This is a genomic window from Caballeronia sp. INML3B, assembly GCF_023631305.1.
Lineage (GTDB): Bacteria > Pseudomonadota > Gammaproteobacteria > Burkholderiales > Burkholderiaceae > Caballeronia > Caballeronia turbans.
In genome coordinates this window covers 1-45,310 of sequence record NZ_JALQDI010000009.1, presented here as the reverse complement: position 1 = coordinate 45,310, position 45,310 = coordinate 1, and the positions used below count along the sequence as shown (strand labels likewise).

Genomic DNA, 45,310 nt, shown 5'->3' with positions numbered 1-45,310 from the left:
GTGCTCGAAGGCGAAGTGAAGATGGAAAAGAACTACACGCTCGAACAACATGAAATCGATGACGGCTTCGTGCTGACGTGCCAATGTCATCCGGTGAGCGAGCGGGTGGTCGTGAGTTTCGACGAGCGCTGAACGTCGTTCTTGCTGCAGCGAAAGACGCGCATCGCAACGATGCGTGTGAAGCCGAAGATTTCCAATCAATCAATTCAAGCGCGAAGTCGTTAGCAATGCAACCATTGCACGGCTTCGTTGTGATCGATCATCCTCCACATCGAGACTTGTCATGACTGAAGCCTTCATCTGCGATGCTATTCGTACGCCCATCGGCCGCTATGGTGGTGTTTTCAAGGACGTCCGCGCCGACGACCTCGGCGCCGTGCCCATCACCGCGCTCATGAAGCGCAATGCATCGGTGGACTGGACGCAGGTTGACGATGTGATCTACGGCTGCGCGAACCAGGCAGGCGAGGACAACCGCAACGTCGCGCGCATGTCGGGCCTGCTGGCGGGCTTGCCCATCGACGTACCCGGCTCGACAATCAACCGCTTGTGCGGTTCGGGCATGGATGCGGTCGGCAGCGCGGCGCGCGCCATTAAGGCGGGCGATGGCTCGCTCTATCTCGCGGGCGGCGTCGAGAGCATGACGCGTGCGCCTTTCGTGATGGGCAAGGCGTCGAGCGCGTTCTCGCGGTCGGCCGACATCTTCGATACCACCATAGGCTGGCGTTTCATCAATCGCGCAATGCGCGAGCGCTATGGCGTCGATTCGATGCCCGAGACCGCGGAAAACGTCGCCGTCGATTTCGGCATCACGCGCGATGCGCAGGACCGCTTCGCACTGCGCAGCCAGCAACGCGCCGCGCGCGCACAGGCCGATGGCACGCTCGCGCAGGAGATCGTTGCAGTGAACGTGCCGCAAAAGAAGGGCGAAACGATCGCGATCGATCGCGACGAGCATCCGCGCGAAACCACGCTCGAAACGCTCGCCAAACTGAAGGGCGTCGTGCGCCCTGACGGCAGCGTGACGGCGGGCAATGCATCGGGCGTAAATGATGGTGCGTGTGCGCTCATCATTGCGAACGAGGAGGCGGCCCGGCGCCACGGACTTACGCCGCGCGCACGCATCATCGGCATGGCGACGGCGGGCGTCGAGCCACGCATCATGGGCATCGGTCCCGCGCCCGCGACGAAGAAGCTCCTCGCGCGCACAGGGCTCGCGCTGGAACAGTTCGACGTCATCGAACTCAATGAAGCCTTCGCATCGCAAGGCATCGCGGTGCTGCGTCAACTGCGTCTCGCCGAAGACGATCCACGCGTGAATCCGAACGGCGGCGCCATTGCGCTCGGCCATCCGCTCGGTGCATCCGGCGCGCGTCTCGTCACGACCGCGCTGTACGAGCTGGAACGCCGCAACGGCCGCTATGCGCTGTGCACGATGTGCATCGGCGTGGGCCAGGGCATCGCCATCGCGATCGAGCGCGTCTGAGGGCTGCGAAACATGACACAGGCCATTCAGTCATCGGCGGTCGTCGGCGTGATCGGCGCGGGGGCGATGGGCGCGGGCATCGCACAAGTCGCGGCACTCGCGGGACACACCGTGCTGCTTTACGATCTCGACGGGAAAGCGCTCGACAAGGCGCGCTCGAGCATCGCGGCCAACGTGCAGCGCCTGATCGACAAGAAGAGGCTCGATCAGGCCACGGGACACAAGGCCATCGACCGCGCGCATAGCGTGACGAACCTCGCGGACATGCGCACGGCATCGCTCGTGATCGAAGCCGTCGCCGAGAGGCTCGATGTCAAGCGTGCATTGTTCAGCGAACTCGAAAGCATCGTCACGCCCGAGTGCATACTCGCGACCAACACGTCGTCGATTTCGATCACGGCGATCGCTGCGCCCCTGAAGCATCCGTCGCGTGTGGTCGGCATGCACTTCTTCAACCCCGCGCCGCTGATGGCGCTCGTCGAAGTCGTGCGTGGACTCGCAACATCGCATGACGTTGCGCAAACGGTCTACGCGACGTCGGCCGCATGGGGCAAGAGGCCGGTTCATGCAAGGTCGACGCCGGGTTTCATCGTCAATCGCGTGGCGCGGCCCTTCTATGCCGAAGCTCTGCGCGTGCTCAACGAGCAGGGCGCGGACGCAGCTTCCATCGATGCCGTCATGCGCGATTCGGGCGGCTTCAGAATGGGCCCGTTCGAACTGATGGACCTGATCGGTCACGATGTGAACTTCGCCGTGACGCTATCGGTGTTCAACGCGTACTTCAACGATCCGCGCTTCACGCCTTCGCTGATTCAGCAGGAACTGGTGAATGCGGGCTTTCTGGGTCGAAAGACGGAACGCGGCTTCTATGACTATGGCGCCAACGCCGCGAAGCCTGCTGCGCGCATCGAGACGCATACGCGCACGCCTTCGAAGATCGTGCCCGGTGAAAGCGCCCCGTTGTATGAGCGACTGCAAGCGCGCCTCGCCGAAGCGAGCGCGAGCCGTAACGATATGCCCGGCCTCGTCGCGCAAATCGACGATGCTTATCTCTTTCTGACCGATGGACGCACCGCCACCGAACGCGCGCACGCGCTCGGCATCGACAACATCGTGCTGATCGATCTCGCGCTCGATTATGCGACCGCGCAAAGCGTCGCGATCACGCGAGCGCGTCAATGCGCCGACGATGCCTACGCTGCCGCAGCCGGCGCACTGACGAAGGCTGGCTATGCCGTGGTGCCATTGAAAGATATCGCCGGCATGGCCGTGATGCGCACCGTTGCGATGCTCGTCAACGAAGCGGCGGAGGCGGTGAATCAGGGCGTCTGCACGAGCGCGGATCTCGATCTCGCGATGGAGAAGGGCGTGAACTATCCGCTCGGGCCGCTTGCGTGGGGCGAGCGCATCGGCATCGCGCGCATTCACGATGTGTTGCTCCATCTCACGGCGCATTACGGCGAAGACCGCTATCGCGCATCGCCACTCATCGCTGGCTTGCGCTATTCAGACCAACGCTTCCACTAAAGCGAATTCGCGTCATTCACTCATCGATCATTCATGCAGGAGACAACCATGGTCCAAACCATTGCACAGCAGAGCGAACTGGAACCGATCGAACGCGCGAGCCGTGACGAGCTTCAGGCGCTGCAACTCGAACGCCTGAAGTGGACGTTGCGACACGCCTATGAGAACGTGCCGCACTATCGTCGCGCATTCGACGCGGCAGGTGTGCATCCCGACGACTTGCGCGAGCTGTCCGATCTCGCACGGTTTCCGACCACGACGAAAACCGATTTACGTGACAACTATCCCTTCGGACTCTTTGCGGTGCCGCGGGATCAGGTCGTGCGTGTGCATGCATCGAGCGGCACGACAGGCAAGCCGACCGTGGTCGGCTACACGGCGAAGGATATCGACACATGGGCGAACGTCACCGCGCGTTCGATTCGCGCCGCGGGCGGGCGCAAGGGCGATACGCTGCATAACGCCTTCGGTTATGGCCTTTTCACAGGCGGCCTCGGGATTCACTACGGCGCGGAACGTCTGGGCTGCATGGTCGTGCCGATGTCGGGCGGCCAGACCGAGAAGCAGGTGCAACTGATCCGCGACTTCGAGCCGAAAATCATACTCGTCACGCCTTCGTACATGTTGAATCTGCTCGACGAGATGGCGCGACAGGGCATGGACCCGGCCAACACGTCGCTCAAGATCGGCATCTTCGGCGCGGAGCCGTGGAGCCAGGGCTTACGCAGCGAGATCGAAACGCGCGCGGGCATTCAGGCGCTCGATATCTACGGGCTTTCGGAAATCATGGGTCCGGGCGTCGCATGCGAATGCATCGAAACGAAGGACGGCCCGACCATCTGGGAAGATCATTTCTATCCCGAGATCATCGATCCGGTGACGGGAGAGGTGCTTCCCGAAGGCGCCACGGGCGAGCTCGTTTTCACGTCGCTCACGAAGGAAGCGATGCCGATGATCCGCTACCGCACGCGCGATCTCACGTCTTTGCTGCCGCCGAGCGCGCGTTCGATGCGCCGCCTCGCGAAGATCACGGGCCGCTCGGACGACATGCTCATCATTCGCGGCGTGAATGTGTTCCCGAGCCAGATTGAAGAATTGGTTCTCGCGATTCCGCGTTTGAGCGGTCAGTATCAATTGTGCGTATCGCGCGAGGGCCACATGGATTCGCTGTCGGTTTCGGTCGAAGCGCGCGCCGAAGTATGCGCGACGTTGAACGAGAGCGAACGTGCCGGTCTGTCGCGCGAGTTGCAAAGCCGCGTGAAGACGATGGTCGGCGTATCGACGCAAGTGCGCGTGCTCGATTCCGGCGCACTGCCGACGACTGCAACGGGCAAGGCGAAACGCGTGCTCGATCTACGTTCCGCAACCGTCTGAACCCTGTTTATTCAGCGCCTCGCGTTCCGCGAGGCGCCATTCGATTCCCACCAATTGGAAGCACTTGTTCCATTTCCGGTGCGGCTCCGCATTCTTCTGCAGAAATCTTTCCGCATAAACCCTCGCAACCGTTTGCGCGAATTGTTTTGTAAGCTTCTGTTGTGTCATCGTAGCGGGTGCATTCGCGCAGTCGTCGAACAGTATTCGAATAACGAACACCAAACGGGGCAGGCAGAATTTAGATGTGGATCGTCAGACTCGCGCTCAAGCGCCCGTACACGTTCATCGTCCTGTCGCTGCTCTTGCTGATCATCGGTCCGCTCGTCATCCTGCGCACACCGACCGATATCTTCCCCAACATCGATATTCCGGTAGTCAGCGTCATCTGGTCGTACACGGGCCTGCCGCCCGATCAGATGGAGCGCCGCATCACGCTGAATTACGAACGCGGCTTGTCGGTGGCGGTCAACGACATCGAGCACATCGAGTCGGAATCGCTGCCGGGCATCGCGGTCATTCGCATCTACTTTCAGCCGAACGCGAATGTCGATGAAGCGATCGCGGAAATCACCGCGCTTTCGCAGACGCAATTGCGCTCGCTGCCGCCCGGCATCACGCCGCCCAACATCTTGCGCTTCAATGCATCGACGGTGCCGATTCTGCGGCTCGCGTTGTCCTCGGCTGAACTCACCGAGCAGCAGCTCTACGACTTCGGCAACAGCTTCCTGAAGACGCAACTCGCGACCGTGCAGGGCGCGTCGGTGCCGCTGCCTTATGGCGGCAAGCAGCGGCAGATCATGGTCGATATCGACTCGCGCAAGCTGCAGGCGAAGAACCTCGCGCCCACCGATGTCGTCAATGCGATCAGCGCGCAAAACCTCATTCTTCCCACGGGCACGACGAAGATCGGTTCGACGGAGTACTCGGTCGGCCTGAACGCGAGCCCGGGCTCGATAGAAGGGCTCAACGACATCCCGATCCGCACGGGTCCGGGCGGCACGATCTATATCAAGGACGTCGCCCATGTGCGCGACGGTTTTCAGCCGCAGACCAATATCGTGCGCGTGAACGGCACGCGCGCGTCCTTACTCACGATCAACAAGAGCGGCAATGCATCGACGCTCGATATCGTCGCGCGCGTGAAGAACCTGTTGCCGACCTTGCGCGGCATGGTGCCCGACTCGCTCAAGATCGAGCCGGTCGCGGATCAATCGCTCTTCGTGCGCGCATCGGTGTCGGACGTGTTGCGCGAAGCGGTGATCGCGGCTGGCCTGACCGCGCTGATGGTCCTGCTCTTCCTGGGAAGCTGGCGCGCGACGCTCATCATCGCGATCTCCATACCGCTCTCGATGCTGACGTCCATCGTCGCGCTTTCCGCGATCGGGCAGACCATCAACATCATGACGCTGGGCGGCCTCGCGCTGGCGGTCGGCATTCTCGTCGACGATGCGACAGTTGCAATCGAAAATATCAGCCAGAACCTGGAGCAGGGCAAGGAACTGGAGCAGGCGATCCTCGACGGCGCTCAACAGATCGCAGTGCCGACGCTCGTATCCACGCTCTCGATCTGCATCGTGTTCATTCCGATCTTCCTGCTGACCGGCGTCGCGCATTACCTCTTCGTGCCGATGGCCGAGGCCGTCGTGTTCGCGATGCTCGCGTCGTACTTCTTCTCGCGCACGCTCGTTCCGACGCTCGCGAAATACCTGTTGCGTCATCACGAGCACATGGGCGGCGATGTCGAGTCGATGAAGGGATCGCGCAATCCGTTCGTGCGCATCCATCTCGCGTTCGAGCGTCACTTCGAATCCGTGCGCAATCGATATCGACGTTTTCTCGAAGCGCGGCTTTTGCATCCGGGACGCTTTGCATCGCTGTTCCTGCTGTGCTGCCTGCTTTCGCTCGGGCTTGCACCGTTCCTCGGACGCGACTTCTTTCCGTCGATCGATTCAGGCGTGATTGCGCTGCATTTGCGCGCGAAGACCGGCACGCGCATCGAGGAAACGGCGGCACTCACCGACCGCGTCGATGCGCGCATCAGGCAACTCATTCCACGCGGCGAGATTCGCTCGATCATCGACAACATGGGCTTGCCGGTGTCGGGCATCAATCTCTCGTACAGCAACACGGGTACGGTCAGTTCCGCCGATGCCGACGTGCTCATCAGCCTGAACGAAGATCACGCGCCGACCGAAGGCTATATCCATGAGTTGCGCAAGCGCCTGCCGCAGGAGTTTCCCGGCGTGACGTTCTCGTTTCTGCCCGCGGATATCGTGAGTCAGATTCTCAACTTCGGCGTGCCCGCGCCGATCGACATCGCCATTACCGGACGCGATGCGCAGGCCAATCGCGCACTCGCGAACCGCTTGCTGGAAAAGATCCGCCGCGTGCCGGGGCTCGTCGATGCGCGCATCCAGCAGCCGTCCGATCTGCCATCGATCAATGTCGAAGTGGATCGCACCAAAGCGCTGCAAGCGGGTTTCACGCAGCGCGACGTCGCGAACAACCTGCTCATCACGCTCTCCGGCAGCCAGCAGACGACGCCCACGTTCTGGCTCAATCCGGTGAACGGCGTGAGCTACAACGTCATCACGACGGCGCCGCAATACGACATGAACTCGCTGCAATCGGTGGCCAACATTCCGGTCACGTCCGCGAGCGGCAAGACCAATATTCTCGGCGCGCTCGCAACGCTATCGCGCGGCGCGCGCGATGCGGTCGTGTATCACTACAACGCGCAGACCACCATCAATCTCTATGCGACGACCGAGCGGCGCGATCTCGGCGCGGTATCCGACGACGTGCAACGCATCATCGACGAAGCGCGCGGCGAGTTGCCCAAAGGCTCGTCGATCGACATGCGCGGCCAGGTCGAGACGATGAACGGATCGTTCTCCGGGCTCGCGTTCGGCCTCATTCTCGCGGTCGTGCTCGTGTATCTCTTGATCGTCGTGAACTTCCAGTCGTGGCTCGATCCGTTCATCATCATCACCGCATTGCCGGGCGCGCTCGCGGGCATCGTGTGGATGCTGTTCCTCACGCATACGACGCTGTCGATTCCCGCGTTGACGGGCGCGATCATGTGTATCGGCATCGCGACGGCGAACAGCATTCTCGTGGTGAGCTTCGCGCGCGCGGCGCTCGCCGAGCACGGCGATGCGGTGCGCTGCGCGCTCGAAGCAGGCTACTCGCGCTTCAGGCCGGTGCTGATGACGGCACTCGCAATGATGATCGGCATGGTGCCGATGGCGATCGGTCTCGGCGAAGGCGGCGAGCAGAATGCGCCGCTCGGGCGCGCGGTGATCGGCGGGCTGATGGTCGGCACGGTCGCGACATTGTTCTTCGTGCCGGTCGTGTTCTCGATGATCTACCGGCGCATGGAAGCACGCGGCAAGGGACCAGGCGCCACGGCCAGAGAAGCGGCGCAATAAAACAATCGATCAGTGGGTGGAGCAAGAATGGAAGAGCAGGGGTCGCAACGATCGGGCATCACGCGGCGAGGGCGTTTATGGCTCGTGATCGCGCTCGTGGTGGTCGTCGGGCTCGTCGCGCAAGGCATACTCTCGCGGCGCGCGGCGCATGCGGAACTCGAGCGCGATGCGAACGAGCATGGCGTGCAGACGGTGGAAGTCATCAAGCCGACGCGCATGAAGGCGTCGCAGGATCTCGTGTTGGCCGGCGATATCCGCGCGTTCTCCGATGCGCCGATCTTCGCGCGCACGAATGGTTATCTGAAGCGCTGGACCGTCGATATCGGCACGAAGGTGAAGAAGGGGCAGTTGCTCGCGGAGATCGATGCGCCCGAGATCAACGATCAGCTTCGCCAGGCCCGCGCCGATGCGCAAACGGCGCGCGCGAACTATCTGCTTGCAAAGACGACCGCGCAACGCTGGGCGGAGATGCTGAAGAACAATTCGGTGTCGCGTCAGGAAACCGATGAAAAGAACGGCGACATGCTCGCGAAGGAAGCCGCGCTGAATGCGGCGCAGGCGAACGTGTCGCGGCTCGAACAGCTCGTGTCGTTCCAAAAGATCTATGCGCCGTTCGATGGCGTCGTCACGGCGCGCAATACGGATGTCGGGCAGTTGATCGATGCGGGCAGCGGCAGTGCGGGCCGCGAGCTCTTTCACATTCAGGATGCGTCGACGTTGCGCGTGTTCGTCGATGTGCCGCAGGCGTATGCGCGCATGATTTCGGTCGGTTTGCCCGCGGAGTTGCTGCTCAACGAGGAGCGCAACCGCAAGTTCGACGGCGTCACGGTGCGCACGGCGGGCGCGGTCGATCCCGTCGCGCGCACGATGCGTGTCGAAGTCGATGTAAAGAATCCGACGGGCGACTTGCTCGCAGGTGCATATGCGCAGGTGCGCTTTCGTCTGACGAGCGCGAATCCTTCCTTCACGCTGCCGGGCAATGCGCTGCTGTTTCGTCCCGATGGCGTGCATGCCGCGAGCGTCGATGCGAACAATCGCGTGAAGCTCCTGCCTATCATGCTCGGCACGGACTACGGCACGCGCGTGTCCATCGTTTCCGGGTTGAATGGCGACGAGCGTGTGATCGTGAATCCGCCCGATTCGATCATCGACGGCGCGGCGGTGCGTATCGGACGCGAGGGCGCGCGCGGCGGGGCGGCGAAGCAGGAAGGAAACGAATCGTGATGATGCGCGCATCGGTCCGAATCGTTGCAGGGCTAACTATCGCCGCATCGGCGGGCTGTGCGGTCGGCCCGGATTACGTTCGGCCCGACGTGCCGGTGCCCGCGGCCTATAAATCGCAGACGCCGTCCGATGTGCCGCCTGCTGCGTCCGCCGCGGCATCGCAAGACTGGAAGCCCGCGCATCCCGCCGATGCGAAGCCGCGCGCGCCCTGGTGGGAGGCGTATGGCGACCCGCAACTGAACGCGCTCGAAGAACGCGTCGCGACTGCGAACCAGACCGTTGCCGCTGCCGCTGCGCGTTATCGCGGGGCGCGTGCCGCGGCCGCGCAGGCGCGTTCGGCTTACTTCCCGACGATCACCGCGAATGCTGCATTCAATCAGTCGCGCGTGTCGTCGAACGTGCTGTACAAATCGAGCGCGGGCATCACCGTGCCCGACTATCTGGTCGATGCGCAAATCTCCTGGGAGCCGGATCTGTGGGGGCGCATCTCGCGTGCCGTCGAGGGGGGGCGCGCGGCAGCGCAGGCGAGCGCGGCCGACCTGCAAAGCGCGATTCTGTCGATGCAGGCCGAACTCGCGACCAACTACTTCGATCTGCGCGGCACCGTTGAGGAAGAGCGGCTGCTGGACGCCACGCTGCAAGCCTATGAGAAAGCGCTCGCACTCACGCGCGATCGCTTCGCGGGCGGCGTCGCGGCGGAATCGGACGTGGCCCAGGCGGAAGAGCAGTTGCGCGCGACGCAGGCGCAACGGATCGATCTCGAGACCACGCGCACGAGCCTCGTCAACGCGATCGCGATCCTTGTCGGCGAAAATCCGTCGAATTTCGCGCTCGATGTCGCGCCGCTCAACGAAGCGCATTCGCCGCATCCGTCCGCGGCGCTCGCCGTGTTGCCGCTCAGCGTGCCGTCCGCGCTGCTCGAGCGGCGTCCGGACATCGCAGCGGCGGAACGGCGCGTCGCCGAGGCGAATGCGCGCGTCGGCGTGGCGACGGCCGCGTTCTTCCCGAACCTGCTGCTCGCCGCGACGGGCGGTCTCGAAGCGACGCGTTTTACGTCGTGGCTCGAAGCGCCGAGCCGCTTCTGGTCGCTCGGGCCGCAACTCGCGTTCACGGTGCTCGATTTCGGCGGACGCGCGGCGGCTCAAGATGCGGCGCGCGCCGCCTACGACGAGAACGTCGCGGATTATCGCCAGACGGTGCTGACCGCGTTCGGACAAGTGGAAGACAACCTGAACGCGCTGGAAGTGCTGCGCCGCGAAAGCGAAGCGCAGCGCGATGCCGTCGATGCCGCCCAGCGCGCGCTCGGCAAGGTGAGCAACCGCTACGAGAACGGCGCGATCACGTATCTGAGCGTCGTGGTGACGCAGGCCATCGTGCTGTCGGATCAGCGCACGGCGGTGCGCATCGAACGGCGGCGCATGGCGGCGAGCGTTGCGCTCGTGAAGGCGCTGGGCGGTGGATGGACCACGGTCGAACTGCCTGGCGCCGAAGCAGTGTCGCAGCGGGATTGAATTCCGCACGATGCATGCAAAATGCCACCGTGCATCACGCATGCAAAGTGCGTTTTTTCCGGCGCGCCGGGAGACACGCCGGGAACGCGCATCGAGGCTAGACGAGCAGAAACACGCCGCATGCGATCAGCGCCGCGCTCCAGAGCCAATCGACGTTGATCCAGCCGCTGCGCAGAAAGCCTAGGCCGCCGCGTTCCTGAAGGGACATCGCGAACATGGAGATCGCGGCGATCACGGCGAGCATCGCAGCGGTGTGGACGGCGAGCGCCAGCGCGGTGGCTTCGAACGCGGTGTTCGCAAGCTGGCCGGTGCATAGCGGCAACAGCGCCGGCACGAGCATCAGCCCCGCGCCGTGCGCGCTCGACATCACGAAGGACCACAGCGCGAGGCCCGCCAGCCCGGTGCGCATGCCGACGGTCGGCCGTCCGCGGTGCCCGCGCCACGCACTCCACACGCCCCAGCCGATCAGAAGCGCCCCGGATGCGCGCGCGAGCACGTCATGGCCGATCACCATGCCGAGCGTGAGCGCGCCCGCGAGCACGAGCGCGACCGATGCCGCGTGACCCAGCGCGATCGGCACGAGCGATACCAGTGCGACACGGCGGCTCTGCGCATACAGGCCGAGCGCGACCGCGAAGAGCCATCCCATCGCCGGATTGAGGCCGTGAAACGCGCCGAGGCCCGCGGCTGTCAAGAGGAGCGCGGGCGACGCGGCGTCCATGCGAAGCGGCTCGCGGCGTCTCAGGGATAGCAGTACGAATCCGACGAACAATCGCCGCCCTGCAGCCGGATCTGATGCGGCCGATGCCCCTTTGGCCAGTCGATGAAGAACTTGTCGTCGACGGCGAGGCCGCCGTTCGGATCGGCGTCGAGCTTCACCATCCAGCCGTCTATGCCTTCTGGATAAAACTGCGCATCCACCGCGCCGTAGAGCGAGTTGGTGAAGTAGACGCGGCGGCCGTCGCGGCTCACCTCGACCATCTGCGGTCCGCCGTTCAACGCGCCATTCGCGGCGCCCGGATGCGTCGCGCGCGCGACCACGCCGCCGATGCGCACCTTGCCCGTCAGCTTCGGCGCGAACGGATCGGAGACGTCGTATTGCAGCATGTCGCCCGTGCCCCAGCAGGACACGTAGAGAAAGCGATCGTCCATGGACAGATCGATGTCCGAGACGAGCGGCGGGACCGCGCCGAAGCCTTTGAGGAGCGGCGGCAGCGCATCGGCATCGGCGGGCTCGGCGGGAATGTCGATGATCTTCTTCACCGCCCATTTGTCGCCGTCGCGATACCACGTCCAGATCGACGACGACAGATCCTTCAGGCTGATCACGCAATTGACGAAGCCGTATGGCTTGGTCGGATCGTGCGCGGGGCGCAGTTCGAACACGAGCTGATACTCGTCGCCGAAGTCGATTTCCTGAATGTGCCTGCGCTTCGTGAAGTCCCAGAAATGCAGCTTGCGGCCGTACTTCGCGCCGAGCAGCAAGTCCGGCACGAGGCCGTTCTCGAAGGTATCGGGCGTGCCCCATTCGCTCGTGACCATCGTGTCGTAGCCGAGATGCCACCATCCGTCATACGCGAGCTGCTGCGGGCCGCGATCGACTTCCCAGCGGCCGAGCGGATCGAAGCTCTGCTGATCGAGCATCAGCACGCCGCCAGGCGCCTTGCCTTCGGCGTTGCCGAGCGCGGTGATATAGATCCCGCCCGGCCCGCAGTGCACCGTGTGCGGACGCGTATAGCCGGTTTTTTCCGCGAGCTCCGCGGGCTCGATCGTTTTGACGATGACGGGCTTCTTCGGATCGGGCTTCGTGTCGAGGATATGAATGCGCGACGACCGCAGCCCCGGCACGACGAGATAGCGCCGCTCCATGTGCGGATGCGGCGCGTTCGGGCACAGGCATGACGAGCAGGCGTTCCAGCCGAAGTGATGCAGCTCGTCGCCGGTATCGGGCATCGAGATTTCGCCGACGATTTTCGTGTAGTCCGGCGAATCCGGATCGACATCGACGACGGCGATCCTGTCGGGCGTCTGGCGTTCAGGATCGAACGTCGCGACGTAGGCCAGCGTTTCACGCGGCGCTTTCGCCGCGAGCCGCGGGGAAGGGTAGAAGCTCGGATCCGGTTTCCATGTCGCCATGCTGCGTCTCCCAGTTGTGTCGTCGTCGATTCGCTTGCAAAAGCACTATAGGACACGCGGACGCGACACGCTTGCGATGCCCTCGCGGCGCGACGATGCTTTTGTGCTTAGCTTTCGCATGACGCATGAATCGGCGGCGGAAACAAGGCCTAGAATACAGGCATCGCCCCTGGACCAAAAAGGAGGTAGCGATGGCCGAGCCGATGATCAGCCTGATGGCGGGAGTCATTCTGGTGCTATGCGTCGCGGTGGTTCTCGTGATGCATCACCGGCACCCGCATATCCATACCCCCAAAGCGCGCTGGCTGGATTCCCATCCGCCGCGTGACTGGCGGCACAGGCATTGAACGTGCAGCAGGACGTGAATTAAACGGATAGGGCGCCGGCATCGACCGGCGCTTTTTTTTCGCACGGCGCGCGAAGCGCGTCAGCGTCTTGGCCCTTTCATCGCCTCGGCTTCCATCGCGGCGTGCCATTCCTCGCTATTCTCGATCGGGTCCATGCCTTCGTCGATGAACGCGGACGCGCGTTCCGCCACCGAGCGCGTTTCGTCGTCGGTGTCGTCCTCGGTGACACTGTCCTCGTCGGCGGGCGGCTCCAGCATGTCCTGCAACATCGCCTCCAGTTCGGGCGTATCCCACGGTTCGCCGCGCTGCTTTTTCTTTTTGATGTAGTGCCGTACTTCGGCATCCTGCTCGGATGTCAGCGGAAGCCCGCGGAAGGTGCGGTTGGCGTCGAAGTCACTCATGTTCGTTCCTCTCGCGCAAAACCTGTGATGCGTCGGCAAGCGCCTCAAGTGTAACGCCGTTCGTCTGCGCATAAAAACGCGCGATTCAGTCAGCCGAGCGGCGGCAGGCGTCGTTCGATCGGCGTCGCTTTCACGATGGCCGTGCTCGTCGCGGCGCGCTCGGTCACTCGGGAAAGAATGTCGTCGAGATGCTCGATCGAGCGCAGAAAGAGGCGGCATACGAAGCAGTCGTCGCCCGTCACCTTGTCGCATTCGACGAACTCGGGAATGCGCCGGATCGCGTCCTCGACGAGATGCAACTGCCCGGGCAACGGCTGCACGCGCACGATCGCCTGCAGCGTGTAGCCGAGCGCGCGCGGATCGATATCGACGGTGAAGCCGCGAATCACGCCCTGCGTTTCGAGCCGGCGCATGCGCTCGGCAGTGCTCGGCGCCGAGAGGCCGACGCGTTTCGCAAGTTCGCTCACCGCGATGCGCCCGTCGCTCGCGAGCACGTTGATGAGTTCGCGATCGATGGCGTCGATGCCCACGTGGGGCGCGCTGCTGAGGTTCTTTCCCATGATGGCCTTGGATTCGAAGGTCGAAAGATGCACTTGCCTAATTCTAGGCATGGTTTCAGCGCGAGCGCCCGGATAGACTTGAACCCATCGAAAATTGCATGGCGGGCACGAGATGAACACGGAAAGAATCAATGCGCGTTTTGCGGGCGCATCGAACGCGAATGAACTGCGTCGCGGCGCGATCGAGATGTCGCTCGCAATGTTGATGTCGGGCACGATCGGCTGGCTCGTCGTGTCGTCGGGGCAGACGCTGTGGAACGTCGTGTTCTTTCGCTGCGTGTTCGGCGCGGCGACGCTCGTCGCCGTGTGCGCGGCGTTCGGCTTTCTGAAGAAGCGCTATTTCTCGTGGCGCATGATGGGGCTCGTCGCGCTCGGCAGCGTGGCGATCGTCGGCAACTGGCTGCTGCTGTTCGCCGCGTATTCGCGCGCGTCGATCTCGATGGCGACGACCGTCTACAACACGCAGCCATTCATGCTTGTGGCGCTCGGCGTGGTCGTGCTGCGCGAGCGCGTGTCGGCGTCGACGATCGCGTGGCTCGGTGTCGCGTTCATCGGCCTTGTGATGGTGGTGCGCGTCGAGCCCGCCGTGCTGGCGATGCCGGGGCAATATTTCGAAGGCATCGCGTATGCGCTCGGCGCGGCGTTCCTGTACGCGATATCGTCGATCGTCACGAAGCGCCTGAAGGGCACGCCGCCGCATCTGATTGCGATGCTGCACGTGCTGTTCGGCATCGTCATGCTCGCGCCGTTCGCACGTTTCGACCAGACGCCCGCGTCGATTACCGGCTGGTCCGATCTCGTCATGCTCGGCATCGTCAACACGGGACTCATGTACGTGCTGCTCTACGGCGCCATCCAGAAGCTGCCGACGGCGATGACGGGCGCGCTGTCGTTCATCTATCCGGTCGTGGCGATCGTCGTCGACTGGCTCGCGTTCGGGCAAAGGCTCGCGTGGCTGCAAGTGGCCGGGGCGGTGCTCATTCTGCTCGCGGCGGCAGGCGTGAATCTGCAGTGGCGGATCGTGCCGCAAAAACGGCGCGCGAAGGATTGACGCGCACTCGTATAGAATGGCGCCCCTTTCCGACTACATCGAAATCCCGCGCCATGTGGTTCAAGAACCTCCAGCTTCACCGTCTCCCCGCACACTGGTCCGTCACGCCGCAACACATGCAGCAATGGCTCGCGCCGCTCGCGTTCAACGCGGCGTCGAGCATCGAGAACGAGCGGCGCGGCTGGGTCTCGCCGCGCGGCGACGATGAACTCGTCTACACGGCGAATCGTCAGACGCTCATCGTCTATCGCGCGGAGAAGAAGCTCCTGCCCGCATCGGTCGTCACGCAGTTCGTCAAGGAACGCGCGGCCGAAATCGAAGAGCAGCAGGGCTTCAAACCCGGCAGAAAGCAGTTGCGCGAACTGAAAGAGCAGGTCACCGACGAACTCCTGCCGCGCGCGTTCAGCATTCGCCGAGATACGCGCGTATGGATCGACCCGGTGAACGGCTGGCTTGCGATCGATTCGTCGTCGGCGACGGTGTGCGACGACATCATCGGCTTGCTCGTGAAGTCCGTCACCGATCTGCCGCTCGCCAGCGTGCGCACCGCGCGCTCCCCCGTTTCCGCGATGACCGACTGGCTGCTGTCGGGCGACGGTCCCGCGGGCTTCACGCTCGATCGCGACACCGAACTGCGCTCGACGGGCGAAGGCAACGCGACGGTCCGCTATGTCGGCCACGCGCTCGAAACCGAAGACATGCGCCGGCATATCGAAGCGGGCAAGCAATGCATGCGTCTCGCGATGACGTGGGATGACCGCGTTTCCTTCGTGCTGACGCCATCGCTCACGTTGAAGCGCGTGAGCGCGCTCGACGTCATCAAGGAAGCCGCCGATCCCACCGCCGCGAACGACGACGAGCGCTTCGAATCCGACTTCATCCTGATGACGGGCGAACTCGCGCGCATGTTGTCGGCGCTGACCGAAGCACTGGGCGGCGAAGAGGATCTGCGCGCCGCCGCGTAGGGAAACAGGCGAATCAGGCGGACGGCGACGGCGAGAACGCGTAGCCGTTCTTGCCATTGCGCTTCACGGTGTACATCGTGTCGTCGGCGGCGGCGACGAGCCGCCAGTAATCGTTGACGCGATCCGGGAAGCTCGCGATGCCGATGCTCGCGCGCACGAGCGACAGGCCCATCTGCGCATCGGTTTCGCCGACGCACGCGATGATTCTTTGCGCGATCACGGCCAGTTCACCATCGCTCGAAAACTCGCTCACGAGCAGCGCGAATTCGTCGCCGCCGATGCGCGCGACGAGATCGCCGCCGCGCACCGCATGGCGGAAACGGCGTGACACCGCGATCAGAAATTCATCGCCGATGCGGTGGCCATGCGTATCGTTGACGCGCTTGAAGCCATCGAGATCGATGTACAGCACCGCGATGCGCGTCGAGCCGCGCGCGCCGCTCGCGAGCGCGTTGGCCGCTTCCTCCAGCGCCGCGAAGAGCTTGCGGCGGTTGGGCAGGCCGGTCATCGGATCGTGCAGCGACGCCTGCTCGAACTCGTTGGAAATGCCGAGGAGTTGCCGGTTGCGTTTTGCATACATGCCGAGCGCGGTGATGAGCACGCCGAAGACGATCGCCGAGAGCGCGATCAACGTATGCGACACGCTCAGAATGCGTTCGCGCACGTCCGCGCTCGCGCGATCGCGAGCGGTGCGCCACCAGGCATAGGTGGAATCGAGCGCGGAACTCGCCTCGCCGAGCGCGGTGGCGGGCGAGAGGACGGCGGAGGGCAGGGACGGCGCCGACATGGGGCTTGCCGCCACCAGCGCGTGCAGCGCCGCGAGCCGTGCCGCCAGTTCGATGCGCGACTCGCGATAAGCCGCCTGACGCTGGGTGTCGCCGGCTGGGGCGTTCTGCAGCGACAGCGCGGCCGCGCGGGCGGTATCGGCGCGCTCGACCGCTTCGAGCACGAGCCCGACATACTCCTGTTGCAGTTGCGCGGAAAAGATCGCGCGGATCTGCATCGCGAGGAACAGCAGGCCGATCAGCAGGCACAGCAATGCGGCGCCCGCGAGCGGCGCGGGGCCGGGCATGCGCATGCGTTCGAGCGCGCGCCGCACGCGGCCCGCCAGCGTGTCCTCAGGGGCGTGAATACTCCTCTCGCTGACGGTTCGGGACATTGTGTCGATAGCTCACTCGGTTAAAAAACGCGCCCACGCGGGCGAAGAGACCGCCCTCGGGCTTCGCGTGCGCCTGGCGCTTGCGCGCCTGCGCGTAGGAGTCGTTGCCGGCGCGATTCGCGGCGGCGGCCCGCGCCGTCGCGGATGGCGCGCCGCGGCGTTGCACGGCGGCGCCCTGGACGGGCGCGGCGGTCGATCCGTCGGCCTGCGACGGTCGTGTCGAGGACTGCGCGTAGGCCGTCGTCGCGAGGGTCGTGTCGGAGCCGTCCGTGCCGGTGTCGGCGACGGTGGGTTCGTCGGCGGCGTCGGCGACCGGCGCATTGTCGGCAAGCGATGCGGTGTCGATGGGCGCGGGTCCATCGTTCGACGCATAGCGGACCGCGTTGCCGGGAGCCCCGGCCAGGGGCGTTTCCACGGCCCCCGCCGACTGCGTTTGCGCGGCGATGGCGGGCTGGTCGATGCCGAGCGTGCGGCGCGCGCTCGCCATCGCTTCGGCGTACACCCGCTGATCGTGGTTGAACCACATGCCGTACGCCACGGTGCCGAGCACGCCGATGCCGAGCGCGGTCGCCGATGCCATCCACAGCGCGAGTCGCCCGAAACGCAATGGCATGCGCATGGGGCCGGGTTCGTCGTCGTAATCGATTGCAGTCTCGGGCGAATTGGTGACAGTGGGATCATTCGCGGGACTTGCGTGCTCCGCGATGCTCTCCTCGGGTAGCTTTGCGTGCTGAGGCATGACAGCGCTCTCCAGAACGTATTCGTCAGACAGCGGACCAGCGCGGACGCACGGCGCGCGCTCGCCCATATTCGCCCCGCGCGTCCCATCATCTGAACAATGAATGCGATGTGCCTGCGCGGAACGTCACAGCCGGATGCCGGTTCAGCCTGCACTGCCGGGCCATTTTTTGCCAAACAATGTAACTCGCGCCACATACCGCGACAATCCGGGCGGCGATGAGGCGCGTGAACGAAGATGCGGATGATCGCGCGCAACACCCGGCGAAAAGGGCGCGAGCAGGGTCGGACGGACCGGTGCGCCGTGATTTCACCGCATCGCGCGAGACGATGGCGAAGCAGGTTCGGCCACTCTGCAGCATTCTTCATTCCAGCCCCGATTTGATGAGCGGCGCATACATCATTCTTCAGAGGAAGTTCCCGCACGTATGTGAGGTGGCGCACATACGCGCGTGGCGGGACTTTCGGTGTGGAGTGCGCGCCACATGCCCTCATCGGCGTTTGGACGATACGACGAGCGCGATGCCGCCGAGTATCGCGACCGCGCTCGCGGCGAGGCGCGCGGTCAGCGGTTCGCCGAGCAACAGCACGCCGCCCGCCGCCGCGATTACGGGCACGCTCAGTTGCACCGTGGCGGCCGTCGCAGGCTTCAAGCCTTTCAACGCCGCGTACCAGATGACATAGCCGAGTGCCGAGGTCAGCGCACCTGATGCGACGGCGTAGGCGAAGCCCGCAACATCGAAGCGCGCATGCGCGAACGCGAGCGCGAGGGCCGACACGGTGAGGGCGAACGGCAGCGCGCGCAGGAAATTGCCCGCCGTCTCGGCGACGGGGTCGGACCGGCCGCGTCCGCGCAGCGAGTAGACGCCCCAGCCGATGCCCGCGGCGATCATCAGCGCCGACGACAGCGGATCCGGCGCGGCGAGTCCCGGCAGCACAAGCCACACGAGGCCGGCGAGCGCGAGCAGCAGGCCGAGCCACTGCGTCGCGGCGAGACGCTCGCCGATCGCGATCCCGTAGCCGATCATCGTCGCCTGCACGGCGCCGAAGAGCAGCAGCGCGCCCGCGCCCGCCGCGAGCCGCACGTAGGCGTAGGAGAACGGTGCAGCATAGACGATGAGCGCGAGCGCCGACGTCCAGTTGCCGGCGCGTCGCGCATCGTCGCGAACATGGCCGCCGCGCACGAGCAGCATCATCCACAGCACGAGCGCCGCCGACGCGATGCGCACGAGCGTGAAGCTCGCAGCGTCGATTTGCGTGCCCTTGAGCGCGAGACGGCACAAGAGCGAGTTGCCGGCGAAGGCGAGCATCGCGATGACGGTGAGCACGGCCACGCGCGCGCCATGCGGCGAGGACGCGGCTGAGGCGGCCGTAGACGTGAGCTTGGACATCGGAAGTGTGCCGGACGGTGCCGCATCACTGTAGCGCGGGCGCGCCGTGAAGGCATGCTGCAGTGCTTCAGCCGGTGGTGAAAGGCTGCGGCGGCGCATTGCCTTCGATGCCGAAGCGCTCGAATTCGGAAATCACCTGCGCGCCGAAGAGCAGCAGGGTGGCGAGCGCTTCGAGGCTGAACAGCACGACGATCGACGTCGTGAGCGAGCCGTACACGACGCTCACTTGCGAGAGCGTCGCGAAGTACCACACGAGCACGTGGCGCGTGATTTCCCAGAGCACGGCCGCCGTCACGCTGCCGAGCAGCGCGAGCCGCAGCGACGGCCTTCCGACCGGCATCACGAGATAGATCGACGTGAGCACGAAAATCTCACCGGCGACGCCGAGCAGATAGAGCAACACCCGCGACACGCCTTTGAGCGACACCTCGACGCCGAGCAGATCGACGCTATTGCTGCCCATCGCCTGCAAGCCGTTCGAGACGAGCGTGACGATCAGCATGCCGACGCCGAGAAACAGGATGTAGCAGTACGGCAGGAGCGCCGAGAGCAGAAAATGCCGCCGCCGGATCGCGACGCGATGCACGAAGATCACGGACATCGCGTTCTCCAGCACCGTGAAAGCGAGCGAGCTGAAGAAAATCATCGTGACGAGCAGAAGCCAGCCGAGCACCGCGCGATGGGCGAGAAAGTTGGCGAGCTCACGTACCACTGCGCGCGCCTGGCCGGGCACGAGCCATTCGAGCAGATGCGCGAGTGTGTCGAGCAATTGCTGCTGTCCGATGAATTTCGACAGCACGATCACGATCAGGATCAGCAGCGGAACGATGGACAGAAGCGCGTAGTACGCGACCGCGCCCGCGAGCAGCATGCCCTGATTGGCGCGAAAAGCCCGCAGCGTGCGCATCGCGAAGGCGAAAGGATGACGTGCGACGCTTTTCACCTGCGGGCCCAGCACGGGGCCCAGAATCTTCGACATGGAACCTCCGCGGCGCGATGCTGCCCATCTTGTCCGGACGAGCAAGTATCGCTCCCGTATGCGCTCGCGCGCACGGAAGATGTCAGCCCGGGCGACGCGCCTCGCTGCGTGCGGCCGCCTGCTGCGCGGCTTCTTCGAACGCAAGATCGAGCAGGGTGTCGACTTCCCCCGCGGGAAGCTCGGTCGCGTCGACGTTGCGCAATCGGCAGAAAAGCGCGAGCGCCTCGGCTGCGGCGGCGAAAGCGTCGTTCATGTCGCGGGAATTAAGGCGTCGTTTTCTCATGGTTCACATAACGGCAGCCGCACGGCCGGACTTTAATATGCCGCGACGCAGCGCACTGCCGCATGCACCTTCATCTTTTGGATGGATTAATCTAGGTACATAACACGCGCCCGTCGAAGGCACAGGAGGACATCATGGCCGCATCCCACGCAACCTCCGCCGCCGACGCGCTCGGCGCCGACGCCGAAATCGTCAACGCCGACGAACGCCTCTACAACCACGATCTCGCGCCCGTACCGCGCGCGAAGCGAACCTGGACCGGCTACAGCATCTTCGCGATGTGGATGTCCGACGTGCACAGCGTCGGCGGTTATACCTTCGCCGCGAGCCTCTTTCTGCTCGGCATCTCCGGCTGGCAGGTGCTGCTCGCGCTCACCATCGGCATTCTCATCGTGTATGTGCTGATGAACTGGGTGGGCAAGCCAAGCCTCAGGCACGGCATTCCGTTTCCCGTGATGGCGCGCGTCTCGATGGGCGTGATGGGCGCCAATCTCGCCGCGCTGATCCGCGGCGTGGTCGGCATCGTGTGGTACGGGGTGCAGACGTATTTCGCGTCGAAGGCGGTCGCGACGCTGCTGCTTCTGTTCGTGCCGTCGGTCGCCGCGTGGCGCGATACGAGCTTTCTGCGCCTCGACATGCTCGGCTGGGTGAGCTTTCTTTTCATGTGGCTGCTGCAGCTCATCATCTTTCAGCGCGGCATGGAGATCATCCGCAAGTTCATCGATTTCTGCGGGCCGGCGGTGTATGTCGTGATGTTCGTGCTGATGGGCTGGATCCTGTACCGCGCGGGTCTCGGCAGCCTCAATCTCACGCTTTCGGGCAAGGTGCTGTCCGGCGACGAGCAACTGCACGCGATGGTCAACGCGACCCTGCTCGTCGTGAGCTACTTCGCCGCGTTGCTGCTGAACTTCGGCGACTTCTCGCGCTTTGCGAAGAGCGAGCGGCAGATGAAGATCGGCAATTTTCTCGGCTTGCCGTTCAATTTCGTTGCGTTTGCAATCATCACGGTGATCGTCACAGCGGGCAGCGAAAAGGTGTTCGGCACGATGATCATGGACCCGGTCGAGATCGTCTCGCGCATCGAGAACAAGGTGTGGGTCGCGATCGGCAGCATCACCTTCATCATCGCGACGATGGGCATCAATATCGTCGCTAACTTCGTCTCGCCCGCCTATGACATCGCCAATCTGTTCCCGAAGCATGTGGACTTCAAGAAGGGCGGCCTGATCGCGTCGATACTCGCGGTGATCGTGTGCCCGTGGATCTTCGTCGACAGCCCGAAGGCGATCACGATCTTCGTGTCCGTGTTCGGCGCCGTGCTCGCGCCAATGTACGGCGTGATGATGGCCGACTACTATCTCGTGAAGCGCCAGCAGGTCAAGACCGCCGATCTCTACACGATGCAGCCCGGCGGACGCTTCTACTACGATGGCGGCTGGAACAAGGTCGGGCTCGCGGCGCTCCTCTTGTCGGGCGCGATCTCGGTCGGTTGGGAGCTGTCGACCCAAATGCTAAAGCTTCTGCCGCCGAACAATCTCGGCTGGCTGATCGGCGCGGCCGCGGGCGCGCTGCTCTACGTCGTGCTGATGCGCATGGCGAATCGACAATAGAACGACTTCATTTGATCCACTTGCGCACGTCCTGCTCCCATTCGGGCTGGCCGCAGTTCGGCGGATTCTCCGGGCCGAGCACGGTGATGTAGCCCTTGTCCTTCATGCACGCCTCGTAGGCGCGCACCTGCACGCAGCGGCCTGCGCCGGCTTTCTTCGCGGCGGCCTTGCACGCGGACATCGAATTGTCCATGCCGCTGAAATCGGCATCGGCGTTGGCATCGTTCCATGAGGGCGGGTTCGCGCTCGCCGAGAACTCGACGGGCGTGCTGCACGCGGCGAGCGCCAGTGCGGCAGCGGGAAGAAAACACGAGCGGAAAAGTCCATTCATCTGCTTGAACTCCTTTTTCTTAAGCTCTTGTTGAAGGCCCACGATCCGCCGCCTATTATTCCCCGCTGTCGTGACGCGCGTTGCGTTTTTTATTCCGCCCGGAGCCTTCGATGAAACCCATGCCGCTCGCTCACGTCGCTTGCGCGGCATATCGATGCATTCGTATCGAAGTGATTCGCCGCGCGCAAACGGCCTCGTTGCTTATGGATGCGCGTGCAGCCAGTGCCACGCGAGCGGGCCGCAGATCACGCCCCAGGTCATCGCGGCGATCAGGAGCGCGATCGTGACGGCGGCGCTGCCGCAATCCTTCGCCCGTCCGGAGAGTTCGTGACGTTCGAGCGAGATGCGATCGATCGCCGCTTCGATGCTCGAGTTGAGCAGTTCGACAAGTAACACGAGCAGCACCGATCCTGCGAGCAGCACACGTTCCGCGGCGCTCACGCCGACGAGCGCGGCAATCGGCAGCAGCACGATCGCGAGGCACACTTCCTGGCGAAACGCGCTTTCCTCACGCCATGTGGCGGCCATGCCGGCCCATGAATGACGCAGCGCGAAGAGGGCGCGCAAGGGGCCGCGCCGCTTGACGTGCGCACCTTGCGTGGGCGTCGATGAAGAACGTGAAGTGGAATCAGTCGGCCGGTTCATGACGGGAATGTTATCGCGTTGGCCGGAGTGTATCGCACGTGCCGATACGAAAACGTTTGCCGATCCGAAGCGCACGTAGCGGCGATGAATGGGCTTGTCAGGGGATTCGCCGGACCTTCATACTGTCGCGCAATCGCGAGGCGAAAGCACTCACGCCGATAACTAAAAGAGAGCCGGGGAATCATCATGAAGTCACGCTTCACCGCTGTTCATCTACGTCCTGTCGAGCTTGCCGATCCGCATCTCGCGCATCTGTACATGGAGTGCGTCGATGCGCAAGCGCGCCTCTCCGGTGCGAGCAAGCTCGCGGCGGCAGCCGTGTTCGAGGCGCGCGAAAAGTCGCTCGATGTCTTGTGGTCACGTCTCGATGCGCTCGACCCCAGGCTATGCCGCGAATTGAAGCACGCGGTGCAGGACTGGCACGACATCGCCGTGAAGCTGCGCGGCGGCGAATGATTTGAGACGCGCGAGCAGCGCAACGAGACGCTGCGACATTCGCGCGGAAGGCCGCCGCCCTTAACCTTTCTCCAACGACACGACGAGCGCGCTCCTTCGCTTTCGTCGGAAAATTTACGGAGAAGGGCAATGGACAGCAACAATGGTACGAACAATCATGCACCGATGCCGGTCGCGTTCTTCGGCATCGCCGTCGGTTCGCTCGCGCTCGCGGGCGCATGGCGCGCGGCCGCCCGCGTATGGACGATTCCCGAGGCGGTGCCCGCGCTGCTGACGGCGAGTGCGCTCGTCGTCTGGCTCGCGTATCTCGTCGCCTACGGGCGCAAGTGGCTCGTGCAACGCGACGCGGCCGTCGCCGAGATGCGTCATCCGGTGCAGTCTTCGTTCGCGGCCCTCGTGCCGGTATCGACGATGCTCGCCGCGCAAGCCGTGCAAGCATATTCGCGCGATTTCGCCATCGCGCTCTTCGTGATTGGCGCGGTGAGCTCGCTTGCGCTCGGCGCGTATCTGCAAGGACGGTTCTGGCAAGGCGGCCGCAAGCCCGAGCTGATCACGCCCGCGATCTATCTGCCGACTGTCGCGCCGAGCTTCGTCGCAGGAACGGCAGCGGCCGGTCTCGGCTTCACGCAACTCGGCATGTTGTTCTTCGGCGCGGGTGTGTTCTCGTGGCTCGCGATCGAATCCATCGTGCTGCATCGCGCCGCCGTGCATGAGCCACTGCCCGAAGCGCTGCGCCCGAGCCTCGGCATTCAGCTTGCGCCGCCGGTCGTCGGAGGCGTGTCGTATCTCGCGATGACGCATGGCGTACCGGATATGTTCGCCTACATGCTGCTCGGCTACGGTCTTTATCAGGCGCTGATGCTGACGCGTCTCGTCCCGTGGATTCGTCAAACCGCATTCACGCCTTCGTACTGGGCCTTCAGCTTCGGCGCGGCCGCATTGCCGACGATGGCGATCCGGATGCTCGAACGCGGCGCGACGGGGCCGATGGTGTGGATCGCGCCGGCGGCGTTCGTCGTGGCGAACGTCGTGATCGGTCTCATGATCGCGGGGACGCTGCGGGCGATTGCACGAGGCACCCTGTTGCCGGTCTCAACGCCTGCCGCGCCCGCGAATGTGACACCGCTCAAGGACAACGTGCGCTCCATCGAAAGCCGTGCCGTAGCAGGCTCACGTTGAGCGCTGATGCAATCGATTAGCGATGCAACTATCGGCGGGACGTCACAAGATCAACACCTCGCCAGAGCGCAACGCACGTAGCGACACTCCCGGCAACGCGGCGCGCAGTTCATCGAGAATCTGCGCGCCGTGCGGCGGTTTCAGATGCGAAATCAGCAATTCGGCCTTCATCTCGACGCCGCGCACATCATCCGCCATGAGACTCGGGCAGTAGTGATGCGCCGCATGCGCCAGCTTGATCTGCGCATCAGGAAACGCGGTCTCGACGATCACATGGCGTAATCCGGGCAACGCCGAAATCGCCGCCCAGAACGCGGGATTGGTCGTCGTATCGCCGCTGAAAGCCAGACACGCTGTCTCACTCGATACCGCGAAGCCCATCGACGGCACCGTATGTCGCGCAGGCAATGCCGTCACGGTGCGCTCATTCAACGTAATGCGCTCGCCGACCTCCAGTGCTTTGAACCGCACGCCCGGCGCCTGCGGCGAAGGAATGCGCGTGAAGTCCGGCCAGATCAGGTTGTTGAAGATATGCGCCTGCAGGATGTCGAGCGTCGCGCGGCTCGCGTGGACGATCAGTGGCGCGTCGCGGGCATCGCCCACGGCATCGATCATGAGCGGCAGATACGCGATGTGATCCAGATGCGAATGCGTGAGAAACACATGATCGACGCGCGCGAGCTCATCGTCGGTCAGAACAGCGACGCCTGTGCCGGCGTCGATCATGATGTCGTGATCGACGAGCAGCGCGGTCGTGCCGCCGGCGTCGTTCGCCGCGACCGGGCCGCTGCTGATCGCGCCGCTACAGCCGAGTACCCGAACCTTCATGATGCGCCCCGCCTGATGGTCTATTTCGTATCGAATGCGCTTACGCAGTCCCAGTCCTCGGGCAACGCGACGCCTCGCAGCGCATCGATACGCTTGCGATAGATCGCATACACCTGTCGCTCAGGATACTGCGCCGCGAGCGTCGCGAGTAGCGTTTGCGCTTCGTCCCACTCGCGCGCGCGATAGTGCGCGAGCGCCGCGTGCCAGCGCGCGAGCGCATCGGCATGTTCGTGCGGCGGCTGCGGCTCGAACACCGCGATCGGTGCGACGCGTCCCTTCACGCGCACGCGATCGATCTCGCGGAATACGACATCCGGCACCCGCTCGCGCGTCGCCTCGCCGACGATGATGTCGATATCGAAGCGTCGCGTCAGTCCTTCGAGCCGCGCCGCGACGTTCACCGCATCGCCCATCACGGTGTACGCCTTGCGCACGGACGAGCCCATGTCGCCGACCGTCATCGGTCCCGTATTGATGCCGATGCCGATCCACAAGGTCGGCCAGCCGCGCGCCGTGAGCGTGCGGTTCAGTTCGACGAGCGCGGCGCGCATGCCGAGCGCCGCGGCGAGCGCATGGCGCGCATGATCCGGATCGTCGACGGGCGCGCCCCAGAAGCCCATGATCGCATCGCCGATGTACTTGTCGAGCGTGCCGCGATGCGCGCGGATCACCTCGGTCATCGTGCCGAGATACTCGTTCATCAGCCGCGCGAGCGCTTCCGGCTCCAGTGTCTCGGCGATCGCGGTGAAGCCGAGCACGTCGCAGAAGAGCACGGTGAGTTCCGCGCGACGGCCCGCCATGCTGTAGTCCTCGGGATGCCGGCTCATCTCCTCGACCAGTTCCGGCGGCACGTATTGCCCGAAAAGCGCGGCGAAATAGCGTTTCGCGCGGGCCTCCACGAAATAGCCGTAGGACATGTTGAGCACATGGAGCGCGAGCACGGCAAGCAGCAGGGACGCCACGGGAATCGACCAGCCGAGCCGCGCGAACGCGAAGAGATCCGCCGCGACGATCGCAGCGAACAGCATCGCGCTGGAAAGCGTCGCGCGGGCGGGGCTGCGCCACGGCCACAGGAAGATCATCGCGAGGCCGGCGAGCACGAGCATCGACGCCTGCAACGCCGCCGCGAAAGGCGGCTCGAAGCGGATCGTGCCGTCGAGCATGCCGGCGATGAGGTTCGCGTTCACCTCGACACCCGGATACACCTCGCCGACGGGCGTCGTGCGCTGATCCATCAGCCCCGGCGCCGTCGTGCCGACGAGCGCGATCTTGCCCGCGAGCGCGCCCGCCGGAATGCGCTGCCCGAGCACATCGGCGATGGAGTAGTAAGGGAAGCTGCCCGTCGTGCCGCGATAAGGCACGAGTGCCGCGCCGTTCTCATCGACGGGAATGACGCGCGTGCCGCGCGGCGTCGTGAGCGCGAGTCCGGCGAGCGGTGACGTTGGATCGGACGGATCGTCGAAAACGGGTGTGACCGAGGCATCGCCTAAAAGGGCGCGGAACACTTCGAGCGAGAGCGCGCCGTACACGCCGTCGCGAAATGCGCTGATGAGCGGCACCCGGCGCACGGAGCCATCGAAGTCGATCACCGGATTGAAATAACCCGCGCGCCGCGCCGCGCTTTGCAGCGCGCTCAGGTTGCCGCCATAGCCCGTCCAGTCGAAGAGCGTGAACGGATGCGTGCCGAACGCGCGCTCGTTCATCAGCGGCGACGGAATCGCGCCGCTCGATGCGTCCCGATTCGAGAAGTAATAGCCGAGCACGACGGGACGACCCGCGAGGGCATCGGCGAAGCGCTGATCGTAATCCAGACGCGGCGCGAGCCGCTCGAGCGCCTGCCGGTAAGCGGCGTTGTCCGCGAGCGGGCCGCGCGCGAGCTCGTCGAGCACGGCGAGGCCCGAGCTCGCGTCGGCTTCCGCGAACACCATGTCGAAGCCGAGCACCGCGACATGCTCGCGCGAAAACAGCGTATCGGCGAGCGTCGCCATGCGCGCGCGATTCCACGGCCAGCGGCCGAGTTTCGCGAGACTTTTTTCGTCGATGTCGAGGATCGCGATGCGCGCATCGGTCGTGCGCGGCATGAAGAGGCGCACTTTCGCGTCGTAGAGCATCGCGGCCAGCGAATCGATGAAGCGGATGTCGTAGCGCGCGAGCGCGTGCCCCGCGAGCGCGACGACGATCGCGAGGCCCAGAACCCAACGCACGCCCGAGCGTTTGAGCACGGACGCAAAGAGTTCGCGCGCACTCATTGCGCGGCCCGGATCTGCTCGTTCGCGGCGACGAGCCGCGCCGCGAGCACCCGCGCGACGAACTTGTGCATGCGCGCGGCGAGCGCGGGATCGTCGCTTTCCAGTCGCTTCAGGGTCGCGAGCGCGAGGCGCAGCACGACGGTCGGCTCGTCGGCGACGACGTCCGCGCTGCGCCGCGCGCCGGTGTACACGGCCATTTCGCCGACGATCGTGCCCGCGCCGAAGCTGCGCAGCCGCAACGTGCGCCCCTCGCCGACGCTGAGCGCCACCGTCACGCGTCCCGTTTCGACGAAATAGATCGAATCGCCCGGATCGGCCTGCCGGAACACGTACTCGCCGGGCGCGAGCGCGAGCGTGTCGAGATGCGGGCGCAGCGCGTCGAGCGTGTCGGGCAAGGTCGATGCGAACCCGCCCGCGCGCGTCGCACGCGACGGATCCAGCGCGCGCAGCATCTGCGTTTCGATCCATTCGAGGCCGCTGTCCAGATCGGCGAATTCATGCGGGCCGCTCGCGCGTTTCGTATCGGTGATGCCTTTGGCGAACCACGCCTTCAGCCCCGGCGAAAGGCCGGTCAAAACGAGCTGCGCGTTCGCGCGCGCGCAGGCCTCGCGCAGCCTCACGAAGCTCGCGGTGCTCGACGCATCGACGCCATGCACGCGCGCGAAATCGACGAGCACGAAGCGCACGCCCGGGCGTGCATCGGGGGCATCGGCGCTCGCTTCGAGGCGTGCGAGGATATGCGTGAGGATCGAATACGCGGTGCCGAAGAACAGAAACCCCTGCAACGCGACGCCGTAGAGCGCGCGCGCCTCGCCATCGAGCGCGCGGCTTTCGTCGACGGTGCGCTCGACGTTCGAGCGCCGGCCACGCCCGTCGAATTCGAGGCGAAAGCAGCTCACGCGGCCATAGCGCACGACGAACAGCATGCACGCGGCGACCACGCCGAGGAGCACGCCCGCGACGATCCCATACACGGCGATGATCGCCATGATCGCGGGAATCAGCAGATAGTCGTGCCACGGCAGGCGCCGCAACGAGTTGATGAGCCATTCGTTCAGCATGGCCGCGCCGATGAAGATCTGCAGCCCCACGAGCACGGGCTTCGGCAACAGCGCCATCAGGCTCGGAAAGCGCGCGACCACGACGAGGCAGAAGAGCGCCGCCAGCACGCCCGCGCGCCGCTCTCGTACGCCGAGACGCCAGTTGGTGATCGTGCGCGTCATCGACTGCGCGCCGACGAGTCCGCCCGCGAGCCCGGTCAGCACGTTCGCGATGCCGGCCGCGCGCATCTCGCGATTGAAGTCGACATCGCGCGAGGTCGTCACGCCGATGCTCGTCGCGTTGAGCAGCACGGTCATCGACGAGACAGCGGCGACGGCGAGAATCTCGGGCGTGCGCGAGACGAGCGTCGGCAGCCAGGCGTCGTGCAGCAGCGAGAACGGCAGGCGCATGCCGGTGATCGACTCGTAGTGAAACAGCAGCCCCATGCGGCGCGCGTCTTCCAGACTCTTGCCCGCTCCGTGCAGCCCGCCGTAGAAGATCACGATGCCGAGCGCGATCATCGACGGCAACACGATCACGTAGCGCGACAGCGGCGTGATGCGCGTGAGCACGAAGAGGCCGACCCCCACGACGAGCGCGGGCACGCTCGCGAGCCACGGCAGCGTCATGAAAAGACGCGGCGTCGCGGCGCCGACGGGCGCATCGGTGAGCACGCGCAGCGCGCCTTCGAGCAAGAGCAGGCCGGTGCCCGCGAGAAGGCCGCCGATCACCGGAAACGGGATGTACTGGATCAGGTTGCCGCGTTTCCAGTGCGCGAGCGCGAAGAGCAGCGCGCCCGTCGTCAGCGACGACACCGCAATCAGCATCAGCACGGTGGCGAGCACGGCGCCGTCGTCGCCGCCCGCGGCATGCACCGACAGCGCGACGGACGAGGCCAGTCCCGCGAGCAGCGCCGTCGCGTTCGAATCCGGCCCCGCGATCATGAAGGGCACCGAACTCGTCAGCGCGACCACGAACGCGACGATCACGCAGCTCAGAAGCGCAGTCGGCATGCCGGCGGAGATCCACGGCGTGAGCCCGGCCGAGAAGATCGTCGCGCCATAGCCGGCGGCGTAGGCGAGCGCGAGCAGCGCGGTGAGCACGCCCGCGAGGGCATCGACGCCGAACGCCGCGATGGCCGAGCGACCGCTCGATGCGCTCGCATCGGGCCTCGCGCGCATGAGTTTCGTGTCGCGGCTCGCGTTCTCGCTCATCGCGGCTCCCGCTAGCGGCACGCCGCCGAGGGCACCACCGGCGTGACGCGCGACGCCGGGAGCACCCCGAACGGCGAGCGCGCGCTGATGACGATCGTGCCTTCGCCCGCGCGCACGATCTGCCGGTCCACCTGATTGATCACGACGATCTGCCCGTCATAGACGACGATCTGATCGCCCTTGCAATCCGCATTGCCGCCGGGTTCGAGGTTCGCGCAGTCCGTCACGGAATATTCGGTGCCGCGTATGCCGATGGTCGAAGTCGGCGTCTTCACGCGATAGTTCTCCGGCTTGCCTTCCTTCGCGACGAGCCCGTCCACGGCGCGCAATCCGCCTTTCACGAGCGAGAGAAAGCTGCGGTCTTCCTGCGGCGCGTTCGCCGCGTAGCGGAAATCGTCGACGCGAAAGACCGAGCCGGGCTTCAGATACACGCGTTGCTTGTCGGTGAAGATCATCACGATCTCGGACGCGACGCCCGTCTGCACGGTGTCGCCGTTTTCGATGTTGCCGCCGACCGCCGCCACACGCTGCGCGCCGTTCGCGCCTTGAATCGCGACATTGCCGACGAGCGCCGTGATGGTGGCGACCGGCTCGGCCGCCGCCACGCGCACCGATATCGCCAGAAGGAGAAGCAGAAGCGGGAGGAATCGTCGGGCGCGCGTCATGATCGGTTTCAGAAGGACTTCGTGAGCGCGACCCAGAAGCGGTTCGCGTGGCCCGTGCCGAGGGTCGGCGGGACGTAGCCGAGGGTGTGCGCATACGACATCGACAGCAGGAACGCATGCGGCGCGGTGAAGGTGGCGCCGACGCCCAGTCCCGACAGCCTCACGTGATCGCTGCCGGGCACGACCGGATGCGCGACGATCCTGCCAGCGGCGGTATCGATGAAACCGGCCAGCGTGACGAGCACCGGCACGAGCGATTGCCTGAGCGTCTGACGCACTTCGAAGGTCGCGATATACGCTTCGTCGACGGGCGCGTCGCCGGTCGCATAGGCGCGCACCGCGTAGGGGCCGCCGAGCGAGATCTGTTCGGACGAGTCGAGATTGCGCGAGGTCGCCTGGCCGCTGAGCGAGAAGTAGAGTTGCGTGCCGTTGGCCTGATCGCCGATCACCTGCGTATGCGTGGCGGCGAAGACGAACTTCGTGAACGAGCCGGCGATCTGCGAGGCGACTTGCTCCGGCTGCGGCGACTTGAAGCGCAGGTTGCCTTGCTGGATGCCCGTGTCGAAGGTCGTGATGCTTTTTTCGAGCGTCAGATTGCCCGACAGCCCGAGGCGCGCGACATCGCTCGTTTTGTCGCTCACGGAATCGAACGCGCCCAGATGATCCGACAGCAGCTTGTGGTCGTAGCCGAGGGTCGTGTACACGTTTGCCGCGGGCGCGCGCAGCAGCGGATAGCTGACGAACGTCGAGAAGACGTTCGCGCTGCCGTAGGCGTCGAGTTCGTCGAACTGGCCGCCGACCGAATAAGTCGAGCGGGTATAGCCGATGCCCCACGCGAGGCCGCTGCCGCCGAGCGGCACCGTATAGCCGATGTTGCCGTAGAACTGCCCGGTGATCGAGCCGAGCAGCCGCGCGCCCAGCTGATCGCCGATGCCAAGCGGATTGTTCCATTGCAGCGCGCCGATGAGACGCGCGGTGCCGGTCGTCGTCTGGCCGTAGTTGTCGGCCTGCATGCTGCCCGACAGGGGCCGCGCCTTCGGCACCTGCAGCGTCATGTCGGACGTGCCGGGAAGCAGTCCGGGCGAGATCGTCGCGTTCGCGCCCGTCGTGCCGGCCGCGTCCTGCGCGAGCAGCGTGGCGCGGGTCAGCGCGTGCTCGTCGATCACGTCGCCCGGTTCGAGCCCGCCGAAAAAGCGCGCGATGACCGTATCGCGCGTGCGTGACCGATTGTCGATGCCGATGCGCCCATAGCGCCCCTCGCTGAGCGCGATGCGCACGATGCCGTTGTCGATCTGCTGCGGCGGCACGTAGGCCCGCGCGACCAGATAGCCATGCCGGCGATAAAACGCGCTGACGCGATCGGCCGCGCTTTCTAGGTCGTCCAGCGAACGGTCCGCGCCGATGAGCGGGCGCACGACGTCGAGCAGCGTCGCGGCCGGAAAAAGCGTGTTCCCGGTGAACTCGAAGCCTTTCACCTCGAAGCGGATGCCGCCGGGCGCGCTCGACGCGGGCGGCGGCCCGGGCGCGGGCGTCACGTTCAGGCGAAGGTCGGAGGGCGGCACGGGCGCGGGCGATTGCTGCTGCTGTTCGCGCAGGATGCTGCCCGCGTTCGGCAGTGCCTGCGCGTGCGCCTCGCGCATGTCGCGCGCCGTCGCCGCGACGAGCGTCGCGAAAAGCACGGCGAGCCGGCGGCCTGCGCCGCTGCGGCGTCGTTCGCGGGGCCCGAAGCGTCGCACGCGCCTGGGCTTCACATGCGGCATACGTGACCGGGCCATGCGTCGTCAGGCAGGCGGCTGCCGTCGCTCGACGAATCGGTGCGCTGCTGCACGAGCGGCGCCGACTCGGGCTGAAGCCCGGGCGTCGCATTGGACAAAGGCGCGGGATTGGCGGCGTCGGTGCGTACGGAATCGAGAATGCCGGGCAGCACCGCGGCGGTTGTGACGGCGGTTCCCGGCGTTTGCGGCACTTGCGGCGCCACCGGCTGCACGGGCGGCGTCACGGGTTGCACGGGTGCGCCGGCGATGCGCAGCGTGCCGCCTTGCGTCGTGATCTTGTAGCCCGTGGGGCCGCCCGTCGCGGTGATCGTGATCGCGTAGGTGCCGACCGCGGCGCCCGGCACCGCGCCCGTGCTCGTCACCGTGAAGACGAAAGGTTCGTGCTTCGTCGGACTGTCGGCGAATGCGCCGCCATAGTTCGCGCCGTTGTAGCGCAGCGCGAGCGTGACGTCGTTCGGTCCGAGCGTGCGGGGCATGTCGAACGGCACGTCGATGTTGATCGCCGTCAATGTGACTTGCTGGAGCGCATTGAACGCGAAACGGTTGCCCGGGGACGTTGCGGCGCGCGCATCGGCGCCGCCCGTGTACGCGTCGCCCCAGAGCGCGAGATTGCCGCTTTGCAGACCGCCGAATGCGTCCGCATCGGGCGCCTCGGAGTAGACGAGCCAGCGTCCGTTCGGCGAGGAAAGGGCACGCGCGCCCGCGCGGTTGACGAAGGTCGCGGCCGCGAGCGTGATGGCCGTGCCGCTCGCGCGGCTCGCGATCGGCGCGGCGAGCGTGAGCAACGGCGCCGCGAGCGTCACCGCGCCGCTCGCCGAGACGCCCGTCAAACCCGCGACGCCGCCGATGGTGAGCGGCGCGTTATCGTCGAGGGCGATCGAACCGGCGTCGGCGGCGAGCGTGCCGATGCGATTGCCCGCGTTCGTCAGTCGATAGGCGCCGGTGCCGCCTCGCAGCGCGACATTGGCTACTTCGATGGGCGCGCGCTGCGTGGCCGTGCCGCCCGTCGTCATCGAGAGCGTGCCGCGCGGCGCGCTGATGGGCGCGTGGAGCCGGATGCCGCTTTGCGCCGCGAGCGAAAGCGTATTCGCGCCGCGCCACGCGACCGGGCCATCGATCAGGACGAAGCCGAACGGCTCGAAGCCCGAAGGCGATGCGGCGCTGATCGACACATTGGTCGATTCGAGCACGCGCGAGAGCGTCGCGCTCTGAATCGTGCCGAAACGCCGTCCGATGGGATCGTCCGCGCCGACGAGCGCCGCGAAGTCGCTCGCGATGCGCCACGTGCCGGTCTGTCCCGAGGCCGCCGCCGTCGTGACCTGCGCATCGGGCGCGACGCGCACCTGCGTGCCCGCCGTCTCGATGACGCCGCCCTTGCCGCCATTGGGCGCGGATGCGTCGAGCGTGCCGCCGACCTGCACGACGCCCGTGTCCGCGACGAGCCGGATCACGCCGTTCTGGTGCACGGCGCTGCGCGCGCGGATGATGCCTGTGTTGTTCACGACGTTGGCGAACAGCGCATCCTCGGCGCTCGCGGCGAGCCACGCCTGGCCGCCGTCGGCCTGAATCAGCCCGTGGTTGGCGGCGAGCGCATTCAGCGCGCCGCGCTCCACCGACAGGCCGATCATGCTGTGGTCGCCGAGCGTGACGGCAATGCGTTCGCCCGCCGCGAGCGCGGCGAAACCGCCGGGCGCGTCGATCGTGCCGGCGTTGATCGCGCGCGTGCCGATCAACGCGACATAGCCGCCGGGCGCGCTCTCGATCGTCCCGAGATTGACGACCGCGCCACCGCCGCGATGATGATGGTGGCGCTCGCCGCCCGCGAACGTGTAATGGCCGCTCATGAAGTCGTTCGCCGACAAATCGAGCGTCGACGCGAGCAATCCGCCGACGTTGACCTGCGCGCCGGGCCCGAAAATCACGCCGTTCGGATTGACGATGAAAACCTGTCCATTCGCGTCGAGCTTGCCGAAGAGCGCCGAAGGGTGCGGCCCGACGACGCGGTTGAGCGCGATCGCGTTCGCGCCCGGCTGATTGAACGTGACCGATTCGCCGGGACGCGTGCTGAATGAATGCCAGTCGATCGCCAGCCGGCCGCTATTCTGCTGAATGGACGTATTCGCGCCCGCGCTCGTAACAGAGCCGGAGCCCGCGACGATGCGCGCGCCGGTCGGCTCCGCGTGCGCAAACGTGAAGAACACGCTCAGGAGCGTGATGGAGCACAGCCGCAGCGCGGAGGAGGCGGGGCTTGCGCGCAGAGCCTTGATCATGTCGGCAGACTCCTTTCTGTTGCGCTGCATCGTCGTCGCCAAATGCAGGCGCACCATCAAGCAGTTTAGTGTTCCGAACCATGCTTGCAACTACGCGTTTAGAGAATGTTTGAGCGCATCCCGCGCGTTATTTGTCTTAGGGATGCGATGTTTATATGACGTTCACGCCGGCTCGCGCGCGAGCGCGCCTTCGACGAACTCGCGCAGGAACGCAACCCACGTGCGGATCTTCGCATCGAGATACTGGCGGGACGCATACATCGCGTAGATCGTCATGGTCTGCAGTTCCCATTCGGGCAACACGCGCACGAGCGCGCCGCTTTGCAGCCACGGGAGCGCGGCGAGCATCGGCAACGGGGCGATACCCAGGCCGTTCGACAAGGCGACGGCGAGCGCGTCGGCGGAATTGACGCGCAGCCGGCCGGGCTCGAGCTCCACTTCCACCTGTCCGCGCGGGCCTTCGAAGACCCATCGGTCGACCGGGAAGAAGGTCGTCACGAGTTGCAGGCACGTGTGATCGGTCAGATCCTCGATGCGCTGCGGCGCGCCCGCGCGCTTCAGATAGCCGGGCGACGCGCAGAGAACGCTCGGCATCGAGCAGATTTTCGTGGAAACGAGCGCCGAGTCGGGCAGGGTGGACGTGGTGACTTGCAGGAAGACGTCGAAGCCTTCGTCGAGCATGTCGGGCACGTGCTGCGAGAGCGTCAGCTCGACGCGCACCTGCGGATGCTCCTCCAGATAGCGCGTGAGCGCCGGCACGACGTAATGCTGGCCGAAGGTGATCGGCGCATGCATACGCAGCACGCCGCTCGGCGAGACCTGCGCGTCGCCCGCTTCGGCCTCGGAGAGATCGACGAGCTCGAGCACCTCCTTGCAGCGGGTCAGATAACGGTTGCCGGCGTCGGTGAGCGCGACGCGCCGCGTCGTGCGATTCAGAAGACGCGTGCGCAGATGCGTCTCGAGTTCGGTGACGGCGCGCGATGCCTGCGCCGTCGTAATGTCCATTTGCTGCGCCGCGATCGTGAAGCTCGCTGCTTCCGCCACGCGCGCAAAGATCCTCATGCTGCGCAGTAAGTCCATTGGCCCGCCATCCGTTTGACGAAGCCGGAACTATCCCACGGCGGCAGAAGGGCGTGCAACCGGCGGCGTTTTCCGCACATTCGTTTCAGTGTTCACATCTGTTACAGGGCTTGTAACTCAGCGGGCAAGAGGCGCGGCTACTATCGATTCATGGCTGCATGCGAATTCAGGATCGCATCGCGGTCTGCTTGATCGACTTCTCGGAAGAGGACGAAATGAATATCAGGAGCTTGGTCGGGATCGGAGTCGCGTTGTCGGCGGGCCTCGTTTGCGAAGCCGCGTCGGCGGGCGTGAGTGTCGGTGTAAATCTCGGGGTGCCGGTCGCGCCGGTCTATGCGGCGCCGGTGTATGCCGCGCCTGCGCCCGTTTATCAGGCGCCGCCGCCTCCGCCAGTCGTGTATCAGCCGGCGCCGGTCGTCGTCACGCCTGCGCCCGCGGTTGTCGTCGGCTGGCATGGCGACCGGTACTGGGATGGTTATCGCTACTGGGGACGCCGCGACTGGTATGCGCATCACGGCGGCTATGGCTATCGCCACTGGTAAGCCGAAGACAACCGGAAGCAGGGCATCATCATGAAAAATTCAATTCGAACTCGAACCAGGGCGCTGATCGCGCCTGTCGCATTGGTGCTGGCCGCGGGGCTCGGCGGTTGCGTCTATGCGCCGCCTTATGGCTATGCGCCCGCGCCGGCGTATGGCTACGCGCCCGCTTATGGCTACGGATATGGGCCCGGGTATTACACGGCGCCGTCGGTGTCGCTCGGCATCGGCTTTTCTAACGGCGGCGGACACTGGCACGGGCGTTGAAGCGGCTCGAGACGAAGTGGAACGGCCGTTGCTGCGTTTTCCCAGACTCTTCGGGAGAATGCGCGAGATGGCTGAACAAACCGTAAACCTGCTCGCGCAAGGCGCGCGCTGCGAAGACTTCATGCTGCCGCCCAACGGCTGGGTGCCGAACAATTCACGTCTGCCGGTACTCGTGTGGCGCGGCGCGGTCGACCCGAAAGGCGATTGCGCCGCGCGTTTCGAAGCCTTGTTCGCGCAGAACGGCTGGCCGCCGCAATGGCGCGACAGCGTTTTCGACTATCACCATTTTCATTCGACGGCGCATGAGGCGCTCGGCATTGCTTCCGGCGACGCTGAGCTTATTCTCGGCGGTCCGCACGGCCGCGTGATCGCAGTCAGCGCCGGCGATGCGCTCGTTCTCCCCGCCGGCACCGGCCATTGTCTGCTGACGGCAGGCCGCCGATTTCAGGTGGTCGGCGCGTATCCGCCCGGCCAGCAGTGGGATATTCGACGCGATGCGATCAGCGAGGCCGAACGCATCGCGATGGAAGCGTTGCCTTTCCCGAGCAGCGATCCGGTTGCCGGAGAAGACGGGCCGCTCGCACGTCACTGGCACTGACCGCCTCAGGCCTTACTTTCCTTCGCGCACGACGTCCGGCGCGCGCCGAGCAACGGCACGCGCTTGACGACGCCCGTTGCGAGCGCGGTGCCGATCAGCACGATCGAACACGCCACCGCCATCCCCACCGACACACGCTCGGCGAGAAACAGCGCGCCCCACAGGATCCCGAAAATCGGAATCAGAAAGGTCACCGTGATCGCGCGCGCAGGCCCAGCCACCGCGATGAGATGGAAGAACATCATGTAGGCGACGCCGGTGCACGCGACGCCCAGTCCGAGCACCGCGCCCCACGCGTGCAGCGATACCGTCCCCGCGGGCCAGAAGAAGAGCGCGAACGGCAGGAGCACGAGCGTGGCCGCGCTCATCGTGCCGGCGGCGACCGTCAGCGAATCGACGCCCATCAGATGCTTTTTCGTATAGCTCGCGGCCACGCCGTAACTCGCGGACGCCGCGAGCGCGGCCAGCGCGGCGAGCGCGGTGGCCATCGGCGAAACGGGCGCGGCGCTCGCGTCGTGCGCGAACATCTGGTTCCAGACGAGCGCGAGCACGCCGGCGAAACCGATCGCGAGGCCGGCCACGCGCATGCCCGTGAGCCGGTCGTTGAGCCATAGGTACGCGACGAGCGCGCCCCAGAGCGGCGTCGTCGCGTTGATGACGGACGTGACGCCCGCCGATAACGTCAGCTCCGCATAAGCGAACAGACAGAACGGCGCGGCAGAGTTGAGCACGCCCACGACGATAAGCGGCCACGCGCGCTCGCGCATCGTCGAGAAAGCCTGTCGCGCCGTGCCGCGCAAGGCGAGCATCAGAAGCAGAAATAACGCGCCGATGCCGACGCGCAATGCCATCAGCGGCGCGACGCCGAGATCGGTCACGCCGACGCGGATGAACAGGAACGAGCCGCCCCACAGCGCGGCGAGGATGAACAGTTGAGCGAGATTGACGGGCTTCATGGCGGGCTTCGCAAAAGGAGTCGGGAGGCGAAGCCATCGTATCGGCGTGTGGCGGCCCGACGTTTCGGCCCGGCGTGAAACGAAAGATGCAGCGCTGCCGGCGTGGTTTCGGCTTCGCCGCTTCTTTCGGGACGCTCGCCCGGCTTCGCTCTACGCCGGCATCGTAGGCGCGTGCGCTTACGCCGACAAACGAGCAATTCTCACCGTTATGTGAGAAAAATTGCCATGCGCGGCACGGGGTGCGTGGCGGCTTGCACGCGGGTTGCCGGCATGTGGATTCGGTGCGACTCTTGCTGTATTGAAAGTTGGATAGCGGATGTTGCAATGCGACGGACGCAGTCAACCGGAGAAAAGCCATGGACAATGCAAACGGCAGCGCATCCCCGATTCATTCGATGCAGGCGGGCGATCCGCCGCTCACCCGCAAGTCGGTCGAAAGCGCGATGGAAGCGGCGCTCGCGCCCGGCATGGCGCACGGACAGGGCGCGAGCGTGACGCCGCTTACGCCGGCCACGGCGCACGAGCCGGCGGCGTACGCGCCGTATCACGTGCACGGCAGCGTGCTCGAAGGCGGCGACAGCCCGACCGTGCTCGCGCAGCCCGCCGCCACGACGTCCGCGGGGCTGGGCAGTCAGTATCATCCGTCCCGGCCTATGCCGCGCCGCGCGCGCGACGTGCTGGCGGGCGCTCAGGATGTCGTTGCGACACGTTATCGGCAGGCAAGGGAAGGCACCGATGACTACGTGCACGAAAACCCCTGGAAGTCGATCGCGCTGGCGGCGGTCGGCGGCTTGATCGTCGGTCTGCTGGCCGCGCGTTGAACGAGCCGCCGACCGGGTTCTCGCGGCTCCTCGCGGATGACAGCGGGCCTCATCCTTGCTGAACTAGAGGTACCGGCATGTGCTTTTTCGCGGTGCCGGGCCGACATGGAAGAACGTTCGTACGACATCCGCACCGAGAAGTGCGAAATATTCAACCCGGTCACCACCGCGCTCGCCGGTCCGCGAAGGGTGTTGTTCGTACATTCGGAAACGAACGTCGGCGATTCGTTCGCGCTGCTGCTCGCGATGCGCGGGTTCGAGGCTTTGCAGATCGGCAATGCGCCCGGCGTCCTTCAGTTTCTTTGCAACTGGCGGCCCCAAGTGCTGTTCGTCGATACGCTCATCGGTGACGCGCACGATCACGCGTTGGCGCGCGCGCTGCGCGCCGCATTGACGGCGGATCGGATGGAAGGCGAAGTCGAGTTGCTGATCGCGCTGGCCGCCGATGCCCAACGCGACCCGCGCGATGCGCTCTGTGCTGCCGGCTACGACGGCTTTTGCAGAACGCCCTGTCCGGTATGGTGGGTGATCGACGTACTGAAGTGCTTCTATGCCGACTGACGCAGGCGGCCGGCCGACGAGCCGCCGCCTGACCCGATGCTTCAGACCGCCCGGGATGCCTTGAAATCGCTGGTTTCCAGTTCGACTGACTGGCCGTGGTTGCGCTCGAGCGCTCGCCGGGCCGCGTCTTCTATTTGCACGCGTCCTCCTTCGAACGCGGAGAGGAGATCGTGCGACGACGTCCCGCTGTTGCCGAAGTGATCGTTGAGCGCATCGAGGGAGACGCTGCACCATACCTCGCGGCCGTCCACGCTGGCCTCGAAAGCGACACGCGCTGCCGCCACGACATGACGCCGCCCGCTGAACTCTATCGTCATCCTTATCACCTCCTGTTATCCGATCGGAACACGTTAAGCGCAATCACCGCGAAAACCGCAACTGTCAGCGGCCCGCGATGGCGATGCCCTCGACTGCGCGCGGCCTTGCGCACCGCGCATCGTCGTCTTGCATGATACGCCCGCCATGCGCGGGACGTTCGGCACGGTGGCTTTGCAATGGCCGTGCCCGCGGTGGCGGCGTAGCGGGGCTAGCGGCAGCAGAAGCAGCCGCCTCGATGCGACATGCCGTAGCTGCCGGCACCCTCCGCGACGTCGCCGGATGAACTCGCGCCGCCCACGCTCGGTGCGCCGATGGTCACGCGTGCCGCCGTCGCGCCGCAGTGCGGACAGGCCGCGGGATCGTCGCGCTCGGCGATGCGGCGGACGGCTTCGAATGCGCCGCAATCCGCGCACTCGTAATCGTAGACAGGCATGACGTTTTCCATTCGAAGAAGATCGCTGATCCAGTCAGTCTAGCAATCGAGACGCCAGCGCTTTTGTTCCGGCTGCGAAAAGGCCGTGGCACCTTCATTGCTCGAATGAAACGGATCAATCGGGAATCAACCGGGAATCGATCGGGAATCAATCGGGAATCAACTGCTCAGGAGGCCATTCTCATGAATCGCAATGCAAAACTGCGCACGACACTCGCTGCGGCGCTCATCGCGACGCTGCCGCTCGGCGCGCTCGCACAAACAGAGGCGGCAAGCACGACCATGGCGAACGACCTGGCGCCCGTGGACAAGGCGTTCGTGCAGGCCGCGTCGGCGGCGGGATCGACCGAGATCGACGCCGCCAAGCTCGCCACGAAGCAATCGCAGGACAAGGACGTAAAAAGCTTCGCCCATCACATGATGGCCGATCACACCAAGCTCGCGATGCAGTTGAAGATGGCCGCGCCGCACGGCGTCACGGTGCCGAGGAACAACTCCGATACGTCGGTGCTCGACTCGCTGAAGCCGTTGCACGGCAAGGAATTCGATACCGCGTACATCCAGAAGGTGGGCGTGCAGGGGCATGAGGAGGCGGTGCAGGTCTTCCAGAAGGAGGCGAACGAAGGCCAGAACGCGAAGCTCAAGCAGGCCGCGCAAAAAGCGCTGCCGACGATTCAGCAGCACCTGAAAATGGCGCAGGATTTAGCCGCGAAGAAGGGCGCGCAGTAAAGCGACGACGTGCCGCGCGTGGAGCACGCGCGGCGTCGCGCGAGCATCAGCGCGCGTCCTTGCGCAGCATGCGCAGGCGCGCTTCTTCCAGCGATTCGAACTTGCTGTCGGCTTCGTCGAAGACCGACACCTTGCCGCGTCCGATGTCGTAGACCCAGCCCTGCACCTGGAGCTTGCCGAGCGCGAGCCTGCCGGCGACCGCCGGATGCGTGCGCAGGTGAGTGAGTTGGAGGCGGATGTTCTCCTCGACCATCGCCTGGACGATGCGCTCTTCTTCCAGCTTTCTCGCCATCACGACGCTGCGTGCGGCTTCGGCATTGCGCAGCCACGCATGGACGGTAGGCATTTCATCGGCGATTGTTGCACCGGACGCGAGGCCTTTCATCGCGCCGCAGTCCGAATGCCCGCAAATCACGATTTGCCGCACGTTGAGCGCGAGCACCGCATATTCCACGACCGCCGATACGCCGCCGAGCATTTCGCCATAGGCCGGCACAATATTTCCGATGTTGCGGCATACGAAGAGTTCGCCGGGGCGCGTCTGCGTGATCATTTCCGGCGAGACACGGGAATCCGCGCAGGTGATGAAGAGTGTGTGCGGCGCCTGCCGCCGCGCTAGGCTCTTGAAAAGGGCTTCGCTGTCGGGGAAAACGAGGCGGCTGAATTCATCGGCGCCTTGCAGCAGATACAGGAGATCGGGCGTTTCGGCGCCGCCGCGTTCTTCGCTCATCGATTTGTCGGGCATCGTGGGGCCTTTGGTGTGCGGTTGCGGCGCGCGCGACGCGCGCCGTTTCAAACCGAGAGCTTGCGGGGTTTTGAGATGGATCGCAAGTGTGTACCGCTCCGAGCACGCGTGAGCAGTCTATGCGCGCCCGCGCGGCCAATCCTCCGATGTGTGCCGCTTACTTCGGTTTTTCCGAACTGAAGCGCTCAAAATCTCCCATTTTTCGATCTCGATTCTTCCGTTAGATTGACTTTCATTGAAAGCAATCAGAAAGGAATCGACATGAAATGCCCCGTGTGCCCCGATACCGAACTGCTCATGACCGTGCGCGAGGGCATCGAGATCGACTATTGCCCGCAATGCCGCGGCGTATGGCTCGACCGTGGAGAACTCGATCAGATCATCCGGCGCGCGGCGCAGGCGTCGGCGGCCGAAGCGCAGGCGGGCGGACGCGAGGAGTGGCACGAGCGCGGCCACGAGCGCGAGCACCGCACCCATCGCCACGACGACTATCAATACGGCGATCAGCGCGGCAAGCGTGAACACGCGCGTCGCAAGAAATCGTTTCTCGGTGACCTTTTCGATTTCGATTGAACGCGAAAACATGAGGCTCATGGGCAGGCTTTGAAACGCTACGGAAAACAGCAACGGAGAACGGCAAATGTCAACGGTGAAGCAAGTCCTGAAGGCGAAAAGCGACATGACGGTACACACCATCGACGCGGAGGCGAGCGTGTACGAAGCAGTGGCGCAGATGTCGCGGGCGGAAGTGGGCGCGCTCGTCGTCATGGTGGGCGACGCGGTGTGCGGCATCGTCACCGAGCGCGACTATGCGCGCAAGGTGATCCTGCAGGACAAGGCCTCACGCACGACCACGGTGTGCGAAATCATGACCGCGCCCGTGATGGCCGTGAGACTCGGAACGAACACCGACGAATGCATGGCGCTGATGACGCGGCACCGCATTCGTCATCTGCCGGTGATCGAGGGCGGAGGGCTCGTCGGCATGATTTCGATCGGCGACATGGTGCGGCATCTGATCGAGGAACAGCAGTTCGCCATCGACCAGTTGGAAAGTTACGTGCGCGGCCCGCGCCACGACATGCCGACGTGCGCGCTCACGCGGCGCAGCCCGATTCCGCAGACGCTCGCGGCGCGCTTCGCGTAGTGGATCGGGTTTGATCGGCTGTCCGCGGTTGGGCGAGTATGAAGCCGGCCGCGGATAGTTGGTCAGGAACGCTGATGTTTTCGAGCGCGGCAATCGTCGAGGTCGTGCTTTGCAGCGGCGCAGGGCGGGGCCAGCCGGCAACGCATCGCTAACCCGTTTGCACGACCGTCAGCGCATGTCAGAGACGAGATGCTGTTGCAGCTTGCGCACGACATCGTCCCAATCGCCGAGGCGACGGGCGCGCACCAGTTGCATCGTCGGATACCACGGCGTGCGATGCGGATCGCTGTCGTAGCGCCAATCCGCTACCTGATTGAGGAACAGATAGCAGCGCTTGCCGAGCGCGCCCGCGATATGGGACAGTCCGCCGTCGTTGCCGACGAACGCATCGAGTCTGTCGATGATGCTCACACTCTGCGCGAGCGTCATGTCCGGGGGCAGCGTCGTGAAGCGCTCGAAATCGTGCGCGCGCGGGTCGTTCAGCCAGCGCTTGCGTTCGAAACCGCGCTGCATGATGACCCAGTGAATATCGTTCGTACTGTCCAAAAGCGGCGCGAGATCGGGCAGGCTGAGACTGCGATTGGCGAAATTGTTCGCCGATTCGCACGAGGACCAGAAGATGCCGACGCAGCGTCGTCCAGCCGCGCGCTGTCGCATTTCATCGACGACGGCATCGGTGGCGCTGGCATCGACTGGCTCGATGTAGCGCGTCGTGGACGCATAGCCGAGCACCGGGAAGAGTGCGGTGAAGAGGGCGAAAGGCTCCGTCCACTGGGAGCCATCGGGCGCCACGACGAAACCTGCTGCGCGCATGGCTTCGGCGTCTCGTTGCCGTTCGGCCTCGGGCATCACGAAACGATACGTGTGATCGGAGCCGTCGGCGTACGTGATCTGCACGCCCAGTGCCTGAAGCGCTCCGGCGTAGCGCGCCCAGTTGACGTGATCGCCGTGGCCCGACGCGATCGACACGAACGTCATGTGCGCCGGCAACGCGCGCGATCCGCACCAATAATGTTCGACGTCGACGTGCGGGAACAGCACGCGCCGCGCCTCGTGCGACGACCAGTGGCGATGCATCAACTCGACGCCGCTCGCGATGCCGTTCAGGCGCATCGCGCTGCGCCCCTGGTGGTGGCCGAGCACGCACGCCGAATGTTCGTCGATGCCTTCCGCGCTCAACTGGAGGACGCGCGCGTCCTCGCCAAGGTAGTGCCAGCCGTAGACGCGCCACAAGAAGGCGCCGATGGGCACGGTGGAAGGTTTGCGCGCGAAGTATTCGATCAGGGTGAGCGCGACTTCTTTCAGGCCGAGGTGCGCGCATACATCGCTCATGCAATGAATCTGGTAACCGAACTCCGATTCACGCGTAAGCCGGCAGCAAATCTCGAGCGCCTCCTTGAAATCTCCGCCTCGCAGATGCGTGACCGCGCGCCAATGCCAGTAGTCCGAAAGGTGGCTGTCCTCTGCGGCGCGCTCGTCGAGAAAGCGGAAACATTCGTCGATCTCGCCTGCGAATAGTTTGGCGGAAAGCTGCGCGTCGTATTGTTCGATCATGAGAGAGGCGTCGATTCCTTGATGCCGGATTATTGCGCGCACGCGCGCGCGGGCACGTTGGGACTACGCTATTGGCACAAAAATTTCAAAACGTTGATTAATGTTTAAGAAGGTCAACAATTTTTGAAATATGGAGCAACGTCTGATTCGTTTGAGTAGTTCAATGCCGTGGCATTCCCGTAATTTCTCGCACGCCAGCGTCGGGCCAAAATCGGCGTAGCGCTCACGGATCAGCGCGAGCGCACGCTGCGCCACGCCGTCCGGCAACCGGTGATTACTCGTGCGTGCGCGCTTGCCGGACACCAGACCGCGTGCACCGTCCGCACGATAACGCATGACAAGCCGTTCGATCTGCCGCACGCTCACGTGTAGCCGCTCGGCGGCACGGCCAGGCTTGAGTTGGCGTTCGGCGACGGCTTGAATCACTCTGAGTCGGTCCAGTTCGTGCATCGACAGGGTGATGGTCCCGGTCGTGTTCATCGCCAGCGCTCCTGAAACGCTTGTCTGGCAACGAACCTACGTCAAAATGCGACATTTCTACTTGGCAGAAACGCGACATTTGAACTTGGGACCTACAAACCTGTCATGGCCAGATACAAATGTCGGGGTGCGGGCTAAATACAGATGTCGTATCTATCCAAGGTTTTTGCTCTCACACGGTGTTGAAGATGCAGGGTCGAACGGGCAGGGCGCGGGTGCGTCGACTTCCCCGTTTGCTGAGCGCCGAGCTGTTTTT

Annotated in this window: 43 protein-coding genes and 2 pseudogenes; 21 read left to right on the top strand and 24 right to left on the bottom strand. The window is 64.9% G+C overall.

Annotated elements, in window-relative coordinates; translation table 11 throughout:
* The 7 genes and pseudogenes from NCS58_RS07890 to NCS58_RS07860 all read left to right on the top strand — a co-directional run.
* A pseudogene (locus NCS58_RS07890) lies at positions 1 to 132 on the top strand (phenylacetic acid degradation protein); the annotation flags it as partial.
* Positions 133 to 283: 151 nt separating this feature from the next.
* A complete protein-coding gene (gene pcaF, locus NCS58_RS07885) occupies positions 284 to 1,486 on the top strand; it encodes a 3-oxoadipyl-CoA thiolase (RefSeq protein ID WP_061117288.1) in 1,203 nt (400 codons plus the stop codon).
* A 12-nt stretch (positions 1,487 to 1,498) separates the two neighbouring features.
* Positions 1,499 to 3,013: a 3-hydroxyacyl-CoA dehydrogenase gene (locus NCS58_RS07880; RefSeq protein ID WP_061117289.1), complete on the top strand. Its 1,515-nt coding sequence runs from the start codon at positions 1,499 to 1,501 to the stop codon at positions 3,011 to 3,013.
* 48 nt (positions 3,014 to 3,061) lie between these two features.
* A complete protein-coding gene (paaK, locus tag NCS58_RS07875; protein ID WP_061117290.1) occupies positions 3,062 to 4,387 on the top strand; it encodes a phenylacetate--CoA ligase PaaK in 1,326 nt (441 codons plus the stop codon).
* A 242-nt stretch (positions 4,388 to 4,629) separates the two neighbouring features.
* Positions 4,630 to 7,818: an efflux RND transporter permease subunit gene (locus tag NCS58_RS07870; protein ID WP_250538206.1), complete on the top strand. Its 3,189-nt coding sequence runs from the start codon at positions 4,630 to 4,632 to the stop codon at positions 7,816 to 7,818.
* A 27-nt stretch (positions 7,819 to 7,845) separates the two neighbouring features.
* Positions 7,846 to 9,042 carry an efflux RND transporter periplasmic adaptor subunit gene (locus tag NCS58_RS07865; RefSeq protein ID WP_061117292.1) on the top strand — a complete coding sequence of 399 codons (1,197 nt, stop codon included), beginning with the start codon at positions 7,846 to 7,848 and terminating at the stop codon, positions 9,040 to 9,042.
* Positions 9,042 to 10,553 carry an efflux transporter outer membrane subunit gene (locus tag NCS58_RS07860; protein WP_250476673.1) on the top strand — a complete coding sequence of 504 codons (1,512 nt, stop codon included), beginning with the start codon at positions 9,042 to 9,044 and terminating at the stop codon, positions 10,551 to 10,553. Before NCS58_RS07865 ends, NCS58_RS07860 begins: the two co-directional genes overlap by 1 nt.
* Before the next feature lie 97 nt (positions 10,554 to 10,650).
* Here the strand turns inward: NCS58_RS07860 and NCS58_RS07855 are convergent, their stop codons facing one another.
* Positions 10,651 to 11,274 carry a hypothetical protein gene (locus NCS58_RS07855; protein ID WP_061117294.1) on the bottom strand — a complete coding sequence of 208 codons (624 nt, stop codon included), beginning with the start codon at positions 11,272 to 11,274 and terminating at the stop codon, positions 10,651 to 10,653.
* A 20-nt stretch (positions 11,275 to 11,294) separates the two neighbouring features.
* Positions 11,295 to 12,689, bottom strand: a complete 1,395-nt coding sequence (locus tag NCS58_RS07850) for a selenium-binding family protein (protein ID WP_061117295.1) — start codon at positions 12,687 to 12,689, stop codon at positions 11,295 to 11,297.
* 191 nt (positions 12,690 to 12,880) lie between these two features.
* Here NCS58_RS07850 and NCS58_RS07845 point away from each other — a divergent pair, with 191 nt between their 5' ends.
* Positions 12,881 to 13,036, top strand: a complete 156-nt coding sequence (locus NCS58_RS07845; RefSeq protein ID WP_250476672.1) for a hypothetical protein — start codon at positions 12,881 to 12,883, stop codon at positions 13,034 to 13,036.
* Positions 13,037 to 13,116: 80 nt separating this feature from the next.
* On the opposite strand, the gene NCS58_RS07840 is transcribed toward NCS58_RS07845, so the two are convergent.
* Both NCS58_RS07840 and NCS58_RS07835 read right to left on the bottom strand, forming a co-directional pair.
* Complete coding sequence (locus NCS58_RS07840) at positions 13,117 to 13,437, bottom strand: hypothetical protein (RefSeq protein WP_250476671.1); 321 nt, start codon at positions 13,435 to 13,437, stop codon at positions 13,117 to 13,119.
* Positions 13,438 to 13,526: 89 nt separating this feature from the next.
* On the bottom strand, positions 13,527 to 13,997 hold the full coding sequence (locus tag NCS58_RS07835; protein WP_061117298.1) for an Lrp/AsnC family transcriptional regulator: 471 nt from the start codon (positions 13,995 to 13,997) through the stop codon (positions 13,527 to 13,529).
* Between the two features lie 112 nt (positions 13,998 to 14,109).
* Here NCS58_RS07835 and NCS58_RS07830 point away from each other — a divergent pair, with 112 nt between their 5' ends.
* Positions 14,110 to 15,048 carry a DMT family transporter gene (locus NCS58_RS07830; protein ID WP_250538205.1) on the top strand — a complete coding sequence of 313 codons (939 nt, stop codon included), beginning with the start codon at positions 14,110 to 14,112 and terminating at the stop codon, positions 15,046 to 15,048.
* A 53-nt stretch (positions 15,049 to 15,101) separates the two neighbouring features.
* Positions 15,102 to 16,013 carry a recombination-associated protein RdgC gene (locus NCS58_RS07825; protein ID WP_061117300.1) on the top strand — a complete coding sequence of 304 codons (912 nt, stop codon included), beginning with the start codon at positions 15,102 to 15,104 and terminating at the stop codon, positions 16,011 to 16,013.
* Positions 16,014 to 16,026: 13 nt separating this feature from the next.
* On the opposite strand, the gene NCS58_RS07820 is transcribed toward NCS58_RS07825, so the two are convergent.
* The 5 genes from NCS58_RS07820 to NCS58_RS07800 all read right to left on the bottom strand — a co-directional run bounded on the left by NCS58_RS07820 (position 16,027) and on the right by NCS58_RS07800 (position 20,533).
* Positions 16,027 to 17,091, bottom strand: a complete 1,065-nt coding sequence (locus NCS58_RS07820; protein ID WP_061117601.1) for a GGDEF domain-containing protein — start codon at positions 17,089 to 17,091, stop codon at positions 16,027 to 16,029.
* 40 nt (positions 17,092 to 17,131) lie between these two features.
* Positions 17,132 to 17,911: a hypothetical protein gene (locus NCS58_RS07815; RefSeq protein WP_061117602.1), complete on the bottom strand. Its 780-nt coding sequence runs from the start codon at positions 17,909 to 17,911 to the stop codon at positions 17,132 to 17,134.
* 490 nt (positions 17,912 to 18,401) lie between these two features.
* Complete coding sequence (locus NCS58_RS07810) at positions 18,402 to 19,301, bottom strand: DMT family transporter (protein ID WP_061117603.1); 900 nt, start codon at positions 19,299 to 19,301, stop codon at positions 18,402 to 18,404.
* Positions 19,302 to 19,368: 67 nt separating this feature from the next.
* Positions 19,369 to 20,280, bottom strand: a complete 912-nt coding sequence (locus tag NCS58_RS07805; RefSeq protein ID WP_061117301.1) for a YihY/virulence factor BrkB family protein — start codon at positions 20,278 to 20,280, stop codon at positions 19,369 to 19,371.
* 82 nt (positions 20,281 to 20,362) lie between these two features.
* Positions 20,363 to 20,533, bottom strand: coding sequence for a hypothetical protein (locus NCS58_RS07800; RefSeq protein ID WP_250476668.1), 171 nt, complete (start codon positions 20,531 to 20,533; stop codon positions 20,363 to 20,365).
* 164 nt (positions 20,534 to 20,697) lie between these two features.
* Between NCS58_RS07800 and NCS58_RS07795 the strand changes: the two genes are divergently transcribed.
* Positions 20,698 to 22,173 carry an NCS1 family nucleobase:cation symporter-1 gene (locus tag NCS58_RS07795; RefSeq protein ID WP_250476667.1) on the top strand — a complete coding sequence of 492 codons (1,476 nt, stop codon included), beginning with the start codon at positions 20,698 to 20,700 and terminating at the stop codon, positions 22,171 to 22,173.
* Between the two features lie 7 nt (positions 22,174 to 22,180).
* Here NCS58_RS07795 and NCS58_RS07790 read toward each other — a convergent pair whose 3' ends face one another.
* Both NCS58_RS07790 and NCS58_RS07785 read right to left on the bottom strand, forming a co-directional pair.
* Positions 22,181 to 22,504: a hypothetical protein gene (locus tag NCS58_RS07790; RefSeq protein WP_061117303.1), complete on the bottom strand. Its 324-nt coding sequence runs from the start codon at positions 22,502 to 22,504 to the stop codon at positions 22,181 to 22,183.
* A gap of 201 nt (positions 22,505 to 22,705) precedes the next feature.
* Entirely contained in the window at positions 22,706 to 23,149 is a 444-nt protein-coding gene (locus NCS58_RS07785; protein WP_250476666.1) for a diacylglycerol kinase, read from the bottom strand.
* A gap of 186 nt (positions 23,150 to 23,335) precedes the next feature.
* Here NCS58_RS07785 and NCS58_RS07780 point away from each other — a divergent pair, with 186 nt between their 5' ends.
* Positions 23,336 to 23,605: a hypothetical protein gene (locus NCS58_RS07780; RefSeq protein WP_250476665.1), complete on the top strand. Its 270-nt coding sequence runs from the start codon at positions 23,336 to 23,338 to the stop codon at positions 23,603 to 23,605.
* A gap of 129 nt (positions 23,606 to 23,734) precedes the next feature.
* Positions 23,735 to 24,784, top strand: a complete 1,050-nt coding sequence (gene tehA, locus NCS58_RS07775) for a dicarboxylate transporter/tellurite-resistance protein TehA (protein WP_250476664.1) — start codon at positions 23,735 to 23,737, stop codon at positions 24,782 to 24,784.
* Positions 24,785 to 24,826: 42 nt separating this feature from the next.
* Here the strand turns inward: tehA and NCS58_RS07770 are convergent, their stop codons facing one another.
* From NCS58_RS07770 to NCS58_RS07740, 7 genes are all read right to left on the bottom strand, one after another.
* Positions 24,827 to 25,612, bottom strand: a complete 786-nt coding sequence (locus NCS58_RS07770; protein WP_250476663.1) for a 3',5'-cyclic-nucleotide phosphodiesterase — start codon at positions 25,610 to 25,612, stop codon at positions 24,827 to 24,829.
* Between the two features lie 20 nt (positions 25,613 to 25,632).
* The gene (locus NCS58_RS07765) at positions 25,633 to 27,861 is read right to left on the bottom strand and encodes a CHASE2 domain-containing protein (protein WP_250538204.1); all 2,229 of its coding nucleotides are present in this window, start codon (positions 27,859 to 27,861) and stop codon (positions 25,633 to 25,635) included.
* Complete coding sequence (locus NCS58_RS07760) at positions 27,858 to 30,116, bottom strand: SLC26A/SulP transporter family protein (protein ID WP_250538203.1); 2,259 nt, start codon at positions 30,114 to 30,116, stop codon at positions 27,858 to 27,860. Before NCS58_RS07760 ends, NCS58_RS07765 begins: the two co-directional genes overlap by 4 nt.
* An 11-nt stretch (positions 30,117 to 30,127) precedes the next feature.
* On the bottom strand, positions 30,128 to 30,781 hold the full coding sequence (locus tag NCS58_RS07755; protein WP_250476661.1) for a FecR domain-containing protein: 654 nt from the start codon (positions 30,779 to 30,781) through the stop codon (positions 30,128 to 30,130).
* A gap of 8 nt (positions 30,782 to 30,789) precedes the next feature.
* Positions 30,790 to 32,556, bottom strand: a complete 1,767-nt coding sequence (locus NCS58_RS07750; RefSeq protein ID WP_250476660.1) for a ShlB/FhaC/HecB family hemolysin secretion/activation protein — start codon at positions 32,554 to 32,556, stop codon at positions 30,790 to 30,792.
* Positions 32,529 to 34,826 carry a filamentous hemagglutinin N-terminal domain-containing protein gene (locus NCS58_RS07745; RefSeq protein WP_250476659.1) on the bottom strand — a complete coding sequence of 766 codons (2,298 nt, stop codon included), beginning with the start codon at positions 34,824 to 34,826 and terminating at the stop codon, positions 32,529 to 32,531. Before NCS58_RS07745 ends, NCS58_RS07750 begins: the two co-directional genes overlap by 28 nt.
* Positions 34,827 to 34,988: 162 nt before the next feature.
* The gene (locus NCS58_RS07740) at positions 34,989 to 35,906 is read right to left on the bottom strand and encodes a LysR family transcriptional regulator (protein ID WP_250538202.1); all 918 of its coding nucleotides are present in this window, start codon (positions 35,904 to 35,906) and stop codon (positions 34,989 to 34,991) included.
* 215 nt (positions 35,907 to 36,121) lie between these two features.
* On the opposite strand from NCS58_RS07740, the gene NCS58_RS07735 reads away from it, so the two are divergent.
* The 3 genes from NCS58_RS07735 to NCS58_RS07725 all read left to right on the top strand — a co-directional run bounded on the left by NCS58_RS07735 (position 36,122) and on the right by NCS58_RS07725 (position 37,310).
* Positions 36,122 to 36,448, top strand: a complete 327-nt coding sequence (locus NCS58_RS07735) for a hypothetical protein (RefSeq protein ID WP_250476676.1) — start codon at positions 36,122 to 36,124, stop codon at positions 36,446 to 36,448.
* A gap of 30 nt (positions 36,449 to 36,478) precedes the next feature.
* Positions 36,479 to 36,712, top strand: coding sequence for a hypothetical protein (locus NCS58_RS07730; RefSeq protein ID WP_061117312.1), 234 nt, complete (start codon positions 36,479 to 36,481; stop codon positions 36,710 to 36,712).
* A 67-nt stretch (positions 36,713 to 36,779) separates the two neighbouring features.
* Positions 36,780 to 37,310: a cupin gene (locus tag NCS58_RS07725; protein WP_250476657.1), complete on the top strand. Its 531-nt coding sequence runs from the start codon at positions 36,780 to 36,782 to the stop codon at positions 37,308 to 37,310.
* A gap of 5 nt (positions 37,311 to 37,315) precedes the next feature.
* Here NCS58_RS07725 and NCS58_RS07720 read toward each other — a convergent pair whose 3' ends face one another.
* Positions 37,316 to 38,266, bottom strand: coding sequence for a DMT family transporter (locus tag NCS58_RS07720; protein WP_250476656.1), 951 nt, complete (start codon positions 38,264 to 38,266; stop codon positions 37,316 to 37,318).
* Between the two features lie 356 nt (positions 38,267 to 38,622).
* Here NCS58_RS07720 and NCS58_RS07715 point away from each other — a divergent pair, with 356 nt between their 5' ends.
* Positions 38,623 to 39,087 (top strand): YqjD family protein, encoded by a 465-nt coding sequence (locus NCS58_RS07715; protein WP_250538201.1) that lies wholly within the window; start codon positions 38,623 to 38,625, stop codon positions 39,085 to 39,087.
* Positions 39,088 to 39,123: 36 nt separating this feature from the next.
* On the top strand, positions 39,124 to 39,648 hold the full coding sequence (locus NCS58_RS07710) for a response regulator (RefSeq protein ID WP_250538200.1): 525 nt from the start codon (positions 39,124 to 39,126) through the stop codon (positions 39,646 to 39,648).
* A gap of 41 nt (positions 39,649 to 39,689) precedes the next feature.
* Here the strand turns inward: NCS58_RS07710 and NCS58_RS07705 are convergent, their stop codons facing one another.
* Both NCS58_RS07705 and NCS58_RS07700 read right to left on the bottom strand, forming a co-directional pair.
* Positions 39,690 to 39,965, bottom strand: a complete 276-nt coding sequence (locus NCS58_RS07705; protein ID WP_061117316.1) for a DUF1488 domain-containing protein — start codon at positions 39,963 to 39,965, stop codon at positions 39,690 to 39,692.
* 209 nt (positions 39,966 to 40,174) lie between these two features.
* Entirely contained in the window at positions 40,175 to 40,399 is a 225-nt protein-coding gene (locus NCS58_RS07700; protein ID WP_061117608.1) for a zinc ribbon domain-containing protein, read from the bottom strand.
* 183 nt (positions 40,400 to 40,582) lie between these two features.
* On the opposite strand from NCS58_RS07700, the gene NCS58_RS07695 reads away from it, so the two are divergent.
* A complete protein-coding gene (locus NCS58_RS07695) occupies positions 40,583 to 41,128 on the top strand; it encodes a DUF4142 domain-containing protein (RefSeq protein WP_061117317.1) in 546 nt (181 codons plus the stop codon).
* 46 nt (positions 41,129 to 41,174) lie between these two features.
* On the opposite strand, the gene NCS58_RS07690 is transcribed toward NCS58_RS07695, so the two are convergent.
* On the bottom strand, positions 41,175 to 41,858 hold the full coding sequence (locus tag NCS58_RS07690; protein ID WP_250476653.1) for a carbonic anhydrase: 684 nt from the start codon (positions 41,856 to 41,858) through the stop codon (positions 41,175 to 41,177).
* Between the two features lie 276 nt (positions 41,859 to 42,134).
* Here NCS58_RS07690 and NCS58_RS07685 point away from each other — a divergent pair, with 276 nt between their 5' ends.
* Together NCS58_RS07685 and NCS58_RS07680 are read left to right on the top strand one after the other, a co-directional pair.
* Positions 42,135 to 42,446, top strand: a complete 312-nt coding sequence (locus NCS58_RS07685; protein WP_061117610.1) for a zf-TFIIB domain-containing protein — start codon at positions 42,135 to 42,137, stop codon at positions 42,444 to 42,446.
* Positions 42,447 to 42,513: 67 nt separating this feature from the next.
* On the top strand, positions 42,514 to 43,020 hold the full coding sequence (locus NCS58_RS07680) for a CBS domain-containing protein (protein ID WP_061117318.1): 507 nt from the start codon (positions 42,514 to 42,516) through the stop codon (positions 43,018 to 43,020).
* A gap of 168 nt (positions 43,021 to 43,188) precedes the next feature.
* Here the strand turns inward: NCS58_RS07680 and NCS58_RS07675 are convergent, their stop codons facing one another.
* Both NCS58_RS07675 and NCS58_RS07670 read right to left on the bottom strand, forming a co-directional pair.
* The gene (locus tag NCS58_RS07675) at positions 43,189 to 44,574 is read right to left on the bottom strand and encodes a glycosyltransferase family 9 protein (protein ID WP_250538199.1); all 1,386 of its coding nucleotides are present in this window, start codon (positions 44,572 to 44,574) and stop codon (positions 43,189 to 43,191) included.
* 156 nt (positions 44,575 to 44,730) lie between these two features.
* A pseudogene (locus tag NCS58_RS07670) lies at positions 44,731 to 45,054 on the bottom strand (helix-turn-helix domain-containing protein); the annotation flags it as partial.
* Between the last annotated feature and the right edge of the window lie 256 nt (positions 45,055 to 45,310).

Excerpts from the sequence above, each read along its gene's own strand:
- NCS58_RS07790 (WP_061117303.1), bottom strand. The coding sequence starts at position 22,504 with ATGAATGGACTTTTCCGCTCGTGTTTTCTTCCCGCTGCCGCACTGGCG.
- NCS58_RS07700 (WP_061117608.1), bottom strand. The coding sequence starts at position 40,399 with ATGCCTGTCTACGATTACGAGTGCGCGGATTGCGGCGCATTCGAAGCC.
- paaK (WP_061117290.1), top strand. The coding sequence starts at position 3,062 with ATGGTCCAAACCATTGCACAGCAGAGCGAACTGGAACCGATCGAACGC.
- NCS58_RS07680 (WP_061117318.1), top strand. The coding sequence starts at position 42,514 with ATGTCAACGGTGAAGCAAGTCCTGAAGGCGAAAAGCGACATGACGGTA.
- NCS58_RS07870 (WP_250538206.1), top strand. The coding sequence starts at position 4,630 with ATGTGGATCGTCAGACTCGCGCTCAAGCGCCCGTACACGTTCATCGTC.
- NCS58_RS07800 (WP_250476668.1), bottom strand. The coding sequence starts at position 20,533 with ATGAACGACGCTTTCGCCGCCGCAGCCGAGGCGCTCGCGCTTTTCTGC.
- NCS58_RS07755 (WP_250476661.1), bottom strand. The coding sequence starts at position 30,781 with ATGACGCGCGCCCGACGATTCCTCCCGCTTCTGCTTCTCCTTCTGGCG.
- NCS58_RS07815 (WP_061117602.1), bottom strand. The coding sequence starts at position 17,911 with ATGCCTCAGCACGCAAAGCTACCCGAGGAGAGCATCGCGGAGCACGCA.
- NCS58_RS07825 (WP_061117300.1), top strand. The coding sequence starts at position 15,102 with ATGTGGTTCAAGAACCTCCAGCTTCACCGTCTCCCCGCACACTGGTCC.
- NCS58_RS07810 (WP_061117603.1), bottom strand. The coding sequence starts at position 19,301 with ATGTCCAAGCTCACGTCTACGGCCGCCTCAGCCGCGTCCTCGCCGCAT.
- NCS58_RS07845 (WP_250476672.1), top strand. The coding sequence starts at position 12,881 with ATGGCCGAGCCGATGATCAGCCTGATGGCGGGAGTCATTCTGGTGCTA.
- NCS58_RS07880 (WP_061117289.1), top strand. The coding sequence starts at position 1,499 with ATGACACAGGCCATTCAGTCATCGGCGGTCGTCGGCGTGATCGGCGCG.
- NCS58_RS07865 (WP_061117292.1), top strand. The coding sequence starts at position 7,846 with ATGGAAGAGCAGGGGTCGCAACGATCGGGCATCACGCGGCGAGGGCGT.
- NCS58_RS07770 (WP_250476663.1), bottom strand. The coding sequence starts at position 25,612 with ATGAAGGTTCGGGTACTCGGCTGTAGCGGCGCGATCAGCAGCGGCCCG.
- NCS58_RS07785 (WP_250476666.1), bottom strand. The coding sequence starts at position 23,149 with ATGAACCGGCCGACTGATTCCACTTCACGTTCTTCATCGACGCCCACG.
- NCS58_RS07695 (WP_061117317.1), top strand. The coding sequence starts at position 40,583 with ATGAATCGCAATGCAAAACTGCGCACGACACTCGCTGCGGCGCTCATC.
- NCS58_RS07730 (WP_061117312.1), top strand. The coding sequence starts at position 36,479 with ATGAAAAATTCAATTCGAACTCGAACCAGGGCGCTGATCGCGCCTGTC.
- NCS58_RS07725 (WP_250476657.1), top strand. The coding sequence starts at position 36,780 with ATGGCTGAACAAACCGTAAACCTGCTCGCGCAAGGCGCGCGCTGCGAA.
- tehA (WP_250476664.1), top strand. The coding sequence starts at position 23,735 with ATGGACAGCAACAATGGTACGAACAATCATGCACCGATGCCGGTCGCG.
- NCS58_RS07735 (WP_250476676.1), top strand. The coding sequence starts at position 36,122 with ATGAATATCAGGAGCTTGGTCGGGATCGGAGTCGCGTTGTCGGCGGGC.
- NCS58_RS07740 (WP_250538202.1), bottom strand. The coding sequence starts at position 35,906 with ATGGACTTACTGCGCAGCATGAGGATCTTTGCGCGCGTGGCGGAAGCA.
- pcaF (WP_061117288.1), top strand. The coding sequence starts at position 284 with ATGACTGAAGCCTTCATCTGCGATGCTATTCGTACGCCCATCGGCCGC.
- NCS58_RS07745 (WP_250476659.1), bottom strand. The coding sequence starts at position 34,826 with ATGATCAAGGCTCTGCGCGCAAGCCCCGCCTCCTCCGCGCTGCGGCTG.
- NCS58_RS07840 (WP_250476671.1), bottom strand. The coding sequence starts at position 13,437 with ATGAGTGACTTCGACGCCAACCGCACCTTCCGCGGGCTTCCGCTGACA.
- NCS58_RS07690 (WP_250476653.1), bottom strand. The coding sequence starts at position 41,858 with ATGAGCGAAGAACGCGGCGGCGCCGAAACGCCCGATCTCCTGTATCTG.
- NCS58_RS07855 (WP_061117294.1), bottom strand. The coding sequence starts at position 11,274 with ATGGACGCCGCGTCGCCCGCGCTCCTCTTGACAGCCGCGGGCCTCGGC.
- NCS58_RS07860 (WP_250476673.1), top strand. The coding sequence starts at position 9,042 with ATGATGCGCGCATCGGTCCGAATCGTTGCAGGGCTAACTATCGCCGCA.
- NCS58_RS07780 (WP_250476665.1), top strand. The coding sequence starts at position 23,336 with ATGAAGTCACGCTTCACCGCTGTTCATCTACGTCCTGTCGAGCTTGCC.
- NCS58_RS07685 (WP_061117610.1), top strand. The coding sequence starts at position 42,135 with ATGAAATGCCCCGTGTGCCCCGATACCGAACTGCTCATGACCGTGCGC.
- NCS58_RS07675 (WP_250538199.1), bottom strand. The coding sequence starts at position 44,574 with ATGATCGAACAATACGACGCGCAGCTTTCCGCCAAACTATTCGCAGGC.
- NCS58_RS07830 (WP_250538205.1), top strand. The coding sequence starts at position 14,110 with ATGAACACGGAAAGAATCAATGCGCGTTTTGCGGGCGCATCGAACGCG.
- NCS58_RS07720 (WP_250476656.1), bottom strand. The coding sequence starts at position 38,266 with ATGAAGCCCGTCAATCTCGCTCAACTGTTCATCCTCGCCGCGCTGTGG.
- NCS58_RS07805 (WP_061117301.1), bottom strand. The coding sequence starts at position 20,280 with ATGTCGAAGATTCTGGGCCCCGTGCTGGGCCCGCAGGTGAAAAGCGTC.
- NCS58_RS07710 (WP_250538200.1), top strand. The coding sequence starts at position 39,124 with ATGACAGCGGGCCTCATCCTTGCTGAACTAGAGGTACCGGCATGTGCT.
- NCS58_RS07750 (WP_250476660.1), bottom strand. The coding sequence starts at position 32,556 with ATGGCCCGGTCACGTATGCCGCATGTGAAGCCCAGGCGCGTGCGACGC.
- NCS58_RS07715 (WP_250538201.1), top strand. The coding sequence starts at position 38,623 with ATGGACAATGCAAACGGCAGCGCATCCCCGATTCATTCGATGCAGGCG.
- NCS58_RS07765 (WP_250538204.1), bottom strand. The coding sequence starts at position 27,861 with ATGAGTGCGCGCGAACTCTTTGCGTCCGTGCTCAAACGCTCGGGCGTG.
- NCS58_RS07795 (WP_250476667.1), top strand. The coding sequence starts at position 20,698 with ATGGCCGCATCCCACGCAACCTCCGCCGCCGACGCGCTCGGCGCCGAC.
- NCS58_RS07820 (WP_061117601.1), bottom strand. The coding sequence starts at position 17,091 with ATGCGCATGCCCGGCCCCGCGCCGCTCGCGGGCGCCGCATTGCTGTGC.
- NCS58_RS07760 (WP_250538203.1), bottom strand. The coding sequence starts at position 30,116 with ATGAGCGAGAACGCGAGCCGCGACACGAAACTCATGCGCGCGAGGCCC.
- NCS58_RS07850 (WP_061117295.1), bottom strand. The coding sequence starts at position 12,689 with ATGGCGACATGGAAACCGGATCCGAGCTTCTACCCTTCCCCGCGGCTC.
- NCS58_RS07835 (WP_061117298.1), bottom strand. The coding sequence starts at position 13,997 with ATGGGAAAGAACCTCAGCAGCGCGCCCCACGTGGGCATCGACGCCATC.
- NCS58_RS07705 (WP_061117316.1), bottom strand. The coding sequence starts at position 39,965 with ATGACGATAGAGTTCAGCGGGCGGCGTCATGTCGTGGCGGCAGCGCGT.